Source organism: Novosphingobium aeonii (genome assembly GCF_052279045.1).
Taxonomy (GTDB): domain Bacteria; phylum Pseudomonadota; class Alphaproteobacteria; order Sphingomonadales; family Sphingomonadaceae; genus Novosphingobium.
On the sequence record NZ_CP176833.1, the window covers coordinates 1226039 to 1283709 of the forward strand.

The 57671-nt window shown below is 64.7% G+C and carries 45 protein-coding genes (2 of these 45 running past the window's edge); 26 read left to right on the forward strand and 19 right to left on the reverse strand.

Annotation, left to right across the window (positions count from 1 at the left end; translation table 11 throughout):
• From ACLIMP_RS20800 to ACLIMP_RS20810, 3 genes are all read left to right on the forward strand, one after another.
• Window positions 1-2512, forward strand: partial view of a glycoside hydrolase family 2 TIM barrel-domain containing protein gene (locus ACLIMP_RS20800; RefSeq protein WP_443478221.1) — the 3' portion only. 617 nt of this gene lie to the left of the window's left edge; the window shows 2512 of its 3129 coding nt (coding positions 618-3129); its start codon lies off the left edge, out of view; the stop codon is at window positions 2510-2512.
• Between the two features lie 288 nt (window positions 2513-2800).
• A complete protein-coding gene (locus ACLIMP_RS20805) occupies window positions 2801-4111 on the forward strand; it encodes a methyl-accepting chemotaxis protein (protein ID WP_443478222.1) in 1311 nt (436 codons plus the stop codon).
• A gap of 195 nt (window positions 4112-4306) precedes the next feature.
• Complete coding sequence (locus tag ACLIMP_RS20810; protein WP_443478223.1) at window positions 4307-5593, forward strand: MFS transporter; 1287 nt, start codon at window positions 4307-4309, stop codon at window positions 5591-5593.
• A 4-nt stretch (window positions 5594-5597) separates the two neighbouring features.
• On the opposite strand, the gene ACLIMP_RS20815 is transcribed toward ACLIMP_RS20810, so the two are convergent.
• Both ACLIMP_RS20815 and ACLIMP_RS20820 read right to left on the reverse strand, forming a co-directional pair.
• Window positions 5598-6734, reverse strand: coding sequence for a glycoside hydrolase family 130 protein (locus ACLIMP_RS20815; protein ID WP_443478224.1), 1137 nt, complete (start codon window positions 6732-6734; stop codon window positions 5598-5600).
• A 117-nt stretch (window positions 6735-6851) separates the two neighbouring features.
• Entirely contained in the window at window positions 6852-7526 is a 675-nt protein-coding gene (locus tag ACLIMP_RS20820) for a CDP-alcohol phosphatidyltransferase family protein (RefSeq protein ID WP_054439085.1), read from the reverse strand.
• Window positions 7527-8008: 482 nt separating this feature from the next.
• On the opposite strand from ACLIMP_RS20820, the gene ACLIMP_RS20825 reads away from it, so the two are divergent.
• The 5 genes from ACLIMP_RS20825 to ACLIMP_RS20845 all read left to right on the forward strand — a co-directional run bounded on the left by ACLIMP_RS20825 (window position 8009) and on the right by ACLIMP_RS20845 (window position 13820).
• The gene (locus tag ACLIMP_RS20825) at window positions 8009-8449 is read left to right on the forward strand and encodes a hypothetical protein (protein ID WP_054439087.1); all 441 of its coding nucleotides are present in this window, start codon (window positions 8009-8011) and stop codon (window positions 8447-8449) included.
• Window positions 8450-8500: 51 nt separating this feature from the next.
• Complete coding sequence (locus ACLIMP_RS20830; protein ID WP_443478225.1) at window positions 8501-9664, forward strand: hypothetical protein; 1164 nt, start codon at window positions 8501-8503, stop codon at window positions 9662-9664.
• Complete coding sequence (locus ACLIMP_RS20835; protein ID WP_443478226.1) at window positions 9654-10697, forward strand: nucleotidyltransferase family protein; 1044 nt, start codon at window positions 9654-9656, stop codon at window positions 10695-10697. Before ACLIMP_RS20830 ends, ACLIMP_RS20835 begins: the two co-directional genes overlap by 11 nt.
• 94 nt (window positions 10698-10791) lie before the next feature.
• A complete protein-coding gene (locus ACLIMP_RS20840) occupies window positions 10792-11412 on the forward strand; it encodes an FMN-binding negative transcriptional regulator (RefSeq protein WP_443478227.1) in 621 nt (206 codons plus the stop codon).
• Between the two features lie 173 nt (window positions 11413-11585).
• Complete coding sequence (locus ACLIMP_RS20845; RefSeq protein WP_443478228.1) at window positions 11586-13820, forward strand: TonB-dependent receptor; 2235 nt, start codon at window positions 11586-11588, stop codon at window positions 13818-13820.
• A 49-nt stretch (window positions 13821-13869) separates the two neighbouring features.
• On the opposite strand, the gene ACLIMP_RS20850 is transcribed toward ACLIMP_RS20845, so the two are convergent.
• The 8 genes from ACLIMP_RS20850 to ACLIMP_RS20885 form a co-directional block, all read right to left on the reverse strand.
• Window positions 13870-15180: an MFS transporter gene (locus ACLIMP_RS20850; protein WP_054439132.1), complete on the reverse strand. Its 1311-nt coding sequence runs from the start codon at window positions 15178-15180 to the stop codon at window positions 13870-13872.
• Window positions 15181-15211: 31 nt separating this feature from the next.
• The gene (locus ACLIMP_RS20855; RefSeq protein WP_443478229.1) at window positions 15212-15874 is read right to left on the reverse strand and encodes a glutathione S-transferase; all 663 of its coding nucleotides are present in this window, start codon (window positions 15872-15874) and stop codon (window positions 15212-15214) included.
• A complete protein-coding gene (gene trhO, locus ACLIMP_RS20860) occupies window positions 15871-16881 on the reverse strand; it encodes an oxygen-dependent tRNA uridine(34) hydroxylase TrhO (RefSeq protein ID WP_443478230.1) in 1011 nt (336 codons plus the stop codon). Before trhO ends, ACLIMP_RS20855 begins: the two co-directional genes overlap by 4 nt.
• A 70-nt stretch (window positions 16882-16951) precedes the next feature.
• Window positions 16952-18031, reverse strand: coding sequence for an acyltransferase family protein (locus ACLIMP_RS20865; RefSeq protein ID WP_443478911.1), 1080 nt, complete (start codon window positions 18029-18031; stop codon window positions 16952-16954).
• A gap of 212 nt (window positions 18032-18243) precedes the next feature.
• Window positions 18244-19665 (reverse strand): sugar porter family MFS transporter, encoded by a 1422-nt coding sequence (locus ACLIMP_RS20870; RefSeq protein ID WP_443478231.1) that lies wholly within the window; start codon window positions 19663-19665, stop codon window positions 18244-18246.
• A gap of 68 nt (window positions 19666-19733) precedes the next feature.
• Complete coding sequence (locus ACLIMP_RS20875; RefSeq protein ID WP_443478232.1) at window positions 19734-20594, reverse strand: SMP-30/gluconolactonase/LRE family protein; 861 nt, start codon at window positions 20592-20594, stop codon at window positions 19734-19736.
• Between the two features lies 1 nt (window position 20595).
• On the reverse strand, window positions 20596-21348 hold the full coding sequence (gene xylB, locus ACLIMP_RS20880; protein WP_132469579.1) for a D-xylose 1-dehydrogenase: 753 nt from the start codon (window positions 21346-21348) through the stop codon (window positions 20596-20598).
• Window positions 21349-21359: 11 nt separating this feature from the next.
• A complete protein-coding gene (locus ACLIMP_RS20885) occupies window positions 21360-22463 on the reverse strand; it encodes a fumarylacetoacetate hydrolase family protein (RefSeq protein ID WP_185999178.1) in 1104 nt (367 codons plus the stop codon).
• A 232-nt stretch (window positions 22464-22695) separates the two neighbouring features.
• Between ACLIMP_RS20885 and ACLIMP_RS20890 the strand changes: the two genes are divergently transcribed.
• From ACLIMP_RS20890 to ACLIMP_RS20905, 4 genes are all read left to right on the forward strand, one after another.
• Entirely contained in the window at window positions 22696-24741 is a 2046-nt protein-coding gene (locus tag ACLIMP_RS20890; RefSeq protein ID WP_443478233.1) for a carbon starvation CstA family protein, read from the forward strand.
• Complete coding sequence (locus tag ACLIMP_RS20895) at window positions 24738-24923, forward strand: YbdD/YjiX family protein (protein WP_443478234.1); 186 nt, start codon at window positions 24738-24740, stop codon at window positions 24921-24923. The genes ACLIMP_RS20890 and ACLIMP_RS20895 overlap by 4 nt, the downstream gene beginning before the upstream one ends.
• Before the next feature lie 203 nt (window positions 24924-25126).
• A complete protein-coding gene (locus ACLIMP_RS20900; protein WP_443478235.1) occupies window positions 25127-27259 on the forward strand; it encodes a TonB-dependent siderophore receptor in 2133 nt (710 codons plus the stop codon).
• A 381-nt stretch (window positions 27260-27640) separates the two neighbouring features.
• Complete coding sequence (locus ACLIMP_RS20905) at window positions 27641-29440, forward strand: sensor domain-containing diguanylate cyclase (protein ID WP_132469238.1); 1800 nt, start codon at window positions 27641-27643, stop codon at window positions 29438-29440.
• On the opposite strand, the gene ACLIMP_RS20910 is transcribed toward ACLIMP_RS20905, so the two are convergent.
• Window positions 29437-30273 (reverse strand): LysR family transcriptional regulator, encoded by an 837-nt coding sequence (locus ACLIMP_RS20910; RefSeq protein ID WP_443478236.1) that lies wholly within the window; start codon window positions 30271-30273, stop codon window positions 29437-29439. The genes ACLIMP_RS20905 and ACLIMP_RS20910 overlap by 4 nt on opposite strands.
• A 97-nt stretch (window positions 30274-30370) precedes the next feature.
• Between ACLIMP_RS20910 and ACLIMP_RS20915 the strand changes: the two genes are divergently transcribed.
• Window positions 30371-31822: an amidohydrolase family protein gene (locus ACLIMP_RS20915; RefSeq protein WP_443478237.1), complete on the forward strand. Its 1452-nt coding sequence runs from the start codon at window positions 30371-30373 to the stop codon at window positions 31820-31822.
• Complete coding sequence (locus tag ACLIMP_RS20920; RefSeq protein ID WP_443478238.1) at window positions 31819-32997, forward strand: amidohydrolase family protein; 1179 nt, start codon at window positions 31819-31821, stop codon at window positions 32995-32997. The genes ACLIMP_RS20915 and ACLIMP_RS20920 overlap by 4 nt, the downstream gene beginning before the upstream one ends.
• A gap of 96 nt (window positions 32998-33093) precedes the next feature.
• Here ACLIMP_RS20920 and ACLIMP_RS20925 read toward each other — a convergent pair whose 3' ends face one another.
• The 3 genes from ACLIMP_RS20925 to ACLIMP_RS20935 form a co-directional block, all read right to left on the reverse strand.
• A complete protein-coding gene (locus ACLIMP_RS20925; RefSeq protein ID WP_185999829.1) occupies window positions 33094-36018 on the reverse strand; it encodes a TonB-dependent receptor domain-containing protein in 2925 nt (974 codons plus the stop codon).
• 166 nt (window positions 36019-36184) lie between these two features.
• Window positions 36185-37531, reverse strand: coding sequence for an ATP-binding protein (locus ACLIMP_RS20930; RefSeq protein WP_443478239.1), 1347 nt, complete (start codon window positions 37529-37531; stop codon window positions 36185-36187).
• A complete protein-coding gene (locus ACLIMP_RS20935; RefSeq protein WP_054436018.1) occupies window positions 37531-38211 on the reverse strand; it encodes a response regulator in 681 nt (226 codons plus the stop codon). Before ACLIMP_RS20935 ends, ACLIMP_RS20930 begins: the two co-directional genes overlap by 1 nt.
• A gap of 182 nt (window positions 38212-38393) precedes the next feature.
• Between ACLIMP_RS20935 and ACLIMP_RS20940 the strand changes: the two genes are divergently transcribed.
• The 4 genes from ACLIMP_RS20940 to ACLIMP_RS20955 all read left to right on the forward strand — a co-directional run bounded on the left by ACLIMP_RS20940 (window position 38394) and on the right by ACLIMP_RS20955 (window position 41732).
• Entirely contained in the window at window positions 38394-39044 is a 651-nt protein-coding gene (locus ACLIMP_RS20940; RefSeq protein ID WP_324699711.1) for a hypothetical protein, read from the forward strand.
• A gap of 103 nt (window positions 39045-39147) precedes the next feature.
• A complete protein-coding gene (locus tag ACLIMP_RS20945) occupies window positions 39148-40377 on the forward strand; it encodes a glycosyltransferase family 4 protein (RefSeq protein ID WP_443478912.1) in 1230 nt (409 codons plus the stop codon).
• 70 nt (window positions 40378-40447) lie between these two features.
• Window positions 40448-41134 (forward strand): DedA family protein, encoded by a 687-nt coding sequence (locus tag ACLIMP_RS20950; RefSeq protein WP_443478240.1) that lies wholly within the window; start codon window positions 40448-40450, stop codon window positions 41132-41134.
• Between the two features lie 73 nt (window positions 41135-41207).
• A complete protein-coding gene (locus ACLIMP_RS20955) occupies window positions 41208-41732 on the forward strand; it encodes a hypothetical protein (RefSeq protein WP_054436005.1) in 525 nt (174 codons plus the stop codon).
• Window positions 41733-41779: 47 nt separating this feature from the next.
• Here the strand turns inward: ACLIMP_RS20955 and ACLIMP_RS20960 are convergent, their stop codons facing one another.
• Complete coding sequence (locus tag ACLIMP_RS20960) at window positions 41780-42073, reverse strand: DUF1330 domain-containing protein (RefSeq protein WP_443478241.1); 294 nt, start codon at window positions 42071-42073, stop codon at window positions 41780-41782.
• Between the two features lie 152 nt (window positions 42074-42225).
• On the opposite strand from ACLIMP_RS20960, the gene ACLIMP_RS20965 reads away from it, so the two are divergent.
• From ACLIMP_RS20965 to ACLIMP_RS21000, 8 genes are all read left to right on the forward strand, one after another.
• Window positions 42226-43506 carry an MFS transporter gene (locus ACLIMP_RS20965; protein ID WP_185999833.1) on the forward strand — a complete coding sequence of 427 codons (1281 nt, stop codon included), beginning with the start codon at window positions 42226-42228 and terminating at the stop codon, window positions 43504-43506.
• A gap of 93 nt (window positions 43507-43599) precedes the next feature.
• Complete coding sequence (locus ACLIMP_RS20970; protein WP_185999834.1) at window positions 43600-45822, forward strand: TonB-dependent receptor; 2223 nt, start codon at window positions 43600-43602, stop codon at window positions 45820-45822.
• Window positions 45823-45933: 111 nt separating this feature from the next.
• Window positions 45934-46614 carry an isochorismatase family protein gene (locus tag ACLIMP_RS20975; RefSeq protein ID WP_324699712.1) on the forward strand — a complete coding sequence of 227 codons (681 nt, stop codon included), beginning with the start codon at window positions 45934-45936 and terminating at the stop codon, window positions 46612-46614.
• A complete protein-coding gene (locus ACLIMP_RS20980) occupies window positions 46614-47504 on the forward strand; it encodes a polysaccharide deacetylase family protein (RefSeq protein ID WP_443478242.1) in 891 nt (296 codons plus the stop codon). Before ACLIMP_RS20975 ends, ACLIMP_RS20980 begins: the two co-directional genes overlap by 1 nt.
• On the forward strand, window positions 47501-48415 hold the full coding sequence (locus tag ACLIMP_RS20985) for a polysaccharide deacetylase family protein (protein ID WP_324699713.1): 915 nt from the start codon (window positions 47501-47503) through the stop codon (window positions 48413-48415). Before ACLIMP_RS20980 ends, ACLIMP_RS20985 begins: the two co-directional genes overlap by 4 nt.
• The gene (locus tag ACLIMP_RS20990) at window positions 48412-49425 is read left to right on the forward strand and encodes a zinc-dependent alcohol dehydrogenase family protein (protein ID WP_054435999.1); all 1014 of its coding nucleotides are present in this window, start codon (window positions 48412-48414) and stop codon (window positions 49423-49425) included. The genes ACLIMP_RS20985 and ACLIMP_RS20990 overlap by 4 nt, the downstream gene beginning before the upstream one ends.
• A 208-nt stretch (window positions 49426-49633) precedes the next feature.
• Window positions 49634-51868 carry a TonB-dependent hemoglobin/transferrin/lactoferrin family receptor gene (locus ACLIMP_RS20995; protein ID WP_443478243.1) on the forward strand — a complete coding sequence of 745 codons (2235 nt, stop codon included), beginning with the start codon at window positions 49634-49636 and terminating at the stop codon, window positions 51866-51868.
• 62 nt (window positions 51869-51930) lie between these two features.
• On the forward strand, window positions 51931-52530 hold the full coding sequence (locus tag ACLIMP_RS21000; RefSeq protein ID WP_443478244.1) for a biliverdin-producing heme oxygenase: 600 nt from the start codon (window positions 51931-51933) through the stop codon (window positions 52528-52530).
• A gap of 61 nt (window positions 52531-52591) precedes the next feature.
• Here the strand turns inward: ACLIMP_RS21000 and ACLIMP_RS21005 are convergent, their stop codons facing one another.
• The 4 genes in view from ACLIMP_RS21005 to ACLIMP_RS21020 are tightly spaced (at most 42 nt apart) and all read right to left on the reverse strand, a layout consistent with a single transcriptional unit that may run on beyond the window.
• Entirely contained in the window at window positions 52592-54139 is a 1548-nt protein-coding gene (locus ACLIMP_RS21005) for a hypothetical protein (protein ID WP_443478245.1), read from the reverse strand.
• 17 nt (window positions 54140-54156) lie between these two features.
• Window positions 54157-55704 carry a long-chain-fatty-acid--CoA ligase gene (locus ACLIMP_RS21010; RefSeq protein WP_443478246.1) on the reverse strand — a complete coding sequence of 516 codons (1548 nt, stop codon included), beginning with the start codon at window positions 55702-55704 and terminating at the stop codon, window positions 54157-54159.
• Window positions 55705-55746: 42 nt separating this feature from the next.
• On the reverse strand, window positions 55747-57291 hold the full coding sequence (locus tag ACLIMP_RS21015) for a hypothetical protein (RefSeq protein WP_443478247.1): 1545 nt from the start codon (window positions 57289-57291) through the stop codon (window positions 55747-55749).
• Between the two features lie 16 nt (window positions 57292-57307).
• Window positions 57308-57671 carry the final stretch of a TonB-dependent receptor plug domain-containing protein gene (locus tag ACLIMP_RS21020; protein WP_443478248.1) on the reverse strand. It continues 2459 nt past the right edge of the window, so only the last 364 of its 2823 coding nucleotides appear in the window; its start codon lies off the right edge, out of view; its stop codon occupies window positions 57308-57310.

The window sequence follows — 57671 nt, forward strand, 5'->3', positions numbered from 1 at the left end:
CGAACTCTACCGCTTTGCCGATGGCAGCTATCTGGAAGACCAGGACTTCTGGCGCGTCAACGGGATCGAGCGCAGCGTCACGCTCTACGCCGCACCGGCTACGCATATTCGCGACCTGACCGTCGATGCGGGGCTGGAGAACGGGTATCGTGACGGCAAGCTGGCCGTGAAGGTCGACCTGGCCGGACAGGCCGCCGCGATGCGGATCCGCGCGACGCTGCTTGACGGCAGGCGCGAAGTGCTGGTGCACGAAGGCCCGGCAGACGGAAGCGCCGTTTCCCTCTCGGCGACCATTCCCGCCGTGCGAAGCTGGTCGGCCGAAGATCCGCAGCTTTACACCTTGCTGGTCGAGCTGCTGGGCGCCGATGGCAAGCTGATCGAGGCGACCAGCCGCCGCATCGGCTTCCGCACGGTGGAGATCGCGGGCGGCGAAGTGCGCGTGAACGGCAAGCGCATCATGATCCGCGGCGTCAACCGCCACGAGCACGATCCCAAGACCTTCCGCATCGTTTCCGAGGAAACGATGCGCCGCGACATCGAACTGATGAAGGCGGCCAACGTCAACGCGGTGCGCACCTCGCACTATCCCAACGATCCGCGCTGGTATGACCTTGCCGACGAATACGGCCTCTATGTCATGGACGAAGCGAACATAGAGAGCCACGGCTACCTCAGCCTTTCGCAGGAACACGGGAACGACCCGAAGTACCTGCTCGGCAACGACCCGAAATGGCTCGCGGCCCATCTCGACCGGGTGGAGCGCATGGTCGAGCGCGATCGCAATCACCCCTCGATCATCTTCTGGTCGCTCGGCAACGAAACCGGCATCGGCAGCAACTTCGAAGCCGCCGCCAAGTGGGTGAAGGCGAACGATCCCACCCGCCTCGTGAGCTTCCTTGGCTGGAGCATGAGCAACTGGCGCCATCCGACGAACAGCTACGTCGACATCTTTGCGCCAATGTATGACGATGTTCCCAAGATGGTCGATTACGCCAAGGATCCGGCGTTCACCCAACCGCTGATCCTGTGCGAATATGCGCATTCGATGGGCAACAGCCTCGGCGATCTCGAAGGCTACTGGCGAACCATGCGCAGCTATCCCAAGCTGCAGGGCGGCTTCATCTGGGACTGGGTGGACCAGACCATGCTGCTAAAGGACAAGGATGGTCGTCCGTTCTGGGGACAGGGCCTCGACTACGATCCCGACCCGAAAGCGCCCGGCGTACATGGCGACGACAGCCCGGTGGGCGACGGCGTGATCCAGTCGGACCGGACGCCGGACCCGGAATACTACGAACTGGCCAAGGTGCAGTCACCGATTGCCTTCACGCATGACGCTGGCGGATACCGCGTAGTCAACCGCCACGACCACATCGACCTCTCGCGCTTCACGCTGGACTGGACGATGATGGAAAACGGCAATGATGTCGCCAGCGGCACTCTGGCCACACCGCAGGTCGCGGCCGGCAGTTCAGCGGCGCTCACCGTTCCGGTTCCGGCTGCGAGAAATGCCTCCGCAGAGCGCATCCTCGTCCTGCGCGCCCGTGCCAGGGCCGGCGCCGTACCCTCGCAGCCGGCCGGGCATGTCGTCGGCTGGGAGCAGTTCGAGCTATCCGGCCCGGTCGCAGCACCCGCCACCGCGGGCACGGTCGCTCCCGGCGAGACCGCCTCTGCGCTGCGCTTCGAAACGGGCGGTGCCGTGCTGGAGATCGACAAGGCAACCGGCCTCGTCACCCGCTACGAACGCGGCGGCAAGCTGCTGCTGACCGGCGGCGCGCCGAACTTCTGGCGCTCGCCGACCGATAACGACGTGGGCGCGGGCGTGCCAAAGAGCCACGCCATGTGGCAGTACTTTTCCGAGCATCGCCGTCTCGAGACGATCACGCGTGAAGGCAATGCCGTGATCGTCCGCCATGACATGGGCGTCGGCTCGGTGAAGACCGAAACGCGCTGGACGATGGCAAGCGACGGATCGGTGGGCGTCACAATCCATTTCGAGCCGCTGCGAGACACCCTGCCCGATCCGCTCCGCGTCGGCCTCGCCTTCGAGACCCCGGCCGAACTCGATCACGTCCGCTGGTTCGGGCGCGGTCCGCAGGAAACATACGCCGACCGCAAGACCGGCGGCATGATCGCCCAGTGGCAAGGTTTGCTGGCGGACCAGTTCCACGACTACGCCCGTCCCCAGGAATCGGGCAACAAGACCGACGTTCGCTGGATCGAACTGACGGGAACGAAGACCGGCAACAATGTCGGGCTGCGCATCACTGGCGCGCAGCCGCTTTCGGTCAATGCCCTCGCGTTCCCCTATGCCGATCTCGCGATGAAGCCGCCTGGTCAGGCGCACAGCTCGGACATCCGCCCGCATGGCAGCGGAACGCTGCTGATCGATGCCGCGCAGGTGGGCGTAGGCGGCGACACCGGCTGGAACCTCGATGGCCGCGCGCACATGCCCTACCGCATCGAACTGAAGCCGCTCACCTATTCCTTCACGATCGGCGGAGTAGACTGACAACGACCTTCGCCCTGCCCGCCCCCTCGGAGGCGGCGGGGCGAATGCCGTCCCCACGGGACGCAATATCAAATCTTTTCAGCGCGATATTGAGATTTATTTCAAATCACACGCCCTCATCATAACAAATAGAACCATTCAGGTTCTAAAATTTCCCGGAAACGCCCCCTTGCGAGCTGTCCGGAACGTCCAGCTCCCGGAGCCCGGCACCTATAATGCCTGATGATACTTCGCCGGCATCGGATCTCTTCAGGTCCGGGCGGCGAACTCAGGGGTGGGGGGTATCTTATGTACTGGTTCAAGGCCGACGCGCCTATTCGTCTCAAATTATTCATCGCTTTCGGCAGCTTTGTTGCCCTGACGGCGCTTGCCGGATTTTCCGGCATGCTCATGCCAGCTTCGGTGGCCCGGTGGATGGCCGCCGGCATCGTCGTGCTCGCCATGGTGCTGGCATTCCTTTACCGCGAAGCCATCGCCGGACCTTATGTTACCACGGTCGTGAGGATGGAGGGCCTGGCTGCTGGCGATCTGGACACACCGATCCAGTTCACCGACTTTCGCGACTGCGTGGGCCGGATGACCACGGCGATGTTCCAGTTCCGCGCCACTGCGCAGGCTCAGATCGAGTCCGACAAGGAGGCGCAGAACAATTCCCTGATCGTGCAAGGCATGGCCGAGAATTTCCGCCGCATGTCGCAGGGCGATCTTACCGCGGACATTACCGAGGCCTATCCCGCCGACTATGCCGTCCTCAAGGAAAGCTTCAACGAGGCTCTCGCCAGCCTGCGGTCATTGCTGGGAGCGGTGAAGGCCAGCACCCAGAACAGCCTTACCGGCTCGCGCGAGATCGCACAGGCATCGGAAGATCTTGCCCGCCGAACGGAGGGCAATGCAGCAAGTCTCGAACAGACGGCAGCGGCGATCCAGCAGATCGACACACGGCTGAAAGCCACGGCCCAGGCCGCTTCGCTCTCCGTCGCCACATCGGGGCAGGCGATGGGTGCGGTCAACGAAGGACGCGCACGCACCGATGCCGCCGTCGGGGCGATGAACCGTGTCAGCGACAGTGCGAAGGGCATCGACGGCGTGATCGAAGGGCTAGACAAGATCGCCTTCCAGACCCGCGTCCTGGCCATGAATGCCGCCGTAGAGGCAGGCCGCGCGGGCGATGCCGGTCGCGGTTTCGCGGTCGTGGCCGATCTGGTTTCCGCCCTAGCCATGCGGGCAGAGGAGGAAGCCAAGCGTGCCCGCGACCAACTCGGGGTCACCCAGTCGGATATCGAGGTCGCCGTGGAAGCGGTGCGCAAGGTCGACGCGGCGTTCGAAGTGATCTCTACCTCCGGCGAGGAAGTTGCCCGCCTTGCCGGCCAGATCGCAGCCGACAACGATGCGCAGGCGGCGGCCATCGGGGAGATCAACACGGCGGTTGGCGTCATGGACCATTCGACGCAGCAGAATGCCGCTATGGTCGAACAGACATCCGCCGCGGCGAGGAACCTGACCAACGAAATCGCTTCGCTGGCAAACGAAGCGGACCACTTTCGCATTGGCCCTGCAAGCCCAGGCTTCCGTCCGACACTGGTTCGCAGCGGCACCTGAAACAAACCAAATTTCGTGGAATTTCCGGCCCGCTCGCCTTCAAAAGGCGAGCGGGCCTTCCGCTTTGCTGCCTCGCTCCGGCTCCATGACAAATTTACGTCGCATACTTCCTATATTGCGTGTACTACGTTCCCGCCAAAGGTCGACGCAAGAGACCTTGGCTCGAAACGAGCAGGATTGGGAAGGGAGAGGCGGATGGCTGCAGATGCCACGGCGCAGAAACTGCGCCGAAGGACATTGGCGTGGATTGTCGGGATCGCAATGGCTGGTCTCATGTTCGATGGCTATGACCTCGTCGTATACGGGACCGTGGTCTCCACGTTCCTTCGTGACCCGGCGCAGATCGGTCCAGTCGATCCGGCGCTGGCAGGCGCCCTCGGCAGCTATGCGCTGCTTGGCGTACTCGTGGGCGCGCTTATTGCCGGGAGCATCGGCGACCGTATCGGCCGACGGCGAATGATGATCGCAGCCTATGCGTGGTTTTCGCTGGGAATGCTGTTCACCGCCCTCGCCCATTCCGCCGCCATGTTCGGAATCCTGCGTTTTACCACCGGGCTCGGGGTCGGCGCACTGTTGGCGACGACGGCCGCCATGGTTTCGGAATATGCTCCGCCGGGACGGCGCAATCTCTACAATGCCGTGACTTACGCGGGCGTGCCGCTGGGCAGCCTCGCAGCGGCGGGTATCGCGATCCTGCTGGCTGAGCATATAGGATGGCGCGGCATGTTCGCGATCGGGGCTCTGCCGCTGATAACGCTGCTGCCGCTTGCGATCTTGAGGATGCCGGAATCGGTCATGTGGCTCGTCTCGCGCGGCCGGGTCGAGGAAGCACGCGCAATCGCGGCACGAACCGGCGTGGCGCTGCCCGATCAGGAACCGGCGCCCCGCCGTTCCGAAACGGAGGCGACGGGTTATCGCGGCCTCTTCGGCGAATTCCTCATACCTGCCGTTCTCATCGGTCTCGTCAGTGCGACCGGGCTGCTGCTGGTCTATTCGCTGAACACCTGGCTACCCGAGCTGATGATGCGCTCCGGCTTCAACGCCAGGGGATCGCTGTCATTCCTGCTGGTGCTCAACGGCGGCGCCGTGCTCGGTCCGATGTTCGCTGCCCGCTTTGCGGACCGGATGGGGCCGCGCCCGGTCGTGGCGGCAAGCTTCATCGTGGGCGCGCTGGCCATTCTCGCATTGACCCTTGCCCTGCCGCTTTGGCTACTGCTGTGCGTCGTCGCGCTCGTGGGCGTGGGCACAAGCGGAACGCAGACGCTGATCTACGGGCTGGCCGCCAATTACTTCCCCACGCGCATGCGCGGCGCCGGGGTGGCTTGGTGCGCGGGCTTCGGTCGGCTCGGCGGCGTTGGAGGGCCGCTGATCGGCGGTTTCCTGATCGGAGCGGGCCTTTCGATCACGAAGATCTTCATGGTCCTGGGTGCTCTTGCCCTGCTCGGAGCGGTTCTGGCGATCTGCGTTCCGCGCCGGGCCTGATCTGTCAGGGCGCGAAGACGGCACGGGGAATATGCGTGATCCGGCAGGCCAGGTCGGCCTCGCCGGACGCCACTATATAATGCTCCCCATGCGCGGCGATGCCCGTGGTGAATACCACGTCCCGCAGATACATCTGGTGTTCTAGCGGAAGCGTCAGGTCCGGGGCCGCTTCAAGCAACGGCGCATGGCCGGTCCGCAGGACGCGGCTGGGATCGTCTCGGTCCAGGATCGACCAGTACGTGCGATAGATACCTACGATTTCCTTGGGCTCCACCCCGTGCCAGAGCGTCAACCAACCCTGGTCCGTGAGGACCGGCGGCGCCCCTCCCCCCATTCTCGCGGTGGCGACGGTAGCGGAATGGGGCCGAATTCCAGGCCTGCCACAGGGCTTCCAGAACCGCGCGTCAGGCGAGAGCGCAAGGTTTATCGAAGGCCCCGAACGCCACTCGCTGCCCGGCGGATAGGCGAAATAGAGATCGCCGAGCGGGCGTGTCTGCGCCCAGTAATGACCGCCGACGAGGCCCTCAAAGATCAGCATGTCCTTGTTCTGGTGATCGAGCACGATGTCCTCGAATTGCCAGTCCAGACCGTTTTTCGAACTGTAGAGCGTGGTCGAATGCCGCTCGGGACTGACCGAGCAGGTGGTCATCAGCCAGTCTTCCCCCACCTTGCTGATCCGCGCATCCTCGATCCCGTAGCATTGCAGGCTGCGCTGCGGCGCGATCGCGCGGTCGTAGTGGACGGCGACCACGTTCAGCCCTTCGGCGTCGAGTTCGACGGGCAGTAACCACGAAAGCGAAGTCAGCGCCATGATGCGCCAACCTCCGCCCCGCAGCATGAACTTGCGCGGGTCGGTGGTATCGGCATGCTCCAGCGGCCAGGCGTCTAGCACGTAGCGCCCATGATCGCCTTCCTCGCCCTCCCATCGGATGGCGTGGACATGGCCGTCCCGGATCGGTTCGCGCAAGGCTTCGGCCACGCGCACCATCATCAGCAGATTGCCGCCGGGAAGGCGCGTCAGGCCGGGGTTGAAAGCGCCAAGAACGTAAGTCTCGGCATCGAGATGGCCGGCCAGTGGCGAGCGGGAAAGGTCCACGTCATCGGGAACGAACACGAGACGGTCCACCGGAAAACCGCTCATGAACACATCCCTACCGTAAAGGAAGCGCTCCCCGGAATGGCGGTGACTGGATCGACCATGGCATTCTCCTGACGGAATCGTCAGGAAAACGCGCGTGGCCGCATTGGGTTTCGCCGATCAGCTCGCCGCGGCGAGGCGCCGACCGGTCACAAGCGTCTGAACGACGAACAGGACCATGAGGATCACGCCGACGCTGCCGACGAACAGATCAAAGCCGGAAACCGCGCCGAACAGGCCCTTGCCCGAACCCAACGTCATCATCATCAGGGTGAGGCCGATCAGCATGAAGCGCAGTTCGGTAGGCCCGGCCTGGAGATAGGACAGCTTGAATTCGCCCAGCACGCGGGCGGCAAGATAGGCATGGATGGAAAGCAGGAGATATCCCACCAGTGCCACCATTGCGACGTCCATCGTCACATAGGGGCTGGTGCCGATGCCCCAGACGATCAGCGCCGTCGTCAGCCCGTCACAGCTGTGATCGATGAAATAGCCATAGGACGGGCGCTCGATGCGGCGGAACCGGGCAAGGCTGCCGTCCATGGAATCGCCGAACCACTGCACGACATAACCCGCCATCGCCAGCCACAGCCACTGCGCCGAAAGGTTGCTTGCGGCATAGCCACCGAAGGTCATGAAGGCACCGACGAGACCGGTCGCGGTCAGCACGTCCGGCGTGACCCATCGCGGCATCCGGGCGCAGAGCCATTGCAAGAGCTGTCGTTCCCGCCTTGCCAGGATGTTTTCCTGAATCCGCGTGGGGGGCAGAGGCTGCGTTTCGGATTTGCCGGTCATGAGATGTCGTCCGTGAAGCTTGAATTCAAAATGTCATAAAACGGAAACCCCGATGAAGGCCGGACGCTCCCGCGCGAATGCCGGGCCGGATCAGCCCGTGGCCACGTCATTGCCCCCGATGACGTCACCTGACCTGTCTTTTCACGGCACTCCCATGCAGCGGGAAGCCGCATCGACCCGCGAAAAGCCTTCGTCTGTTCGGGATACCTGATAGTCCATCGAAGCTCTCCTGCCTGCGGGAGCTCGTTGGTCTCTCAGTCGCCGACGTGCAAATACCTGTCGGCGATCGGGGGCCTATAGCCGACGATCGCCGGTCTGGCCAGCCGCGCCGCCCCGCAAGGGCAAATGGGAGGTAGTCGCCGATACCTTATGAATGATGCGGCAAGTGCATCGGGATAGTTGCGCGGCGCTGCCCATAATAGCCGCTTTCGGGGGAGGCGCCCTCCTGTACGCTGGCTTCGGCATGATGGGGAGTCGAGGCAATGGAGAACCCGCAAGACCTGATTGAGCAAGCCGAAACGAACGATCGACGCTCGTTCCTCGCGGCTTGCGGAAAGTATTCCCTGCTCGTTCCGCCCGCGATGACAATGCTCCTTTCGACATCGCTGAGCTCGCCCGCGATCGCCAAGTCCGGCGGTGGTGGAGGTGGCGGCGGTGGCGGAAGCGGCGGCAGCACCGGTGACGGCGGACATACCGGCGATGGCGGCGGCAGCAAGGATGGCGCCAGCACCGGCGATGGCGGTGCCGGCGGCACCAAGGACGGCGGCGCTTCCCCGCCCAAGGATACGCCTGCTGCCGGGTCGGCGACAGGCGACGGCGGCGGAACGAAGGTCCCCGAGACGAAATCGGAAGGCTCGGCGCCCAAGGTTGCCGAAGGGGGCTCGCGCGATGGACCCGAGCGCAAGAAAGGCGACAAGCGCTGATCGAATCACACCACGCGGAGTAATCCGCGTGGTCGGGGGCCGGAGGGAGCGATGCACCGCAACGCGGATCGGGATTCCCCGGCAGCGAAGTCCGCTGCCGAAAGCCTGAAACTGTATCTGGCTCCAGGCGCCGTGCCGCTCGTGGTTGACCAGCGCCCGGTGCTCTTCCTCGAAGCCTCCCAGCAACTCCACGCGCTAGACGGCTCGGCAGCCCACATCGTGGCGTGGCTTGCCGATGGAATATCGCTTTCGGCGCTGCGCCGCCAGCTTGCGGGAGCCTTATCGGATGAGGCGATCGACGCCCTGTTGACTGGCTGGTCCGAACAAGGGGTGATCGCCGCCGAGCCGGGCCTGTCCTTCTCTGCCCCTGTTCCTCCTTATGCCATCCAAAGGTACCTGCCACGGGGAGACGATCTGGTGGAAATCCGTTTTCCCGACGATCCCTGGGGCCAGACCTTCGCCGCCCCTTACGCGCATCTGGCAGCCGGCCTGACACCATCGCTCATAGCGCACGATAGGGTTGCGCTTTGCTGCATCGGGACGCTCTCCTTCATCTCTGCATCGCTGCGCGGGATGCTGGTCCCAAGCGCGAATACCGGCCCGGGCCTTCGCGCGGCGCTGGTATCCAGGGCGCTTGAAGGCGATACCTTCATCGCCCTCCATGCCGCGTGTCTCCTCGCCGGCGACGAAGCGATAATGCTGACCGGAGCCCCCGGCGCTGGGAAATCCACGCTGGCGGTCACCGTAGCAGCGACCTGCCCGGCGCTTTCCGTCGCGTCCGACGATATCGTCCTGTTCGATCCGCGGACCGGCATGATCGCGCCCTTGCCGCTGCCGGTCACCATCAAACGCGGAAGCTGGGAGAGACTGGCGGATATCGCGCCCGGCCTCGCCGCAAGCGAACCCGTGCTGCGCGGAGACGGCCAATGGCTGCGCTATCTTCCGCTTCCGGGACCGGTCGATACCCGGTGGCGCAAGGTCAGCGCGATCGTCGATCTCCATCGGGGGAGCGCCTCCGGTAATGAGCTGGCGCCCAATTCGGCCACTGCCTGCCTCGGCAAGCTGCTCGCGGAAGGCTTCGCCCAAAGCGGCCGCTGTTCCGCGAAAGCCATGGCCGCCCTTGCCGCCATGGTGGAGAACGCCAGCACGCTGCGCCTGCATTATACGGAAGCCGAGCAAGGGGCGCGGCAGCTAGAGACACTCGTTGGACGATGATCGCAATGCCCTCGGCCCGCTGTGCCAATGCCTTCGCGGCGAGGCCTTCAGGGAACCGCGCGGCGTCGCACCGGATTGGGATGGCATGCTCAGCCTCGCCAATCGCACCCTCGTCACCCCGGCGCTGGCTCAAGCGCTGGCCGACGACACCGATGTCCCGGCCGAAGTCAGACATTTTCTTGAGGAAGTTCGCACGCGAACCGCGATACGCAACCGCCGGATGCATGACCAGCTCCGGGAAGCGGTTGCCGCGCTCAACCAGGCCGCGATCGAGCCGATCCTGCTCAAGGGCGCCGCCCTGCTTGCCCGCAACGGCGAGGATTGCGCGCACCGCCTGCTGACCGATCTCGACCTCATGGTTCCCTACGAGGCAGGCCCGGAAGCCGTCGCCGCGCTGGCGATCGTCGGCTATCGGCGCTACCCCTCCAGCGCCGGGGAGTGGCAGGGGGTCAACCTGTTCCGCCCCCAGGACCCCGGCGGCATAGACCTGCACTTTCGCCTGAAACTGGCAGGGCCGGGCCACGACCATGCCGCCCTGTCGCGATCATGCCTGCCCTATGTGGTCGGGTCCGGCGTGGCTGCCTTGCCCTCCCCCTCCCTGCTGGCAGCTCTGTTCATTCTCCACGACCAGTTGCAGGAGCACGATTACTGGCGCGGCCTGATCGACCTGCGACACCTTCTGGACATAGCCCGCATTGCCGAAAGTGGCGGAATTCCTGACCCTTCAGCCCTCGAAGCCCTGTTCCCGTCGGCGCAGGCCAGGCGCGCGCTCCACACCCAGCTAAGGACACTGTCACAGTGGCTCGGGGTGACGATCGGGCATGAAAGGCGCGATTGGCGGGTATCGATGCAGAGCCGCCGCCGGAACCTGCAGTTACACAGGCCGCGATTGGCTCCGATCCTGACGCTGCTGGCGATGCTCGTCGATCCTCCGCATTCCGGGAAGCACGATCGACCGGCCGGGCAAGGCATCGCCGCCTGGGCGCGAAACCTGCGCCGGATCGTTTTCGTCACCAACCCCGCCAAAGTCTAGGTCGTAGTGACCTGCTCGCACCTCCCACTTGGACCCATGAAACTTTCCTTTTTGGCCGATTGATGAGGTGCAGGCGCGGCGCGACAGTACCAGCATGAAATTTCCATCCGGCTCCGACCAGGACCTGCTCAGGCTTATCGGCGAATATCCGCTCGCCTGGCTGGTCTCGGCGCGCGATGGGCATTTTCAGGCGGTTCCCTTGCCGCTTCTGGCCGAAACCAACGGCTCCGGCGAACTGGTGTCGCTTCTGGGCCATTGTTCCCGCGCCAATCCTCAGGCGGAGCATTTGCGCGCCGATCCGCGCGCGCTGGTTCTGTTCTCCGGCCCGCAAGGCTACCTCTCGCCATCGCTGGTGAGGAACCCAACCTGGGTTCCGACGTGGAACTATGCCGTCGCCGCCATCGAGGTGGATGTGACTTTCGTGGAGGAAGAGACGCGCGCCTCGGTCGTGCAACTCTCCAATGCCATGGAGGCGGAGCTGGCCGATCCGTGGACCATCGAGCGCGCCGGCCCCCGGGTGGAGCCGATGCTGAACCGCATCATCGCCTTCCGCGCGACAGTCCGCGCCGTGCATGCCAGCTTCAAGCTTGGTCAGGACGAGACGATGGAAGCCCTCACCGATCTCATTTCCGGCACCGGCAATGCATCGCTGGCCGACTGGATGACCCGTTTCAACGCCGAACGCCTGTCGCAAGGCGGAGCCGCGACGGAATGAAGCCGCACCCGTCCCCCCGGGTAACGCGGGGGTGCGGAAAAAGACGGCAATGGAGGAGTATCCCGGGCGCGGGTCCGGGGAACGGCAGGGAAGCCGGACAAGCATGTCCGGCGGATATCAACGATGGAGAACCGGCTCCGGCCGGGATCGCCACGACAAACATGAGGGTTGAAATGATGGGTTCACGTAACACGATCAAGGGAGCGATCCTTTCCTCGACGGTGCTGGCGCTCGGCCTGGCCGCACCTGCCCATGCACAGCAGGCTTCCGAAACCGGGATGGGCAAGGACGACATCATCGTCACCGCCACCAAGCGCGAACTGAAGCTCAGCGACGTGCCGATGCCGATCAGCGCCGTCAGCGGCGATCAGCTCAAGGCGATGAACGCCAATTCCCTGGCCGACTACATCACCCGCCTGCCCGGCGTCGTCTTCAACGATTATCAGCCCGGCATTTCCGAAGTCGTGATCCGCGGCATCGCGGCTACCACCTATCACGAACAGGGCCAGACCACGGTCGGCTACTACCTCAACGAAGTGCCGCTGGTGGAGCCCGGCTTCCCGATCGGCATCCCCGACATAGACACCTTCGACCTTCAGCGCGTGGAGGTTCTGCGCGGCCCGCAAGGCACGCTGTTCGGCACCTCGACACTGGGCGGCGCGGTCAATTACGTTGCCGCCGTCGCCGATCCGGGCAAGTTCGATGCTGCCGCCGAAGGCCTGCTGGGCAGCACCAGGAATGCTTCCGGCCAGCTCAACTACGCGGCCAAGGCAATGATCAACCTGCCGCTGGTCAAGGACCAGCTCGCGGTGCGGGTGATGGCGCTTCAGCGCGTGGATGCGGGCTATCTCGACAATCCGGGCATCGGCGTGAACGGCTCGAACGACTACCGCACGCGCGGCCTGCGCGGCTCGCTCGTCGCCACCCCCAACGACACCACCAAGCTGACGTTCCTGACGACCTATCAGGACACCAGGCTGGACGACCAGACCTACCTCGATCTCGATAATCCCTATGTCCGCGACACGCCGCGCGCCGAACCCCAGAAGACCGATTTCTGGATGAACAGCCTGCGGCTCGATCAGGAACTGCCCTTCGCGAACCTGACGGTGCTCGGCTCCATCACCGAGAAGCACAACACCACGCTGTTCTCCTACCCCTATGCCTACGTCACCGGCGTGACCACGGGGGATGACGCCGCCTATTCGCTGGGCAAGGCCAATGCCAATATCAAGAGCTTCGAAACCCGCCTCGCCTCGAAGGACGGCGGCCCGTTCCAGTGGCTGATCGGCTTCAGCTACATGAAGGCGAAGAAGCACAGCGCAGACCGCATCTACCAGGGCGGCGCCGCCGACTTCATCGATGCGAACCCCGATCTCTACGGCGGCTATTCGGGTGATCTGATCGCCCCGAACGATGCCATCTACGGCTATCTCTCCGACACCAGCAACGAGAACTGGGGCGTGTTCGGCGAAGCTTCCTGGGAATTCGTGCCTACCGTGACCCTGACGCTGGGCGGCCGCTACTACAACACCCGCAACTCTGCCGAGATCACCAATGCGCCGGGCTCGCTGGCCCCCGGCAGCTACACCATCGCGCCCTCCAGCTTCGGCGTGAAGCAGAAGGAAGACGGCTTCACGCCGAAGGTCTCGCTATCATGGAAGCCCGGCGAGACGATGCTGGCCTATGCCACTTATTCGCAGGGCTACCGCGAAGGCGGCCCCAACCCCAATGCGGCGATCCTGACGGGCATTCCCACCAGCTACAAGAGCGATACCGTCGACAACTACGAAGCGGGCGTGAAGACCTCGCTCTTCGGCAATCGCCTGACGATCGACATGGCCGCTTTCCACATCGAGTGGAACGACATCCAGGCCCGCCTCTTCACCGATGCCCCCTATTACTATTCCTACGTCACCAATGCCGGCGGCGCTAAGATCGACGGCGTCGAGTTCTCGGGCGCGCTTCAGGTCAACCGCATCGTCAGCTTCAGCTCGAACGTGACCTATCAGGACGCGCGTCTCAGCAAGTTCCTGCCCGATACTTTCGCCGTGGGCGGCGGCTATGACAAGGGCACCACGCTGCCAGGATCGTCGAAATGGTCGGTGGCCAACAACCTGCGCTTCGAACTGGCGGACCTGACCGGGGCGCCCAGCCTCGAGATCGCGCACCGCTACCTTTCGAAGGCGCCGGTCGCCTTCGGAAACGACGCAAGGCGCGGCGGCTTCAACGTGTTCGACCTTCGCGCCTCGATGGGTCTTGGCGAGAACATCCGCGTGATGGCCTTCGCCAACAACGTCTTCGACAAGTTCGGCATTCTCAACGCACCGTTCACGTCCCAGGCGGTGCCGGCAGGGTCGATCATCCGTCCGCGCACGATCGGCGTGAAGCTGGACTGGAGCCTCTGACGCCCTGACACGCCGGCCATCGAAGGCATGCTAGCCCCGGCGGCCCCGGTCAGATGACGAAGTCCTGTTCGGTGCTCTTGCGGATAGTCAGGAGCCCGATCAGGGTCAGCACGGCCGCGCCGGAGATATAAGCGCCCACGAACAGCACCCCGCCCCGGTCCGCCAGTGTCTGCGCGATCATCGGGGCAAAGCCGCCGCCCAGAATCCCGCCGACATTGAAGGCGATCGACGCCCCCGTATAGCGCACGCGGGCACTGAACAGCTGCGGAAGCAGAGAGGCCAGCGGGCCGTAGACCAGCCCCATCGTGAACAGGCCAAGGCAAAGGAACACCGCGATCGCCGCCAGCGATCCCGCTCCGAACATCGGGCCCATCGCCAGTCCCACGATAACCGCAACGACACTGCCGAAAATCAGCACGCCGCGCGAACTCCAACGGTCCGCCGCATAGCCTGCCACCACGATGCCGACCGCCATGAACAGGATGGCGAAAAGCTGCACGCCGAGGAACGCCTGCCGGTCATAGCCAAGCGTGGTCGTGCCATATCCCAGGGCGAAGGCGGTGGTCAGGTAATAGATCGCAAAGCAGGCGACGACGGCGAAAGTCCCCGCCAGGGTCTGGCGCAGATGCGTCCTGAACAATTCAACGAGCGGGATCGACCGGGCAGGCTCGTGTTCGAGAACGGCCGCGAAGGACGGCGTTTCCGAAAGGCGGAAGCGGATCCACAGGCCCAGTCCCACCAGCACCGCGCTCAATACGAAAGGAATGCGCCAGCCCCAGGTCGCGAAATCGCTATCGCTCAGCGTCATGGTCAGCACGAGGAACAGGCCGTTCGCGGCAATGAAGCCGACCGGCGCACCCAGCTGCGGGAACATCCCGAAGCGCGCGCGATAACCCGGCGGCGCATTCTCCACCGCGAGCAGCGCCGCGCCGCCCCACTCTCCGCCAAGCCCGAGCCCTTGCGCGAAGCGCAGCACGCAGAGCATCAGCGGCGCCAGCCAGCCGGCGCTCTCGTAAGTCGGCAGGAAGCCGATCAGCACGGTCGCCCCGCCCATCAGCAGCAGCGACGCCACCAGGGTGGACTTGCGCCCGACACGGTCGCCGAAATGGCCGAACAGCGTTGCCCCTACCGGACGCGCGATGAAGGCGATGCCGAAGCTGGCGTACGCCGCAAGCTGCTGCACCGAGGCGGAATGGGCCGGAAAGAACAGCGGCCCGAACACCAGGGCGGCGGCTGTGGCGTAAATATAGAAATCGTAGAATTCGACGGCCGTGCCGACGAGGCTGGCAACCAGCACCCGCGCATTGCTGCGGTAGACGTTCTGCTGCGGCACATCGCCGGGAATCGTCTTCGTCGCCATCACTTAGCCCTCATCATCGCTTCGGGCCGCCTTACTGGATTTGGCCGGACGGTCCATCCCCGATCGCGAAGGGCACCGCGTTATCGCCCTCCTGCCATGGCGACAACCGCACCATGATCGAAGCGAAGAGCGCCGAACCGAGATGGCCTTCCAGCCAAGCCTTGAGATGCGGCAGGGGCAGGCCGCCGAACCATGCCGGATCGGTCGCGGCGAACTGTCGCACGAAAGGCATGATCGCGGCATCGGCGAGCCCTCGCGCGCTTCCGCAAAGCTGCCCTTCCGGGGCGATCCGCGCATCCAGTTCGCGAAGGAAGGTCAGGCCGCCTTCCCGGTGGACCAGCGGATCGGCGCCATGACGGTCGGGGTACTTGTAGCGATCGAGGTCATGCTTGAAGGGACCGTCGTTCGCCGCGATCAGCGCGTGATCGTCACGCCCGAGCCAGCCCTCGGGATCGTGCCGCGCCAGCGCCCAGCGCATGATATCGATGCTCTGGTCGACCACCGCGCCCTCATGCAGGACCAGCACCGGCACCGTCCCCTTGGGCGAAGCCTCCAGCATCGCCGCCGGTTTGGCCGACAACTTGATCTCGCGAATGTCGCAGCCGGCACCCGCGATCATCAACGCCAGCCTCGCCCGCATGGCGAAGGGACAGCGCCGGAAGCTGTAGAGGACGGGGCGCGCGTTCGCGGTCACTGCGGTCGGTCTGCGGCGGCGTCCTCTTTGCCCGTGCGAACGGCGCCGACATGGGCCTGACCGCGCGCCGCCGCCAGTTCCTCCTGCCGGTGTCGCTCGCGGTAAGAGGCGCGCTGTTCGTCCGTGCGTTCGTCATGGCAGGCCGGACAACTGACGCCTGGCTCGTATCGGTCCGACCGGCTCTCGGCCGCGCTGACCGGGCGGCGGCAGGCATGGCACAGCAGATGCGTGCCCTCGACCAACCCATGCCCGATCGTCACCCGCTGATCGAACACGAAGCATTCGCCCTGCCACATGCTTTCCTGCGGGGAGACCGTCTCCAGATACTTGAGAATGCCGCCCTTGAGATGGAATACATCCTCCACGCCTTCCTGCTTGAGGAACGCGGTGGACTTCTCGCAGCGGATACCGCCGGTGCAGAACATCGCCACTTTCGGCGGCTTGCCCTCGCCCAGCAGGCGCTCGCGCTCGGCCCGGAACCATTCGGGAAACTCGCGGAAAGTGCGCGTGCCGGGATCGATCGCCCCCTCGAAAGTGCCGACGGCGACTTCATAGTCGTTGCGGGTGTCGATCACGATCGTATCGGGATCGGAAATGAGCGCGTTCCAGTCCTGCGGTTCGACGTAAGTGCCCACGATCGCCAGCGGATCGATGTCCGGCTCGCCCATGGTCACGATCTCGCGCTTGATGCGCACCTTCATGCGGTGGAACGGCATAGTCTCGGCGCTGGAGAGCTTCACGTCCAGTTCCGAACAGCCCGGCAAGGCGCGGATATGCTCAAGCAGGCGTGCAATCGCCTCGTGCGAACCGGCGACCGTGCCGTTGATGCCCTCATGCGCCACCAGCAGGGTGCCCTTGATCCCCTGCTCCTCGCAAAGCCGCAAAAGCGGCGTGCGCACGCTGTCGCAATCCGCGAAAGGCGTGAATTGATAGAGCGCGGCCACGCTTAGCGGCAACGGCTTCACCGCTCCGCCCGAGGCTTCCGTTTCGACACGACCAGTATGCATGGCGCGCCCATAGCGCGGAATCGCGGCATTGGGAACGGCGCGATTCCAGAGAGGCCCGGCCGAAAGGGGATCAGGCCGCCCTGAGCCTGCCCCCGCTCAGGAGCCGCGCCGGTCCAGGCACGGTCCGCGCAAGCAAGGTGCCCACTACAACCACCGCGCCCAGAACGATCAGCGGCTGCGCAACCAGGTACACCGGATAGAGCGGCGCGCCCAACTTTCCGAACAGGGCCCCGAGCACCGGCCCGCCCAGCCAGATCAGGATCAGGTGCGAACAGAACAGCAGGAAAACATAAGGCTCCATCTTCAGAAGCGCGTCCTTGGCGACACTTCCGGCCAGTGCCCACGACAACCGCCAATAGGCCGCCGCAGCAGCGACACGCACCGCAAGGTCCAGCGCCGAAGTGCCGAAATCGACCGGCCGTCCGTCAAGCCGCAGCGAAAGATAGAGCTGCACCGGCATCAGGAGCGCAAACGGCAAGACGCTCCACGCAAGGGGGGCCTTCGCCACACGCTCCGCCATGCCGCCGCGCTGTGCAAGAATGCCGAGGATGAAGAAGAACGGAATGGCCGCGCGCATGAAGACCGGCGGCCCGAAGCCGAAAATCTGGCAGAATGCCGCGCCCATCGCCAGAACCGCCAGTGCGCGGCTCGGCATCCTCACCAACAGCGGCGCCAGGACCATGCACAGGAAAAGATCGCGCAGGAAAGGCATCTGGACGTTGATGTCGGGATTGCGCGTGACGATGAAGATTTCCTCCACCACCCAGCGCACGGAATCCGGCGTCGGCGCCGGAAGGTGCCACAACCATGCGGAACCGGAAACCAGCAGCACCGCAAGCGCATTCCACAGGACCATGGGCACGAGGATCGTCCTGGCCTTGCGCCGCAGGTGGATGCGCCACTGCAGCGTGGTGCGCGATCCGGCCACCAGCCAGCCTGAAATCAACCCGAGCAGCGGCACGGCGCTGTGCCCGAAGATTTCCATCAGCACCCAGCGGAGATCTTCCTGCACGCTACCCCGTGCGAGTTCCAGATCATATCCGCTGAGGCCGGTCCAGGCATGGACGTAGACCACGCCGAGAATACAGATCACGCGCGCGATCGAGATCGCCTGAGACCGGCGAGCCCCGTGGTTCAGTTTGTCCGGCAGACGATTGTCCCGCTCTTCGCAGGCATTCCATAGGTTTGCTTGTCGCACAGCGTTCCTTTTGGCGGCCACATCCGGTCTGTGACCATCAAAACCGCCAAGGGCCACCGGGGCTGCGGCGCGACGCGACCGGTCGCCCCTCCGATCCGACGAAACGGATATTCATGCCGGAGTCCCAGGGCCGCCACGGTGGAGCGCGGCGGCCCTGGGATTACTCAACCTTCCATCTGCTCCAGTTCGCGGCCCTTGGTCTCATTGACCATGGCCCGGACGAAGAAGAACGAAACGGCGGCGAAGAAGGCATAGCCGGTATAGGTCACCGCGAGGCCGGGGCTCACGGCCAGTGCCGGGAAGCTTACCGAAACCGCCGCATTGGCGATCCACTGCGCGAAGCCCGCAACCGCAAGGCCGGAACCACGGATCTGGTTGGGGAACATCTCGCCAAGCATGACCCACATGATCGGGCCCCAGCTCATATTGAAGAAGATCACGTAGAGGTTGGCGGCGACGAGCGCGATCACCCCGTTGTGGCCGGGGAGCGAAACCGCGCCGTCGGCGCCGGTCACGGCGGTGGAGAAAGCGTAGGCGACGGTCGCGAGCGTGGCCGCCATGCCCGCCGAGCCGATCAGCAACAGCGGCTTGCGGCCGATGCGGTCGACCATGGCAATGGTTGCAAGGCAGGCGCCGATCGAGAGCACGCCCGAGAGGATATTGGTCTGGAGCGCGTAGTCTTCCGAGAAGCCCACCGCTTCCCACAAGGTGGCGCCGTAGTAGAACACCACGTTGATGCCGACGAGCTGCTGGAACACGGCCAGGCCGATACCAGCCCAGACGATCGGGCGAACCCGGCCGCTGGCACGGTCGATCAGGTCGGAAAGCTTGGGCTTGTGATGGTCCGCAGCAAGGCTGGCCCGGATTTCAGAGACCTTGCGGTCTGCCTCGGCAGTGCCGAACAGGCGGGTAAGCACGGCGTGAGCGCGCTGTTCCTGACCCTTGACGACGAGGTAGCGCGGGCTTTCCGGGATGATCAGCAGGGCGAAGAAGTAGATCGCGGCCGGGATGGACTGCAACCAGAACATCCAGCGCCAGGCCGGCAGGTCAAGCCAGAGCGACTCGGTGGAGCCACCGGCAAACCGGGCCAGCACGAAATTGGCGACGAAGGCGCCGGTAAGGCCGGTGATGATCATGACCTGCTGCACGCTGGAAAGCCGGCCACGGATCGCTGCGGGCGTCACTTCCGAGATGTAGACCGGCGAAATCACGCTGGCCGCACCGACGCCGAGGCCGCCGATGATGCGCGCGATGATGAAGATCACCGAGGAACCGGCCGCGCCTGCCATGAGCGCGCTGAAGAAGAAGAGCACCGCCGCCAGCATCATCACGCCGCGCCGGCCGATGATGTCGGCCATGCGGCCCGCCGCGAACGCACCGATCGACGAGCCGACCAGGATCGCCCCGACATTGAAGCCGATGCCCAGCTTGCCAAGGTCGAAGGCGGCTTCGAGCCCCTTTTGGGTGCCGTTGATAACGCCGGAATCGTAGCCGAACATGAACCCGCCGATCGTGGCAACGGCCACGATGGCGATAATGAACGCCATGTTGATCCGGGCTTCGCCCCCGGTCTGCGCCGCAGTCATTCCTCTATTCCCCTTGATCGATATCATTCGATATTCTGTGTGTCTGGATGCGACCCCAGGTCGTGAACCTAGCTGTTGGCCAGATGAACCGGCAATCCGGAAACCCCGGCATCGAACATAAACAGATTGCCGGCAAGCGGCTGTGCCTCCAGTTCGGAAGCGGACAAGCCCTTGCGTGCGGTGGTGGCGAAGGCAGTGCGGAGGTCGGGGCCGCCGAAGGCGATCTTGGTGACGTTTGCCACCGGGAATCTGACCGTAGCCATCAACTTGCCCGCCGGATCATAGCGCCTGACGGCCCAGCCGCCGAAAAGGCCGCTCCAGAGGCAGCCTTCGGCATCGATCACGCAGCCATCCGGCCATCCGGCGCCGTCCTCGATAGTGACGAACAGTTCCGGGTTCCCGAGCGCGCCGTCCTCGTCCACCGCAACGCGCCAGATGGTCTTGCCCAGCGTATCGGTATGCCAGAGCGTCCGCCCGTCGGTGCTGATCGCCGGGCCATTGGTGATGACCACCTCCGGCAGTCCCGCATGCGCGCAGTGCCCCTTGTCGAGCCGGTAGAGCGCGCCAGACGCCTCGGTCTCGCTGTCGTCCATGGAGCCCAGCCAGATGCGCCCGGAAGGGTCGGTGGCGGCGTCGTTCAGCCGGTTGCCCGGACGGGTCGGCTCGGGATTGTGCAGCAGCGCGAAGTCGCCGGTTTCCGGGCTGAAACGGTGCAGGCCGGTCTTGACCCCGACGATCATGTCGCCGCGTGCGGTCGGCAGTGCCCAGCCGATCTGGTCGGGCGCGTGCCACATGTCGAGCATGCCGCTGGCCGGGTCGTGGCGGTAGAGGCGATGCTCCTTGATGTCCACGAACCACAGGCGATCGCCTGTCCAGACCGGACCTTCGCCCAGCGTGGCGCCGACGTTGAGAATGGATTCAGGCGTCATGTCACCTCCAACCTGCATCGACGAAGTAGTCGTGCCCGGTGCACATGGCGCCGTCGTCTGAGGCGAGGAAGAGGCAGAGGGCGGCGACGTCGGCGGGCTGGATGCGGGCCTTGAGGCACTGTGCGGCCATGATCTCGGCCTCGCCCTCGGGGGTGTACCACTGCTTCTGGCGCGGGGTGTCGACATTGCCCGGCACGATCGTGTTGACGCGGATGTTGTCGGCGCCAAGGTCGCGCGCCATGGCCCGGGTCATGCCTTCCACCGCCGCCTTGGCGGTCTGGTAGAGCACGAGATCGGGCAGGCCGAGGTGCCAGCTGATCGAACCGAAGTTCAGGATCACGCCCCCGCCCTGCGCCTTCATGCCCGGCACCACCGCCTGCGCCGCGAAGAACTGGTGGCGCAGGTTCGTCGCCATGCGCTCGTCCCAGTAGGCCGGCGTCACTTCGTCGATGCCGTGCCGGTCATCGCTCGCGGCATTGTTGAGCAGCACGTCGACACCGCCGATCGCCTCGGCCAGCTCGGCCAGGACCGCGGCCGTCGCATCGAGATCGCGCAGATCGCAGGCGCGGAAATGCGTGCCCGGCAGCGCCGCGGACAGCGCCTCTCCGGCAGGGGCATTGATGTCGAGGAAGCCGACATGGGCGCCCTGCCCGGCAAACGCCTCGACAAGGCCCGCGCCGATGCCCGTGCCGCCGCCGGTGATGAGCACCCGCTTACCCTTGAGGCTGGGATAGATGGCCGAATGGTTCGTCATGGATGTGATCTTCATGCCTTGAGCAGTCCGCGCGACAGCAGGTTGGCGTAGAGTGCCCCGATTCCGGTGCTCCACGGCGCCGCATCGCGCGAGGTGACGACGCGGTTGGTGAGCTGACCCAGCCGGTCGCTCTCGATCGTCACCACGTCGCCCACCTTGTGCGTGAAGCCGCGGCCTTCCTCGTCGCGGTCCTGCACCGGCGCGAACAGCGTGCCCAGGAACAGCACGAAGCCGTCAGGATACTGGTGCTCGCTCAGCGTCTGGCGCACGAGGTCGAGCGGATCGCGGCTGATCTCGGCCATGTTGCTCTTGCCGCTCAGCACGAAGCCGTCCTCGCCGGTGATCGAGAGCCGCACTTCGGCATCGCGCACATGGTCGATGGTGAAGCTCTCGTCGAACAGACGCACCAGCGGGCCGAGCGCGCAGGAGGCGTTGTTGTCCTTGGCCTTGCCCAGCAGCAGCGCCGAGCGCCCCTCGAAATCGCGCAGGTTCACGTCGTTGCCGAGCGTCGCGCCCACGGCCTTGCCGTCGCTGCCGACCAGCAGGGCGATCTCGGGCTCGGGGTTGTTCCAGCTCGAATCCGAGCGCACGCCGATCTCGGCGCCCACGCCCATGGTGGAAAGCACCGGCGACTTGGTGAACACTTCCGCGTCCGGCCCGATGGCGACTTCGAGATACTGCGACCACAGCCCGTCCTCGATCAGCGCGGCCTTGAGCTGGGCAGCGCTGTCGGAACCGGGCACCACCGAGCGGATCTGCCCGCCGATACGCGCTTCCAGCCGCTCGCGAATGGCGGCCGCCGCGCTCCAGTCACCCCGCGCGCGTTCCTCGATCACCCGCTCGATCGCGGAAGTGGCGAAAGTCACGCCGCAGGCCTTGACGCACTGGAGATCGACCGGGCTGAGCAGGTTCACCGCCGCCGCATCGAACGCGCCCAGCCGTACCCCGCCCGCGCCCGAGAAATCGCCCGCCTCGACCAGCGCCGAAACCGTGGGCACCACGCCCGACATGTCGATCAGTTCGCCGCGCAGCACCAGGATCGGGCTAGGCCCCTCCCCAAAGTCCGCGCGGCCCACGAACGTTCCCTGCGCCCAGTCAGACGGCATCAGCGGCATGATATCACGGGATTCGACATATCCCTCCCTACTCCCGATTACTTTATTTGATAGCGCTAACAAATGGAAAACGGGTTCCTTGTCAAGTGCCATTGCGAAGTGTTGCCACGGGCAGGCGAACAGGAAAGCCGGGCTTCACATCGCGAACATAATCGTGCAGCGAAGGCCGTGCCGGTTCCCGGCGGGAAAGAACGTGTCGTTACAGGCAGAACGCACGGCAGGAGAGAATGACATGACGCGGCACCTCACATGGCTTCTGACCGGGCTTGCCGGCGTCATTGCTCTGGCCGTCGTCGCGCTGTCCCGCGGCGAAACCGTGAATGCGCTGTGGATCGTGGTGGCCGCCGTATGCTGCTTCCTCGTCGCCTATCGCTACTATTCCCTGTTCATTGCCCGCCACGTCATGAAACTTGACCCTGCCCGGCCAACGCCCGCGATCCGCCGGGCCGACGGGCTTGACTATGTGGCAACCGACCGAACCGTGCTGTTCGGCCATCACTTCGCGGCCATCGCCGGCGCCGGGCCGCTGGTGGGCCCGGTACTGGCGGCGCAGATGGGCTATCTTCCCGGAACGCTCTGGATCATCGGCGGCGTCCTACTGGCAGGGGCGGTTCAGGACTTCATGGTCCTGTTCATATCGATGCGACGCGACGGACGCTCGCTCGGCGAACTGATCCGCATGGAAATGGGCCAGTGGGCGGGGAGCATCGCCCTGTTCGGCGCTTTCATGATCATGGTCATCATCCTGGCCGTGCTCGCGCTCATCGTCGTCAAGGCGCTGGCGGAAAGCCCCTGGGGCATGTTCACGGTTGCGGCAACGGTACCCCTCGCCATGCTGATGGGTGCCTATACCCGGTGGATTCGCCCCGGGCGGATCGGCGAAGTCTCGGTCCTCGGCCTGCTGGGCCTGCTGGCTGCGATCGTCTACGGGCAGGCGGTGGCCCAGTCGCCGGTGTGGGGACCGCTGTTCACGTTCACGCCGGTACAGCTTTGCTGGATACTGATAAGCTACGGCGCGGTGGCATCGGTGCTGCCGGTATGGTTGCTCCTGGCGCCGCGGGACTATCTTTCGACCTTCCTCAAGATCGGCGCCATCGCCGCGCTTGCAATCGGCATCGTCATCATGGCGCCGCCGCTCAGGATGCCCGCCCTCACCGCTTTCGCGGCCGGTGGCGGCCCGGTCTTCTCGGGCGGGCTGTTTCCCTTCCTGTTCATCACCATCGCCTGCGGGGCCGTATCCGGCTTCCACGCGCTGATCGCCAGCGGTACCACGCCCAAGCTTATCGCCAGCGAGGCGGACGCCCCGCTGATCGGCTACGGCGCGATGCTGATGGAAGCCTTCGTGGCGATCATGGCGCTCGTCGGGGCCTCGATCCTCGATCCGGGCATCTACTTCACCATGAACAGCCCCGCCGCGCTGATCGGAACGGACGCGGCAAGCGCCGCCCATGCCGTGACCGCGATGGGCTTCCCCATCTCGCCCGACACCATCTCACGGACTGCCAGCGAGGTTGGCGAACACACCATCATATCCCGCGCCGGCGGTGCGCCGACGCTTGCCGTGGCAATGGCCGAAATCTTCTCGCACGTCGTGGGGGGCCCCGCGATGAAAGCCTTCTGGTATCACTTTGCGATCCTGTTCGAGGCGCTGTTCATCCTCACCGCCGTGGACGCCGGAACGCGCGCCGGGCGCTTCATGCTGCAGGACCTGATGGCGCTTGCCGTACCCGGCCTCAACAACCGCAAAAGCCACGTTCCCGGCCTCGTCGCTACTGGCCTGTGCGTGGCGGCCTGGGGTTTCTTCCTTTACCAGGGGGTGACGGACCCGCTGGGCGGCGTGAACACGCTCTGGCCGGTCTTCGGCATCTCGAACCAGATGCTCGCGGCGATCGCGCTCATGCTGGCGACGGCCGTGCTGTTCCGCATGAAACGTGACCGGTTTGCCTGGGTCACGCTGCTGCCGATGGCATGGTTACTGGTCTGCACGCTTTCGGCCGGATGGCTCAAGCTGTTCTCGTCCGATCCCGCCGTGGGTTTCCTGGCCCATGCCTCCAAATTCTCCGAAGCGCTGGAAAACGGCACCGTGCTGGCTCCTGCGAAGACCGTGGAGCAGATGCAGCGCATCGTCTTCAACGACCGGGTGGACGCCGCTCTGGTCGCGGTGTTCCTCGCGGTCGTGATGTCGCTGATGGTCTTCACCTTGCGCACCTGCATCGCCGCGCGCCGGAGCGCAGTGCCGACAGTGAGCGAGATCCCGTCGGAGATCGTGGCGGCATGAAAGCGCTGGTCGACACCCTGCGCCGCACCGCGCGACTCATGGTCGGCGTGCCGGACTACGAGGATTATTGCCGCCATATGCAGGCGTACCACCCCGAGCTTCCGGTCATGGACCGTACGACGTTCTTCCGAAACCGGCAGGAAGCCCGTTACGGCGGAAAGAACGGCGGACGCTGCTGCTGAAGGCAGCGGCGACTGTTTCAAAACGAAAACTCGCCTGCCACCGGAGCGGCCCCCGAGTCGTGCCCGCACGCCTCCTGTTGCCAACAAGTGACAGGGGATGGGAAACGATTGCGATGCCGAAAAGAAACCTTCGAGGAATATTGCGATCAATTCGCAGTATCACTAGTGGCGCGATCGCGACGTATTCTCGAAAGGCATAACCAATGTTCCGAACGACGGCCCGCAGCCGGCTTCTCGTGGGAGTGGCCACTGGCATGATGGCGATCTCCAGTCTCCCCTCGCTGGCCCATGCCGCGGATGCCGACGATACGATCGTGGTAAAGGGCGACCGCTCTTCGACGGTCGCCTCTTCCGGGACCAAGAGCGATACGCCCATCGCCGAGACGCCCCAGTCGATCTCGGTGATCGATGCCGCGACGATCGCCGAACTCGGCATCCAGAACCTCAACCAGAGCCTTCGTTACGTGGCAGGCGTAACCCCGGAAACACGCGGGTCTTCGGCCGAGGTCTATGACCAGTTCAAGCTGCGCGGATTCGATGCGCCGACCTACCTCGATGGCCTCAAGCTGTTCGGCAGCGCCAGCGGCTATGCGGTCCCGCAGGTGGACATGTCCCGTCTCGACCGCATTGAAGTGGTCAAGGGCCCGGCATCCGCGCTCTACGGCTCTTCAAGCCCGGGCGGTTTCGTGGCCGAGCAGAGCAAGCTGCCGATCGATCGTGACTTCTACGGCGCCGTTTCCGGCACTTACGGCAATTACAACAGCTATCGCCTCGACGGCGATGTCGGCGGCAAGGCCGGCGAAGACGTGCTCTGGCGCGTCTACGGTAGCGTCAACGGCGCCGACGCCCAGCAGCGCTACGGCAAGCGCCGCCGCCAGACGGTTTCCGGCGCGGTGACGCTCGGCGCGAACAGCGCGACCAGCCTCACGCTGCTGGCCGCCTATTCGCACGATCCGTTCAATGGCAACTACAGCGTGTTCCCCGCTGTGGGCACCTTGTTCGATGGCCCCGAAGGCCAGATCTCGACCAAGTTCTACGGCGGCGAGCCGGGCGACTTCTTCAAGCGCGAGCAGGCCGCAGGAACCTATATCCTGCGCCATGACTTCGGTGGAGACTGGGCATTCCGCTCCTCTGGCCGCTACCAGTACGTCAAGAGCAGCCTGGGCATCGTCTACACATCCGGCACCCCGGTGGCGGCTGACAGCACGGTTTACAACCGCGCGTCCTATGCGACCAAGGAACACCTCAACAGCTGGACGATGGACAACCAGCTGACCGGCCATTTCGAAACAGGTCCGCTCAAGCACAGCGTGCTCTTGGGGGTCGACCGTCAGGTCGCGCATTCGAACGAGCTCTTTGCCTTCGGTTCGGCAACTCCGATCGACGTGTACAACCCCGTCTACGGCACGATGGACACGCCGCAGACCGCCTATGACGTGCCGGGCGGCGATGTCGGCTATACCGCGACGCGACAGCGCCAGCAGGGCATCTATGCGCAGGATCGCATCTCGCTCGGCGATCTCGACGTCACGCTGAGCGGCCGCCAGGACTGGGCGCGCCTCGAACAGGGCGGCTCCGTCCAGCACAACAAGAAGTTCACCTGGCGCGCTGCCGCTCTCTACAAGACGGAATTCGGCGTTGCGCCTTACGTAACCTACTCGACCTCGTTCGAGCCGCAATCCGCGGTGCTGGAAACGGGCGGACTTGCCAAGCCCTCGCTCGGCAAGCAGATCGAGGCCGGCGCCAAGTACCAGGTTCCCGGCACCGCCATCCTGCTGACCGGCGCCTGGTTCCAGATCAACCAGACCAACGTGGTGGTCTACAACCCGCTGACGTACGCCGCCTTCCAGTCGGGCGAAGTGCGTTCGCGCGGCGTCGAGGTGGAGGCCAGCGGTTCGCTGCCCTATGACTTCGACTTCCGCGTCGCCTTCAGCACGCAGAGCGTCAAGACGCTCAAGGACGTGGACGCCGACAAGATCGGCAAGGGTCTCGCCACGGTCGGCAAGGGCGGCATTTCGGCCAACCTCGCCTGGGCTCCCAAGTCCGGCTCGCTCGAAGGCTTCTCGATCGGCGGCGCGGTGCGGCATGTCGATCACGTCTATGCCGGCAGCGACGATGACAACGTCTCGATCTACACCCCCGCCTATACGGTGTTCGACGGCCTGATCCGCTACAATCTGGCCAAGGTCAGCCCCAGGCTCGCCGGCCTGACGCTGGGCCTCAACGCCACCAACATCTTCGACAAGAAGTACCTGACGAGCTGCTTCTCCGACTATAGCTGGTGCTGGTACGGCAACCGTCGCACGGTCCAGGGCACGATCGCCTATACCTGGTAAGCTTCGCGCAGCCCCGATCCGGGTACCGGGTCGGGGCTGACGGGCCAAATGAGCCCGCATCGATGCATTCGGGGAACAATAACGAGAGATTGCAGTTAATTATCCGTGGGGTTGTTGCAGGCAGCAGTTATGGAGCAGCCAGCCATGACCAATGTGGACCGCACTTCGGGCAATGCCCGCAGACTCGATGTCATGTTTATCCTTGGCGCTACGGCGGCCTTGTGGTCGATCCTTATCGGCATCGTCCTGCTGATCATATGATGCCGCAGACAGGCAGAACCGCCGCGCCGCACAGACTGGGCCGATCGGAAACGCGATATTTTTTCGAGCCTCGTCAATATCGAGTCGAAAATATCCGGACCCGCGTCTATCCTCGCTTCCGTGGGTAGCAGGAAACTTGGTCGGACGATCCCGCTGGCGGCGGGGATCGGCATTCTTTACTTTGCCATGGCCGCGGCGGCCTTGCATCTTACCAAAGGCGTGGACGGGATCGCCACAGTGTGGCCGTCCAGCGGGGTCGGCGTTGCAGGGCTTTTGCTGGCCGCACCGGGCGAGAGACGCTGGATCGTGCTTGCGATCGCCATGGCCAGCTTTGCGGCCAATTTCACGCCTCAGGGAAACTCCGTGCTCGCCGCCGGCTTCACTTTCGCCAACGTGATCGAAGCGATCATCGCATTCAAGATCATGAACGGGATCGAGAAACAGGACGGCTCGCTGTTCCGCATCGCCGCCGTTATGCGTTTCTGCTGCGCCGCCCTCATTGCGGCCACCGTCAGCGCGACGATCGCCAGTCTGCTCATCGGCGACGGTTTCGGCCACATGTTTATTTCCTGGCTGATGACCGTCAGCCTCGGCATCATGATCGTGGTGCCGCTCATCATGAATTTCATGCGGGGGGACGGCCAGCCGCGATCCGGCATGAGCATTCGCGATGCCACGCGCACGGCCACGGTGCTCCTGCTCGTCGGCGTCACTTCTGCGGTGGTCTTTGCGCAGTCCACTTATCCGCTGCTGTTCCTGCCGCTGCTGAGTGTCCTCATGGCGACATACTTCATCGGTCCGACCGGAGCGACCTGCAGCACGCTGATGATCGCGGCGATCGGTTCGGTGGCTATCTGGCAGGAACATGGCCCGATCAGCCTGATGCACGCCAGCCATCCGGCTGAAGTGCTGTTCTTTCAGTTCTACCTGTTCACGCTGCTCGCTTCCGCCCTGCCGCTGGCCGCGCTCGTCAATACGCGGGACCGCAGCTTCAGCGAGGTGGAACGCGGCAAGCGCTGGCTGGAAATGTCCGAAAGCATCGCCAAAGTGGGGCATTGGCGACTGGAACTGCTGGAGCGCCGGCTGTTCTGGTCAAGTGAGGTCTATCGCATTCACGGCCTCCCTCCGGAGCGTCCGCCTTCGCTCGACAATGCGATAGAGTTCTATCATCCCGAAGACCGCGTGCTCGTCGATAACGCGCTCACGCGCTCACTGGACACTCTGCAGCCGGTCGATTTCGAGGCGCGCATCGTCCGTGCCGATGGCGCCATCCGCTACGTCTACAGTTGCAGCGAAGTGGAACTGCGGGATGACGGCAAGCCCGTCGCCATCTTCGGTATCTTCCAGGACGTGACCAATCGCGTGCTTGCGGCGATGGAACTCACCCATGCCCGTACCCGTGCCGAAGCCATGGCCGATCAGGCCATGCAGCTTGCCGAAACCGATCCGCTCACGGGCATCGCCAACCGGCGAAAGGCGATGATCGTACTGGACGCCGCAGTGGATCAGGCCGCAGCGCACGGCACGCCGCTCGCCGTCGCCTCGCTGGACATAGATCGCTTCAAGCAGATCAACGACCGTCTCGGCCATGCCGTTGGCGATCAGGTGCTTCGCCGTGTGGCGCAGACGTGCGCCGTTACCTTGCGCGGGTCGGATTTCGTCGGCCGGGTCGGGGGAGAGGAATTCGTCGTCATCCTTCCCGCGACAAGCACGGAAATGGCATTCGCCGTGGCCGAACGCGTCCGCCGGAGTGTGGAGCAGCTGGACTGGGCGCCGCTCGATCTCCAGCGGGTAACGGTGAGTATCGGCCTTACGAACCATGTCGCGGGCATGGACCGCGAGGGCCTGCTCGCGGAAGCCGACAGGGCGCTTTATCAGGCTAAGAACGAAGGCCGCAACCGCCTCAGGCAAGTGGGCTAACGCGCCGCAAGCACCGCGATCATGCGCTCGGTCAGGCCGGCCACGGGCCCCTGATCCTCGCGCGCATAAAGCGAGACGACCATCGGCGCGACGCCGCCGAACCTTTCATCCTGCCGCAGCCGGCTGCCGCGCGTTACCGCAAGCGGCAGCAGCGACACTCCCAGCCCGGCGGAAACGGCGGCAAGCACGCTTTGCAGGCTGCTGCCTGAAAAAGCGACATACCAGCGGCGGCCCTCCGCCTCGAGCTGCTCGAACATCGCCTCCCGGTAGAGGCCGCCCGCCGGGAAAGCCACGAGGGGCAAAGGGCCGGCATCTTCGCCCGCATCATCGATGGCGCGGAACCAGCCCAGCGGCTCCGGGAAGCTGCCACGGCAATCCGCCGATGCCCGGGCCTCCTTGACGATGACGACATCGAACTCACCCTGACGGTAGCGCGCGGCAAGATCGCGGCTAAGACCGGTGGTGACATCGATCCGCGTGCGACTGCTGTGTCCCGCGAAACTGGAGAAGGCTTCGGTCATCGCAGGCGAAGCCAAATCTTCCGGCAGCCCGATCGAGATCGCGGCCGTTCCTGCCGGATCTCGCAGCAGGGTCTGCGCTTCCTCGTCGAGCTGGAGAATGCGGCGGGCATGGCCGATCAGCCTTTCTCCCATCACGGTTAGGCGCACCGGCCGGGAATGCCTGTCGATCAGGGGATGGCCGGCCGCATCCTCCAGGCGTCCAAGTTGCTGGCTGATCGTGGACTGCGTCATCCCCAGCCGTTCGGCCGCCTGCGTGAAGTGCCCGGCATCGGCAATGGCGACGAAACTGCGAAGAAGGCGTAGGTCGAGCAAGCGTCATTCCTGAAATGGATGATATTCATTCCAACATCTAATTTGTGAATATCGCTCTCGGTTCGTAGATTGCAATGCATCACAAAGGAGTTGTTCGATGAAGTGTCTTGCCCCGCTGCTCGCTGCGCTGATGGCCACCACCTCCCCGGCGATAGCAGCGGTCAGCCAGGGGGACGTCATCATCCGGCACGTCACCGTGATCGATGTCGAGCACGCCGCTGCGGAGAAGGAGCAGGCAGTCGTCCTGCGCGGGCAAGAAATCGTTGCCGTGGGCAAGGACAGGGAAATCGCACGCCAGTGGCAGGCGCAGAACGTGGTGGAGGGGAAAGACCGCTTCCTCATCCCCGGGCTCTGGGACATGCACGTCCACTTCGGCGGAGGGCCCGAACTGGTCGAGGAGAACAAGGCTCTCCTGCCCCTCTATGTCGCCAACGGGATCACCACGATACGCGACTGTTCGGGCGACCTGCCCGATCAGGTCCTGGCCTGGCGCGGTGAAATCGCGAGCGGCGAGCTGTTCGGTCCGCGCCTGCTGACTTCCGGCGCCAAGATCGAAGGCATCGCTCCGATCTGGAAAGGCACCATCGAAGTCGGCAGCAAGGCCGATGTCGACGCCGCGCTTACCCGGTTGCAACAGCGCGACAAGGTCGATTTCGTCAAGATCACGGACAGCACGCTCGATCCGCAGCTGTTCCTTTACGCCGTCTCGCAGGCAAAGGCGCGAGGGCTGCGTTCCTCGGGGCACATACCCATGGCGCTGACGGTCGGCCAGGCGGTGGATGCGGGCATCAGTTCGATCGAGCATCTCGACTATGCATACAAGGCCGGCGTCAAGGACGAAGCCCGCATCGCCGCGGATTTCGCCGCGGGCCGGATTGACCGTGCCGAAGCGAACCGCATGCTGGACAGCGGGTTCGATACCGCCACCGCCATGGCCGCCTATCGCGACTTCGCCGCAAAGGGCGTGTTCGTCACGCCCACCCTAAACGGAAGCCGCGTGATCGCCTGGCTCGACAGCGACGATCACGCGGACGATCCCTACCTCGCCTACATCGGCCCGAAGCTGCGCAAGACCTACGAATGGCGCGTCCAGCGCGCGGCGCAGGCCGATGCTGCGGGTATCGCCGCGCGGCACGGGCATTTCAACCGCATGGCCGCCATTCTCCCGCTGCTGGAAAAGGCAGGTGTGACGATCATCGCCGGAACGGATGCCGGATTTCTCAACTCCTTCAATTATCCCGGACAGGGCCTGCATGATGAACTCGGGCTGTTCGTGACCGAAGGCCTGACCCCGGCTCAGGCGCTTTCGGCGGCGACGCGGGCCGGCCCCGCCTGGTTCGGCCAGCTCGATCGCTACGGCGCCGTAAAGCCGAGAATGGCCGCCGACCTCGTCCTGCTCGATCGCGATCCGCTCAAGGACATTGCCGCGACGCGCGCGATCCATGCCGTGGTGATGGACGGCAAAGTCTATGACCGGGCCGCTCTTGACGGCATGCTGGTGCAGACGAAAACCAAGGTCGCAGCATGGAACGCGCAGGCCGCGCAATGATGGAGCGCCTTTTCACCAATGCCCTGCTGCCTGACGGCAGCGCCGCTGACCTTGCGGTTTCGGGCGGACGGTTCATCGAGATCGGCCCTCGCCTGCCGGGCGAACATGCCGCCGAAACCATCGACCTTGAAGGGCGCCTTGTGGTGCCGGGCTTCGTCGATGGCCATATCCACCTCGACAAGAGCTTCTTCGGTGAGACATGGCAGCCCCACCGCCCAGCCGCCAGCCTGCGGGAGCGGCTCGCGGTGGAGAAGGCCATGCTTGCCGATGTCCGGCCGGTGACGGTGCGGGCCGACGTGCTGATCGGCCAGGCCGCCAGCCTCGGCACCGTGGCGATGCGCAGCCATGTGGACGTGGATGCCACCACCGGCCTATCTCATCTCCACGCGGTGATGGCCGCGCGGGAGAAATGGCGCGGCCGCATGGATATCGAACTGGTGGCCTTTCCGCAGGCGGGCATCCTCACCTGCCCCGGCACCGCCGACGTGCTCGACGCCGCGATCAGGGAGGGGGCCGAAGTGATCGGCGGGATCGACCCGCTCGGCATGGACGGCGATTCTGAAGGGCATCTCGGCGTGGTCTTCGGCATCGCCGAGCGGCGCGGAGCCAGGATCGACATCCATCTCCACGAAGCGGGTGAAGGCGGCATCCGGCAGATCCTGCGCATCGCCGAACGGACGCGGGCATTGGGCATGGCCGGCCGGGTCGTGATCAGCCACGCCTATGCGCTGGGCGATGTTCCGGACGACGTGGTCGACAGTACCGCCCGCGCCCTTGCCGATGCCGGCGTTGCGATCATGACCAATGCGCCGGGAGACCGGGCGTTTCCGCCGATCCTGCGCCTGCGCGCGGCAGGGGTGCGCGTTTTTGCCGGAAACGACAATATCCGCGATGCCTGGTGGCCGTACGGCAATGGCGACATGCTGCAGCGGGCAATGCTGATCGGCTACCGTTCGGGCTTCCACACGGACGCACATCTGGAAATCGCGCTGGCCATGGCCACGACGGAAGCCGCCGCCGCTATCGGCCGCGAGGGCCATGGGCTGCTTCCCGGCGCGCGGGCCGATTTCGTCGCGATCCGGGCGCCCAATGCCGCGGCCGCCGTGGCCGCTCCGCCAACGGAACGCCTCGTGGTCCGCAACGGCATCTCCTCAGACCCTGCCGCCGCGATCTGACCCCGCACGCCAGAAGGCCCGCCCGGTCTTTCGACCGGACGGGCCTTCCTGATGACTGCGACCCCAGGGACAGGAGGAGTCGCCGTCCCTCCTGGATCAGAAGTTGGCAGTGAAGCCGACGAAGATCGTGCGGCCCAGCGCGTCGTAGACACCCGGATAGGTATTGCCGTTGCCGAAGCTCTGGAGCAGGCCTGCGGCGAGAACCGGCGGATCCTTGTCGAACAGGTTGTTCACGCCCGCACGCAGGGTGAACTGCTTGTCGATCACCTGGGTCAGCGACAGATCGAAGTAGTTATAGGCATCGATCTTGCGGTTCACCACGCTGGGCGTGCCGGTCAGGAACGGATTGTCCGACAGGCTCGACAGCTTCGTGCCGCCGATATAGCGCCAGGACAGCGAGGCCGTGAAATCGCCCGGAGCCATCCAGGTCATGCGCGCAACGTGGCGCCATTCCGGATTGGGCTGGCCGCAGGTGTAGCCGAACATGCCCTTGCAGTCGTAAGTGCCCGCGCCCGGAAGCGGCTCGGCGATCTGGTTGATCAGGTAGGTGCCGACCATGCTCAGGTTCATGCGTCCGGCATTGCCGACGTTGAACGTGTAATCGGCGTTCACGTCGATGCCGGAGGTCTTGAGCGAGCCGGTATTGAGCGTGGTCGAGACGATGTAACCGCTGTTCTGTCCGAAGATCACGCCCGAGGTCGGGTTACGGCGGAAGAGGCTGCAGTAGTAGGGATCGCCGGTCTGGATGCACTGGCTGATGATCAGCGAAGGTGCGATCTGGCCGATGTAGTCCTTCACCTTGATCGTGTAATAGTCGACCGAGAGCGAGAAATTGCGCAGCGCCTTGGGCGTCAGCACGAAGCCGGCCGTCCAGGTGTCCGCCGTTTCCGGCTTGAGGTCGCGGTTGCCGCCGCCCAGAGACGAGCACTGGTCGGCCGGGCATTCGGCGATGAAGCCGTATTGCGAAGGCGTTACGCCGCTGAGTTGGCAGGCTTCCAGCGTAGCCGAAGGCGTATCACCGGCGCAAGGATCTGTACCGCTGACATTCCCGACGGACTGCGAAGCGAACAGTTCAGTGATGTTCGGTGCGCGGATCGCGCGGTTGTAGCTGCCGCGCAGGCGAACGTCGTCAACCGGCTGCCAGCTCAGTTCGCCCTTGTAGGTGACGACGTTGAAGCTGGACTTGAAGCCCGTCGAATTCTGCTTGTTGTCATAGGCCGAGTAGCGGATGCCGCCATTGATCGTCAGCGAGCGGAAGAACGGCTTGTCCTCGATCAGCGGGACTTCGATTTCGCCGTAGGCTTCCTTCACGTTGATGATGCCGTCGGAATTGGTCGCACCGCCCTGCTGCGCCATTTCGTCGGCGTAGAAGTTCAGCGTCTCGCGGCGCTGTTCGGCGCCCAGAGCGATACCGACGCCGCGATTGGCCCAGGGCACGGTGATACCCTGCTCGCCAAGATCGCCGCTCAGCGTGGCGGAGAATACACGCTGCGAATTGCGCGAAGACGTGTTGCTGGTCGAGAACAGCGTCTCGGCCTGATCGGCAGTGACGCCATAGGCCTGGAACACGTTGATCGGGACGCAGTTCGGGTTGGTGCCGGTGATGACCGACCGGCAGGTGGGAACGCCGTTGACGTTCACGACGTTCAGCGCGTCTGCCGCCTTGTTCTGGTCAACATCGTTGAGATAGCTCTCACGATACTTCACCAGCGAATAGAGGTAGCTGACATCGTAGCTGAAGCCGCCGCCGATATCGCCGCGAACACCCGCGCTGTAACGATAATCGTTGTACGTCAGGTCGTCCCGGCGGGGTGAGGTGGTCATGCGATAGGCCACGAATGCCGGGGCCGTCGTGTTGGTTCCGGCGGCGCTGCCGCAGATCACCTGGAGCTGGCTGTCGCTCGCCAGCGGGTTGTTGCAGGAAATGTCGAACGTGCGACCGGCCCAGATGCCCGAAGGCGCGACCTGCGAGAACGTATGGTCCCGCATGTACATGAAGCTGCCGTAGACCTCGACCGCCTTGCTCACTTCGAAGTGCGCGAAGCCGCCCGCCGTGATGCGTTCGTCAGAGCGCTGGAAGTAGTTGTCCGGCGCGTAGTTGTAGGCGTAGGCGCTGCCGTCGCCGTAAGGCAGGAAGGTCTGCGAACCGTCCGGATTGTTGACCTGCGCCTTGTTGAGATAGGGATTGCCCTGGGCCTGCGGCGTGATCGTGCCATAAGGCGTATTGCTGGAGCCGCCGCAATAGAGCCCGGTGCCCGCCTGATCGATCTGTTCGAGCGCGCAGGACGAAATGTCGCGGCTGGACTGGCGGACCGGGCTGAAGCTGCGATAGCCGCCGTAGACGGTGATGTTGCCCCGACCGTCGGCAAAGTTCTTGCCGGCCGAGATCGTGATGTCCTGCTTGCCGCCGTCGATCACCGACTTCGGCGCGAGATCGTAGCCACGACCGCTAACGATGTCGCGAACCGCGCCGTTGTTGTTGGTGTGCTGCGCGAAGCCGGCCTGCGCGTCGATGCGCACGCCGTCGAGGTCTTTCTTGAGCACGAAGTTGACGACGCCGGAAAGTGCGTCCGAACCGTAGACCGCCGAGGCGCCGCCCGACAGCACGTCGACCCGGTCGACCAGGCTGCTCGGCACGAAGTTGAGATTGACGGCCTGCTGCGGCAGCATGCGCTGGCCGTCGATCAGGACGAGCACGCGCTGCGAACCGAGGTTGCGCAAGTTGATCTTCGACGTACCGTCGGAGCCGTTCGAAACGTTCTCGTTAGCGTCTGCGGTGAACTGCGGCAGGCGGTTCAGCACCTGCTCGACGGTCGTGGCGCCCTGGTAACGGAACTCGTCGGAACCGACGACGGTCTGCGGGCTGTTGCTTTCGAGGTCCGGCCGCTTGATGCGCGTGCCGGTCACGACGATGTCGGCGGCGGCGCCTTCGCCGGCCGGTGCTTCCTGTGCGTGCGCGGTGCCGGCGACGATCGCGGCCAGCGCGGCAGCGCAATAAAATTTCGTTTGACGACCCCTCATGGGTTTGACTCCCTTTTGAATGACGCCATTTTTGCGTCACATTTCCGGGGATGTCAAATACCGTATACTAAATATTATATCTCGCCTGAGATCGTGTCCTATCGGCCACGGTCGCCCCAACAGGCTCGGATCGCCGATACGGGTGGTCAACACGCCGCATGAGGGGCTAGATTTCCTCGGCGTTCTGCCCGGCCGGACAGAAGCGAAGCCGAAAAACCGCGCCGTTAGGGCTATTCGCCCAGACATCCAGTTCGCCGCCGACCTTGGCCATCAGTTCATCGGCAATCGCCAGACCGAGCCCGGAACTACGGGTCAGGTCTCGCCGGGCCGAAGCGAAGCGATCGAACAGGCGGCGATCGTCCGCAGGCAGGCCCGAACCGGTATCCGCCACGAGAATTTCCGGTGCCGGGCCCACGGTCACGGCAACATGCGTACCGGGCGGCGTATGCTTCATCGCGTTTTCCAGCAGGGAATCTAGCGCCCGCCCCGCCAGGTGCTGCGAGGCGAAAGCCCACACCGAACCTTCGCCAAGGATCTCTATCTCCTGATTCTTCGCGATCAGGAGAGGTGCAATCGCCGCGACCCGGTCTTCCGCCACCGCACGCAGATCGACCGCATCGGCCGGATCGCACGCCATGGCATCCACTTCGGCAACGAGCAGCAGACGCTCGACGATTTCCTCCACCACGTCGATCTGGCGGAGCATCCTCGGCAGTCCTCCCGAGGTGATCTCCTGTTCCACCAGAAGCCGGAGTATGGCGAGCGGCGTGCGCAATTCGTGCGCGGCATCCGCCGCGAAGTTCCGCTCTATGCGATAGGCGTCTTCCACCCGGTCAAGCGCCGCATTGAAGGCGCGCAGCAGCGGCAGCACCTCGGTCGGCATACCATCGACATCCACGCGTTGCTGCAATTGGTAGGGAGAGACCCGCTCAACCTCGCGCGAGGCCCGTTTGACGGGCAGCAGCGACTGCCGCACGATATAGGCCTCCAGCGCCAGCAGCCCGACCAGGAACAGCGCGAGAAGACCGGCCCCGGCCAGGAGGACCTGGGTTCGCAGATCATCGAAGATGACATCAGGATGATCGAGATTCTGGACGATGACGAGCCAGGTTCCAGGTTCGCCCGCAAGCGGAACGCTCATCCCCGAATAGATCTTGGAACCGCGCACCCGCTTGAAATAGGCCGCTCCGGCGCGCGTCGGCACGATCAGCGAAGGATTGGACCGCAAGTTCTCGATGGCGACCTGATGGCCGTGATCGATGATCCAGAAGCTGAAACTGCTGCCGCCGCCCCGAAGCGCCGATGCCGCTTCGTCGGAAATGCTCCAGCCCCTTTCGCTGCGATGGAGCCCGGTCTGCATCTTGTCGGCATATTCGTCGAGGATCTGGCGTTGCAGCCGATCGCTGGTGCTGTTGAACAGCATCATCGCGCCGAAGGCGACCAATCCTGCGGTCACCAGCGTGGCCGCGGCATGGAGGAGCAGGATGCGCCGCAGGATCGAGTGAGTATGCATCAGTGCTCCGGCGAAGCCCGCAACAGATAGCCGAGGCCCCGCACCGTGACGATTTCGGCGCCGGCGTCCAGCGATTGAAGCCGCTTGCGCAAACGGTGCACGCTGACTTCCGCGGCGTTCGAGGAAAATTCATCGCCGAGCCCGAAGAACGCGGATTCGATCTGGGTCTTGCGCACCACCTTGTCGCGGTGCCGCATCAGGAGATCCAGCAACTGGATCTCGCGCGGGGCCAGGACGATGGCGTGTTCATCGACGCTCACGGTCTGGGACGAGACATCGTAGCGCAAGCGGCCGCACGCGATTTCCACGCCGTTCTCCCCCGTGGCGCGCCGCAGCAGCGCCGCCACGCGAGCGACCAGTTCCTCCGCCGCGAAGGGCTTCGGAAGATAGTCGTCAGCGCCCGCATTCAGTCCGGCAACCCGATCCGCTATCGAAGAGCGCGCTGTCAGGACCAGCACCGGCAGGAAATGCCCCGCCGCGCGCAGGCTCCTCAGCAAGGCGATCCCGTCCTGGTCCGGCAACCCGAGATCGAGCAGCAGGGCCGCGTGATGGCCCGCCTCGACGAGCAGCCGCGCGTCTTCCGCGGTGGAAACGATGTCGTTGACGAAGCCCGCCTCGCGCAGGCGGGTGCCGATCAGTTCGGCCAGATCAGGATTATCCTCGACGATCAGCAGTCGCATGAACGGCTCCAGTAAGGTCGCGGTAAGTTGGACCATGCTGCGGGCAGCCGGACATTGCCATGGTTATCTGTCATGTCGTCCATATCGCGGCGACGAGGCCATGGCGCAACAGGAGTGTCCGATCGATGCGCCCGGCCCTTATTGTTCTCGCGGCGATTTCCTTTCTGCAGACGGCACCGGCAATGGCTCAGAACTATCCCGAGATAGCGGAGCCGATGGTGTTCGACATGGTCCGCCCGCTCGGTGCACGCGCGGGCGAGCTTGAAGTCAACACCCTGGCCCAGACCCGCCTGTCCGGCCCCGACCGCGCGGTCGAATGGGCGCCGGAAATCGAACTTGCGGTGGCCGACGGGCTGGCGGTCGAACTGGAACTGCCATTCGAGGATGGCCATATCACAGATTACAAGCTCGGCCTGCAGGGCACATTCGGCGCGCTCGATGGCGGAAAGGGCGTGCACGGCGTCCAGTATCTGGGTCTCTACAATCGGGAAAGCGGCCGCTGGGAGAGCAGCCTGCTCTATCTCGTCGGCTACCGCTTCAACGCACGCTGGAGCATGATGGCCATGGCCGGCGCGGGCGACGTCACTTTTGCCAAAGGTGGCCGAAGCAGGGCGCTGCTCAACCATTCCACGTTCTACGACGCATCGCCCGCCACGACCCTGGGTATCGAATTCAACCTCCAGAGCGGCGCCGGGCGCCAATTGCTCATCATGCCGCAGCTTCATCAGGACATCGCGCCTCGCCTTTCGATGCAGGCGGGGATAGGCGCGGCGCACCAGCGCGAACTGGGGTGGAGGCCCCAGGCGGGCTTGCGCGTCATCCGGGAACTCTGAGGCAAATAGTCCGCCCTTGTAAGGTTGCCGTAAGCAAAGGTCGCGCAGGGCCCGAACAAACCTCGGCAACGGCAGCCGAAACATCGAAAAATATCAGGAAGTGATGCCGCATATCGATCCAGCGCCGCGATCACATCGATCCGGCCAGTCCCGCCAGCGGCCCCGCGTCGCTCTTTTCTCGGGCAACTACAACTACGTTCGCGATGGCGCGAACCAGGCGCTCAATCGTCTCGTCGGCTATCTCGAACGGCGTGGTTGCTCGGTCATGGTCTATTCGCCCACTTCACCGACGCCCGCCTTCGCGCCCGAAGGAACGCTTGTCCCGGTGCCGTCGATCCGGATACCGGGGCGCGAAGACTATCGCCTTGGCCTGGGCCTGCCACGGCGCATCCGCGCGCACCTTTCCGCCTTCGCACCGGACATCATACATGTGTCGGCGCCGGACTGGACCGGGACCGCCGCCCAGAATTTCGCCCGTGACGCGGGCATTCCGGTGGTATCCAGCCTGCACACACGCTTCGAAAAGTATGCCGCTTTCTACGGCGCGAAGCTGCTGCGGCCCGCGATGGAACGCCACCTTTCCCGCTTCTATCGCCGCAGCGACCGCATCCTCGTCCCCACGCCGGCCATCGCCGCCGAGTTCGGCGAGGCCGGTCTCGGCGAACGGACGCGCATCTGGGGGCGGGGCGTCGATCGCAGCCAGTTCACCCCTCACGCCCGCGACATGGCCTGGCGGCGCAAGCTCGGGATCGCGGACGGCGAGGTCGCCATTCTCCACTTCGGCCGTCTCGTTCGCGAGAAGGGGCTCGCCGAATATGTCGCACTGTGCGAGCGGCTGATAGGCGAAGGCCTGCCGATCCGGCCGCTCGTGGTCGGCGGCGGCCCGGAGCGATCGTGGATGGAGCAGAAGCTGCCGCAAGCCCGGTTCGCCGGCCACCTCATGGGACCGGAACTCGGACGGGCAGTGGCCAGCGCCGATATCTTCCTCAATCCCAGCACGACCGAAGCCTTCGGCAACGTGACGCTGGAAGCCATGGCATCGGGCGTGCCCACCGTCTGCATCGACGTGCCCAGCGGGCGCAACCTGCTTCAGGGCGGCTCGGGCATCCTCTTCCCCCAGGGCGACATGGAGGCGGCATTGCACGGGCTGCGCGAATTGACCCGCAACGCAAGAGCCCGGGCTGCCATGGGCGCCCATGCCCGCAATGCCAGCGCCACTTACGACTGGGACGGCGCATCGTATCAGGTGCTCGAATGCTACATGGACGTGCTGGGCCGCAGTTTGGAGCCGTGGGACGGACGCGGCGATGCCGCGATCCCCTTCGCGGCATGACCTCCCCCGCAATGCCCGTTTTCGGCATTGGCCGGCCGCTCCCAGGCTCACGCGCGATCCGGCACGGCACATGGAAGGCCTGATCGATCAGGCCAGCCAGTTCGTCTCCGCCCACGGCATGTGGGCAGGCCCTGTCGTGGGCATTCTGTGCTTCGGCGAATCCCTTGCGATCGTGGGTCTGTTCGTCCCGGCAACCGCCGTCATGCTGGCGATCGGCGGCCTGATCGGCGCCGACGCGCTGGACGCATGGCCGATCTTCATCTGGGCCGTGGCCGGATCGATCCTGGGGGACTGGGTTTCCTACGGCCTGGGCAACAGGATAGGCCCCCGCATCTATCGGCGCTGGCCGCTCAACCGGCATCGCCCCGCCGTGGCCCGCACCCGGCTGTTCTTCCGCAAGTTCGGTTTCGCCGCCGTCTTCATGGGCCGTTTTCTCGGCCCGATCCGCGCGACGGTTCCCCTTGTGGCCGGCGTTCTGGCCATGCCCGGCCGCCCGTTCCAGATCGCCAACATCGCTTCGGCCACCTTGTGGGTGCCGCTGATGTTCGCGCCGGGCTACCTTGCGGCAGGCACTTTCGGATCGCAGTGGTCTATCGATGAAGGGCATCTCATGCTCGGCGCCCTCCTGCTGGCGGGATGCCCGCTGACCGCGACGTTCCTGGGTTCGCGGCTGCAGGGCCGCGCCAGGAAGAGAGGCCGCGCCCGCGCCCGGCTCGAAGGCGGCAACGCCCCCTGCCGCTGTCCGCAGGACGGATAGCAACGCCTCCCCTTCGGGCAATCCGCACGATCATGGCGCAACCTCCCGGCCGGTAAGCTGAAAAGGAGGTTTCATGACGACACTCATCAACACGCCCGGCGTGCGCGAGGCGATGCCGCTGCTGGCATCCAACGAAGGCGTCTGGGAAGGCTGGTATCGCTATTACGACGCCAAGACCGGCGAATTGACCGACCAGCACCGCTCGCGCCTGATCTGCCGCCTGTTCGAGAAGGACGGCGTGGATCACTACCACCAGACGAACCATTATTTCTGGGATGACGGACGCGTGGAAGTCCGCGATTTCCCGGCAGTCTACAAGGATGGCCGGATCTGGTGGGACAACGATCTCATCAAGGGCTGGGCAGCGGCCATGCAGCCTGACGACTTCAACCGTTCGACCTGCCTCAACTGGACCCGCCACAACGAGCCCGGCATCTATCTCTACGAGATGATCCAGAACAACGACGAGCGCACCCATCGCGCCCGCACCTGGCAGTGGTTCCGCGAAGGCAGATGCTACCAGCGCACCCTGATCGACGAGGTCTTCGTGACCCGCGACTGGCAGAACTGGTCCAACGACGGCGCGCCCGACATCTGACGGGCGACCGCGCCCCTGCCGGCTCCCGACCGGCAGGGGCGTTCACGTCATGCGCCGACGAGCGTGACGGAGATTTCCGCCAGTCCCTCGCGCAGTTTCTTGGCGGCGGTGTATTCGGGCGAGTTCCAGAATGCGAGCGCGGCGTCGCGATCGGGCCACTCCGAAACCACCACCGAGCCGCCGTCCCGGCCCTCGCCCTCAAGCACGGTGCCGCCGGGCGCGCGCACGACGTAAGTTCCTCCGTAACTGACCAGCGCCTCGGCAGCGGCCTGGGCATAGCCGCAGGACATGAAAGCCTCGCGGTCCTTGAGGTGGGCGGTAACGACGAGCCAGGCGGCCATTATATCTACTCCTGCTGGATTGTCCGCGAACAGTCCTTCGATCCCGCGCCCTCCGGCCAGCCCGCACCGCGCGCTATCCGCTGTGCGGATGCAATGGCACCCGTGCTGGGAATGCAGAGCCAGACGCGGTTCCCTCCAGACCGAAGAACTTCATGGAGGCAGACTTGCAGGCAGACCGGATCGAACAGGCCGCTTTCCCCGATCCGGCCGGAGCATCCGCCGACGGCGAATTCGCGCGCGGCTGGACGATCCTGCTGGCATCGCTGATCGGGATCGGCAGCGGCCTCGTATCGCTGCCTTTCTACACCTTCGGAATTTTCGCCCCTCACCTCGCGCAGGAATTCGGATGGTCGATGGGCCAGATCATGGGCGGATTGACGATCACCACGCTGGCCCTGCTGGTGGCCGCCCCCATCGCCGGGCTGCTGTGCGAGCGCTTTGGCGCCAGGACGGTTTCGGCCGCCTCTCTTGCGCTGTTCGGCCTGTCCTACATCTCGCTCGCCACGCTGGGGGGCTCGCTCACGCAGTACTATGTCACCTGGGGCGTCGCCGCGGCCGTCGGCGCGGGCAGCCTGCCGATCACGTTCACCCGCACCGTGAACCGCTGGTTCGACCGTCATCGCGGGCTGGCACTGGGCATCGCCATGATGGGCACAGGCCTGTTCGGCATCGCCTGCAAGCCCGTACTCGCCTGGGTGATCGGCGACTACGGCTGGCGGACCGGCTACGCCGTGCTGGGCGCCCTTCCGCTACTGGTCGCCACGCCGATCACGCTGCTGCTGTTCCGTGATCCTTCCCCCGCCGACCTGCAGGACACCGGAAACACTGACCCGATCACGCCGATTTCAGGATATTCCCGGGGCGAGGCGCTGCGCCAGTGGCGGTTCTGGCTGATAGCGCTGCTGCTGGTTCCGCTGTCGTTCGCGCTGGCCGGAACCCCGCCCAACCTGGAATCCATCCTGAGCGACAAGGGCCTCGACGCCGCAACGATCGTGAGGCTGACCCCGCTGATCGGCCTTGCATCGATCACCGGACGGCTGGTGGGCGGCTTCCTGCTCGACCGTTTCTGGGCGCCCGCCGTCGCCTTCGTGATCCTGAGCGTGCCTGTGGCTTCCTGCCTCATCCTTTCGGGAGGGCATGTCGCCCCTGCCACCGCCGGCTTCGCCATTTTCCTGATCGGCTTTGCGCTGGGCGTGGAGTTCGATGTCGTGGCCTATCTGACGGCACGATATTTCGGGATGAGATCCTACGCCGCGATCTACGGCCTGTTCTACGTCTGCTTCACGATCGGCGCCGGTTTCGCGCCGCTCGTGTTCGGGATGATTCGCGATGCCGCGCACGATTTCACCCCTGCCCTCATCGCTTGCGCCATCATCCTCCCGATCAGCGCCGCCGGCTTCCTGTTTCTCGGCCGATATCCGCGGTTTAGCTGAATCCGGAAATACTGCGTCAATTATTTGACATATTGATATATCATTATAACAATATCATTCGGCGAATGGTCGCCATTCCATGAGGGAATCGCCATGACCGATTACCGACTGCTCCTTTCCACGATACTCATGCCGCTCAGCCTCGCCTCCGTTCAGGCCGAGGCTCAGGCGCAGGAAGCACCCGCAGAAACCGGCGCGAAGACCGGCGGGCTCGAAGAAATCGTCGTTACCACGCAGCGCCGACAGGAAAAGCTGCAGGACGTGCCGGTAACGGTCACCGCCTTCAACGAAGCCATGCTGGAACGGCTCAATGTCCAGGATGCCATCTCCACATCTAAGTTCGTGCCGGGCATGGTTTCGCAGCACAATGCGGGCCTCGCCTCGGCGAATGCCTATTACTTGCGCGGCCTGGGCAACAGCCAGTCCACCCCGACCTTCGACGCGCCGGTCACCACTTATGTCGACGACGTCTATGTCGCCCGCCAGAACGCCAACAACTACGCCTTCTTCGATACCGAGCGCGTGGAAGTCATGCGCGGTCCGCAGGGAACGCTGTTCGGGCGCAACACCACCGGCGGCGCCATCAACGTCATCATGCGCAAGCCTTCCGACACCGCCGGCATGAAGATGGAAATGAGCGCGGGCTCCTATGAACGGTACACCGTCAAGGCAACCGCCGACCTGCCCCTGACCGACGGGATCCTGACCAAGCTGTCGGGCTATGTCGTGCAGGACCGGGGCTATCTGAAGAACATCACCACGGGCGACTGGTTCAACGGCGAGAGCAGCTACGGCCTGCGCGGCGATGTCCGGCTTTTGCCGACCGACCGGCTCACCATCGATCTTGCCGCCGAATATACCCGCAACTCCGGCACATATGCGGGCCTGCGCAGCGTCGCCGGAGAGAACCCCTACGTTCCCGCCGCCACCACCCGCCCGGTCTTCTACGAAACCGCCTCGGGGCTGCCGACCACGCGCTGCAACGGCAACAACGCGCAGAACCTGCTCTCCACCGGAGCGGGCAACTGCAACCTGTCCGAGAACGTCGCGCTCAGCGCCAACGTCAATTACGACCTTGAAGGCAGTTCGCTGACCTGGATCTTCGGTTACCGCCACCTCGATCAGGGCTACATCAACGAATATAGCGCCAACGCGGTGAACAAGTACGCCGGCTACATCATCACTGACAACGGCACGCACGAGCAGTGGTCGAGCGAGCTGAAGTACAATGCCGATCTCTTCGGCGACCGCGTTCACCTCGTCACCGGCCTGTTCTACCTCAATGAGAAGTCGGACGATCGCCAGACCAGCTTTTCCGGCGGGACCACTGCGTTCAATCTCGTTCAGGACCAGCATCTCCTGCCCAAGACCGAAACCGGCGCGGTCTATGCGCAGGCAGACTTCGACCTGACCCGGCAGCTGACCCTGACCGCAGGCGGGCGCTACACGATCGAGACCAAGCAAGTCGGCTATCTCGCCTCGGACGAATTCCCGGGCTTTGGATACGACAGCGCCGCAGTGGCCGCTTACGGCATTCCGCTGAAGCGGACGTTCCGCAAGTTCACCCCGCGCGTGGCGCTCAACTACAAGATCAACCCGGACGTCATGGTCTTCGCTTCCGCCACCAACGGCTTCAAGTCCGGCGGCTGGAACGGCGGTTCGGCCGCGCCGTACAATGCGGTGATGTTCGATCCCGAGAAGACGTGGTCGTTCGAAGGCGGGGTGAAGTCCGAACTGTTCGGCCGCAAGCTGCGCTTCAACGCCACGGGCTATTACGCCAAGACCAGGGACCTCCAGGTTACTGCCGCCGTCACCAGCCCGATCACCGGCGTGATATCGCAGCTTCCCTTCAATGCCGGCACTTTCGAAGCCTACGGCATCGAGATCGAAAGCACTGCGAAGTTCGGCAATTTCAGCCTCTTCGCCAATCCTTCGCTGATGCACGGCGAATATACCTACATCGTGCCGACATCGACCACGCTCACCACCGCCTACAAGCCCGTGCGCGTGCCGACCTTCCAGTTCAGCGGCGGCGCGGCCTATGACCAGCCGGTGGAAGCACTGGACGGCTCGCTGGGTGCTTCCGTGACCTGGCGCCATAACTCGCCCTACTGGGTGGCGGTGCTGAACACCACGACCACGCAGACCGAGGACTACGTGGACGCCGCCGTCAGCTACACGACCATGGACGAGAAGATGAAGATCGCCTTCGAGGTCTCCAACCTGACCGACCAGAAAACAGTTACCGCGAACTTCCTCTCGCTCTTCCCGGGCGATCCGCGCCGCTACACGGTGCGCGTGAAGTTCCAGATCTGACCCCAGGCCGCGCGGTGTCCGCAGGTCGGACAGCCCTGTTCTCCCAGCGGACACCGCGCGGCTGGCGCGCTCCTATCGCGGGGCGCCCTTTTCCTGAACGAGGTATATTCCATGAGCATCGTCGGCACCCGGATGGTCAGCGACGGCAAGACCGCGCGGCAGATATTCGAAGAAGTCATGGCGAACCCCGCCCGCACGAAGTTCGGCTTCGGAGAGAAGCTGGCGATCGTGAATGTCGATTTCCAGAACGCCTACACCCGGATCGACGAATTCAAGACCGCCTATGAGACCGATCCGCGACAGATCGAATATACCAACACGATCTCCGCGCTTGCCCGCGCCAAGGGCATGCCCGTGATCTGGACCCACGTCGCCTATGCCGAGGACGCCAGCGACGCCGGCGTCTGGGGCACGCGCACGGATACGCCGGATTCGCTCCAGAACATCAGGTACGAAAGCCGGCGCCATGCGTTCGACGAGCGCTGCGAGATCGATCCGGCCGACATGGTCTATACCAAGCGCATGCCCTCGGCGTTCTTCGAGACCCCGCTGCAAAGCCTGCTCGTCTGGCACAAGGTCGATACGGTGGTGATCACCGGCGGCTCAACTTCGGGCTGCATCCGCGCCACGGCGGTGGACAGTCTCAGCAGGGGCTATCGCACCATCGTTCCCGTGGAGACCTGTGCCGACAAGCACGAGAGCTATCACTTCGCCAATCTCACCGACCTCCAGCTCAAATATGCGGATGTGGAGCCGGTGCAGACGGTGATCGACTGGCTGGAGGCGCGCTGATGCAGGAGGGACAGGCCGATCCCGGCCTTTACGACTTCAAGCCCTATCGCGATCGCGCGCCATTCTCATGGCCCGGCGAAAAGAAGGTCGCCGTCTGGGTTTCGCCCAATCTCGAATATTACGAGATAGACCCTCCGGCGAACCCGCACCGCAAGTCATGGGCGAAACCGCATCCCGACGTCGTGGGCTACGCACACCGCGACCATGCCAACCGCGTCGGGCATTGGCGCATGGCCGAGGTCATGAGCAAGCACGGCTTCCCGGGCTCCGTCAGCCTTTCGGTAGCGCTGTGCCAGCATCATCCCGAAGTGGTGGCGGACGCGAACGCGCGCGGCTGGGAGTTCTTCAGCCACGGCATCTACAACACCCGCTACTCCTACGGCATGGACGAAGCGCAAGAGCGCGCGATCATCGAGGATTCGATCCGCACCGTGCGCCAGGCCACCGGCCAGACGATCCGCGGCTGGCTCGCCCCGGCGCTCACCCATACGCCGCGCACGCTGGATCTGATCGCCGAATACGGGCTCGACTATACCTGCGATCTCTATCACGACGACCAGCCCCAGCCCGTCAACACCGCTAGCGGCGACCTTATCTCGATGCCCTACAGCCTCGAAGTCAACGACCACTACGGCTTCTTCATCTACAACATGAGCCCGCGCGAATATGCGCAAACGCTGATCCGGCAATATGAGCGCCTTGCCGACGAACCGTCCGGCACGGTCATGTGCATCCCGCTCCATTCCTACCTGATCGGCCAGCCCCACCGCATTGGCGCCTTCGAGGAAGTCCTGCGCCACATCGCCGCGGACGGCCGCGCCTGGATCACCCGCTCCGGCGACATCGCCGACGCGTGGAGAGCCGCTCATGCCCGGGAGTCCATCGCATGACCCTCGACCCCAGCTATATCGAATATCCGAAGCGCCGCCTCGGCTACGACCACGATCTCTATGCTTTCAGCACCCTGCCCAGCCGCAAGCCGCTGGCCTGGCCGGACGGCAAAAGCGTGGCGGCCTGGATCGTCGTCAGCCTCGAATGGTTCCCGATCACGCCGGGCGACACGCCGTTCCGGGCGCCCGGACACATGCAGACCGCCTATCCGGACTATCGCCACTACACCGCGCGCGAATATGGCACGCGGGTGGGGTTCTACCGCCTGCTCGACGCTTTCGCCAAGGCGGGCGTGAAAGCCTCGATCGCGGCCAACGGCGCGATTGCGCAGCGCTATCCCTCGATCATCCGTGACGTGGTGGATGCCGGGCACGAGATCATTGCCCATTCCACCGACATGAACGGCACCATCGCCTCTTCCCTGCCGGTGGACGCCGAGCGCGCGCTCATCCATGACAGCATCGCCGCGCTGTCGGACGTGGCAGGTGCGGCTCCGCGCGGCTGGCATTCGATCGCGCGCTCGCAAAGCTTCGCCACGCCCGATCTGCTGATGGAAGCCGGGATCGAATACTGCTGCGACTGGGCCAACGACGAAGTGCCGTGGACTTTCACCAATGGCCTGGTGAACCTGCCGCTCAACCACGAACTCTCGGACCGGCAGATCCTCAACGTCCAGCAGCAATCGGTGGACAGCTACGCCACGCAAATCCTCGACGCGCACGACTGGTTGAGCGCGGAGGCGCAAACGCAGGGCGCCCGGCTGCTGCCGCTCCACCTCACCCCCTACATCATCGGCCTGCCTTACCGCATGGACGCTTTCGAGCGCCTGCTGGCGGACCTCGCCGCGCGCCCGCAGACATGGTTCGCGCGCGGATCCGACATTCTCGACAGCTTCAGGAGCCAGATGTGAAAGCCTATCAACTCGGCGCGCAGGACGGTCTGTCCTCGCTTACCCCGGTTACCCGCCCCGATCCCGTGGCCGGGCCCGGCGAAGCGGTGCTCAAGGTCCGCTACGTCTCGCTCAACAATCGCGACCTTCAGATTCTCGAAGGCCGATACGGCGCAAGGAAGCCGGAAGAACGGGTGCCCTTCTCCGAAGGCATCGGCGAAGTCGTCGCGCTGGGCGAAGGCGCCAGCGGGATCGCCGTGGGCGACCGCGCGGTGCTTTCGCACTTCATCGCCTGGCAGGACGGTCCGTTCGACATGCGCTACTTCGGATCGGACGTGGGCATCACCCAGGACGGCTGGATGGCCGAATACCTCAAGGTGCCCGCCTCGGCGCTGGTCCGCGTGCCTGACAGCCTGGCCGACGAACAGGCCGCGGCTCTTGCCGCCGCAACGTTGACGGCTTGGCATGCCGTGGTCGAAGTCGGCCAGGTCAAGGCCGGCGACATCGTGCTTGCACTGGGCACCGGCGGCGTCGCCATGGCCGCATTGCAGATCGCCAAGGCCAGCGGCGCCTTCGTCGCCATCACATCGTCAAGCGACGACAAGCTCGATCAGGCCCGCAAGGCCGGGGCCGACTTCACGGTGAACTACACCACGCATCCGGACTGGGCTGCCGAATTGATGAAGCAGACCGGCGGGCGCGGGGCCGATATCGTCGCTGAAACCGGCGGTCAACATACCCTGCCCCAGTCGATCAATGCCTGTGCGGTCAATGCCCGGATCGTCCTTGTGGGTGTGGGTGCGGCAGACGGACCGCTGCCGAATTACGGCGCGATCATCGGCAAGAACCTCACCATCAAGGGCATTGCCGCCGGCAGCCGCGGCATGCTGGTGCGCCTGCTTCGCGCCATGGAGGCCAATGCCTTTGCCCCGGTGGTGGACCGGGTGTTCGGCTTCGACGAAGCGCAGGCTGCCTGCGAATACCTCAAATCCGGCAATCACCTCGGCAAGGTGCTGATCCGCGTGACCTGACGCGGGCCTCTATCGTGCGGCAATCATGCCCGGCCACATCGATGGATGCGGCCGGGCATTTGCATTTTCCCGAGGCAATCCACGGAATTTTCCGGGCTTGTGAGCGCTTTTGTATCCCTGTGAAACTTTTCCTTTCCGGCGATTGAAATAAGGGAGAGACATCTGGCAGATAACGCTCCTGCGAATCATTAGCAGCAGGATGATATAAATGATTTCCCCTACCCGGCGGGCGCTCGTCCATGCCTTGAGACTGAATTCGGCCCTCGGCGCCGTGGCCGTGATCTGTACGGCGGGCCAGGCCTTCGCCGCCGATACGGCCGATACGGCGGCTGACCAGCCGGTCCAGCTCGGCTCGGTCCGCGTCGAGGACACCGCCATTATCGACCCCACGCCGATCAATGACCGCAGCGCCGCCGGCAAGCCCGAGGTTCTGACGACGACGACATCGGCGGAAACGCTGCGCCTGCGCATGGCCGACAATATCGCCGACTATGCCCGCCGCATCGACGCTGGCGTCAATTTCAACTCCAGCAATCTCAGCATCAATATCCGCGGGCTCGACGCGAACCGGGTGCTGACGACGGTGGACGGCATTCGCCTGCCCTGGCTCAACGACGGTGCGCGCGGTGTCGAAGGCGGCGTCGCCGCATTCGACTTCAACTCGCTGAGCGCCATCGACGTGGTCAAGAGCGGCGATTCCAGCTTCTTCGGACAGGGCGCCCTCGGCGGCGTCTTCGCGGTGCGAACGCTCGATCCCGAAGACCTGCTCTCGGGCGGCAAGAAGCAGGGCGCTTTGGGCAAGGCGACTTACGACAGCGCCAGCGACAGTGTCTACCTCAACCAGGCCGCCGCTTTCCGAAACGGCGACACGATGGTCCTGATCCAGGGCGGCTACCAGAACGGCGCCGAAACCGAGAACCGGGGCAATGTCTACGGCAGCGGCAGCACCCGCAGCGCGAAAAACCCCGCCGCCTACGATCAGGAAAACCTGCTGGTCAAAGTCCACCAGTATCTCGGAAACGGTCACCGCCTTGGCCTGAGCGGCGAAATCTTCAAGCGCAGCTATGACGAGAACACGCTCAGCAGCGTGAACTCGACCTACTCCGCCTATTCCACGCTCGAACAGAACAAGCGCAAGCGCATCGCCGGAACCTACGACTATCAGTCGGAAGGCGATGGGTTCATCCGCGAAGCCCACCTGATAGGGTACTGGCAGCGCCTCAACCTGCGCACTTATACGCAGGCCACCCGCCTGACCTCCCCGGCCGGCGCATACGACCGCGACAGCGACCTTCAGGACGAATCCTATGGCCTGAACGGCTCGGTCATCGCCGCCGCCACGACAGGCGCCGTCCAGCACGCCATCAGCCTCGGCGGCGAGGTTTACGCCACCAGCACCACCCAGTATGCCGCAGGCGTCGACAACTGCACGGCGGCCATCTACGCCTGCTCGTTCCTCCATGTGAACCAGTCGGACATGCCGGATGTGGACGGCATCGACCTTGGCCTGTTCGTGCAGGACCGCATGACCTTCGGCGCCTTCCACCTGACGCCCGGTCTCCGGTTCGACTGGTATCGCCGCAGCCCTCAGGAAACCGCGAGCTATACGGAAAACGCCGCTTACGAAGGGCTGCCCGCCCGATCCAGCGATTCCCGGTTCTCGCCGAAAATCCTTGCCGAATTCGACATTGCGTCCCGGCTGACGGCCTATGCCCAGTGGTCGCAGGCGTTCCGCGCGCCATCAGCCACTGAGCTATACCTGACTTACGGCGGCACCGGCAGCTACGTCAGCATCGGCAATCCCGACCTCAAGCCGGAAACCAGCAACAGCTACGAGGTCGGCCTGAAGTTCGGCGATTCCGAACGCGGCGCGAAGATCAGCGTCTACGACAATTACTACCACAATTTCATCGACACGATCACCACCACCGCATCGGAAGCCGGCCTCAGCGGAAGCTATCCATTCGGGGTGTTCAAGTATGTGAACCGCGCGCACGTGCGGATCTACGGCGCCGAAGCCAGCGCGCAGTGGGCACTGTCCCCGCAGTGGCACGTCTGGGGCTCGATCGCCTATTCGCACGGCAAGGACACGGATGAGGATACCTACCTCAACTCCATTCCACCCCTGCGCGGCATCCTCGGGCTGGGTTACCGGCAGGTGCGCTTCGGTGCGGACCTGTCGGCAACGGTAGCCGCTGCGCGCAACAAGGTGGAAAACCCCTCCTCGACGCTCAACAAGACGCCGAGCTACGGCATCGTCGATTTCACGGGCTGGGTGAAGCCGGGACTGTTCGAGGGCCTGCGCCTGCAAGGCGGTGTGTACAACATCCTCGACAAGACCTATTACAACGCGCTGGATATCCCGGACAGTTCCACCGTGCCGCAATTATACTACAGCCAGCCCGGCCGGACGTACAAGCTCTCGATGATCCTGTCATTCTGACGGGCGCGCGATTTTCGCCCGGTTCCCGCCAAGCGCCTTTCCTGAAGAGACATTCCCCGACCATGGACACGACACTCCAAGCTCCGCCCGAAACAAGCCGCGCCAAGCGCCTGAAAGCCGCTACCGGCGAAGTCCACGACCGTCTCGACAAGCGGATCATGGCCGGCGAACCGTTCGCCAGCGTGGAGAATTATGCCCGCTTCCTGGCGGTGCAGTACCAGTTCCACCGCGACATCGACGCGCTCTACGCCAGCCCGGCGCTGGACGCCCTGCTGCCGGATCTGGAAGGACGCAGACGCCTGCAACGCATCGCCCAGGATATCGCGGACCTGGAGGTCGCTCTTCCCGCTGCCGATGAAGAGGCGCAGTTTGCCGATGGAACTTTCGACCTGCCCACTGCGCTGGGATGGCTCTATGTCGCGGAAGGCTCCAACCTCGGAGCGGCATTCCTCTTCAAGATGGCACGAGCGCTTGGCCTGAATGAAAACCACGGCGCCCGCCACCTCGCCGGACATCCGGACGGCCGGGCACAGCACTGGCGCGAATTCACCGGCGCGCTGGACGGCCTGGACCTTGACCGGGAGGAAGAGGTTCGCCTGATGGAAGGCGCCAAAGCGGCCTTCCGCCGTGTTCACGCCCTCGTCGAGCAAGCTTACGGTTGAGGCGAACGGCGCCGTTACGAGCGGTTCGGCTTCGGCCCCTCGTAACGGCGCCGTTTCCCGGTCAGCGCCGGATGAGCGACAGCAGTTTCGCCCCAGGACTGTCCCACGCCGGTGAGATTCCGCCGATATTCGCCGCAGAAAGCCTGTCCAGCATGGAAAGCGCGCGGGAGAACGTCTCCACCTGCTGATAGGCGAAATCGGCGTCGAGCCGTTCCAGGCCGCCACCCGGCAGTATCTGGCACAGGTAGTCGGGGCCGGGCACCAGCGAAATGGACGGTATCCCGCACTGGTAAAGGGTAGAACCCTCGCCAAGGAAGAGGTGACCCAGCCTCGGCGCCACGGTGAGGCTGCGCAGCTTTGTACGGCCTGACGTGGCCGCCCGGTAGACCTGCTCCATCACGGGGTTCGTGGTGTAGACGATTTCCCGTTCGAGCTTTCCGGTCGCCTCCGGCCGGGACGGTTCGCCGCGATCCTTCCACTCCATGCAGCCCAGATGTTCCAGCGTCAGCCCCGCAACGGCACGTGCATGTCCCGGGCCGCCATCCCACAGTTCGGGATGGGCCTTCAGCCAGGCGGAAGTCGCCTGCCCGTGGCCTTCAACGATCTGCGGAATCTGGAAATGGCCGGTGGCGAAGACAAGGACGATCGATCGCTGGCGATCCTGCCGCCCCGCATGGGCCTGTGCCAGCGCGAGAAGGCCGGCAGGACCGTTCTCCTCACAGGCGTTGGGGCCATCGGTGTGCGTGTTGACGATGATCGTCTCATGCGGGTTGCGCCCCGGCAGGACCGTGTGCAGCGTGTCCGTTTCAGCGTCTTCCAGTTCCGCTTCCAGAATGAGGGTCGCGGAACTCCCCGCTCTCGCTGCTGCCTTCAGCCGCGCGCGCTGGCCCGCGCCGACCCACAGGGCCGGACAGTCCGCATAGGGCGTGGTGAACGGCAGCACCTGATCGCTTGCCAGTTCCTCCGAAAGCCCCTCGAACAGGCAGATCACCCCGCGCACGCCGGCTTCGCGCGCTCTTGGCAGAAACGTGTTGGTCAAGGGGCCGAGAACCGGAACGACTTCGCCGTTGGCCAGATCGGCGCTGCCCTCGGGCAGGCTCGCCTTGCGCTCGAACAGCATGAGCGTGGTGAGCGTGGTCAGGTCCAGCCGGCCGACAGGCACGACCGCGATCTTGCCTCTTGCCGCCGAAAAGTCCTTTGGCGCCTTGTCGAACCAGACGAGATCCCCGGTCACGCCGCCGGTTTCGGTCATGCCCGAATAGGGATAGGGCGCGGCCACGGGAATACGGCTGCCGTCCGCCAGCGTGAGGCTGGCATGGCCCGGCGTCCAGCGGCGAATGCGGTGGGTCTGCCGGTGCACCACCAGCCCGAGGCTTGCCAGTTCATCGGCGATGTAATCGATGCAGAGGGCATGGGCCGGGCTCGCGGTCAGCCGGGGGCCGAAGGCGTTGAGGCTTTCGATCCAGTTCCACAGCTTGTCCCGCGGCGGCAGCCGCGGCGTGCTTTCCAATGGTGCCAACGGCGTTTCACGGCGCGGACGCACCAGCGCCAGACCGCCCAGCACCGCTGCCCCCATCGCACTGCCCCAAAGTATCGCCCGGCGTCGCATCGATCACCTCTATCCCTTTACCGCGCCCGCTCGTCCAGCAGGGCACGAAGCGCTTTCTTGTCGATCTTGCCCACGCTCGTACGCGGCAGGCTGTCGACCGCGATCACTCTCTCGGGCACGGCATAGCGGCTCAACCTGCCCGATGCGACATGCCCCTGAAGCACATCGCAGACAGCGCCCGGATCGAAACCACCCGCCGCAACCACGAAGGCGACCGGACGCTCGCCCCACTTCGCGTCAGGCACGCCGATCACCGCCGCTTCGGCAATGCTCCCCTCCGCTTCGAGCAGATTTTCCAGTTCGACCGTGGAAACCCATTCCCCGCCGCTCTTGATCACGTCCTTGAGCCGGTCGACGATGCGCAGCGCACCGTCGGGATCGCGCGCCGCGACATCTCCGGTATGAAGCCAGCCTCCGGCCCACAAGGCATCGGACGCGGCCTGCGTGGCGTGGCCCTGCGTCAGCCACGGCGCCCGCAGCACCAGCTCTCCTCCGTTTCCGTCCTCGATCCTTGCCTGAACGAACGGGATGGGGAATCCGGCCCGGCAGAGCGCTCCGGTATCCTCGCCATCCTCGCCGCGCGCCAGCGATATGACCGGCCCCGTCTCGGACATGCCATAACCGACCACCGTGGTGATCCCGGCACGCCGGGCCTCCCGTGCCAGCGCCTCCGGAAGAGCGGCCCCGCCGATCACCACTGTCCACGGCGCCAGCGATGAGCCCTCCGCCCCATTCGCATCGAGCAACATGCGCAGGATCGTCGGCACGCAGTGAGACAGGGTCACGCCTTCCCGCCGCTTCAGCGCGAGCAGCCGCGCCGGATCGTAGCGGCCCGGATAGACCTGCTTCGAACCCAGCATCGTCGCCACATAAGGCATGCCCCAGGCGTGAACGTGGAACATCGGCGTCATCGGCATATAGACGTCGGAACGCCGCATGCCCTGGCCATCGGGCTGGTTGGCCAGGGCTGCTGACAGCGCCAGCGTATGCAGAACCAGTTGCCGGTGCGTGAAGAAGACCTGCTTGGGATCGCCAGTGGTGCCGGTCGTGTGAAACGTGGTGGCGACCGCGTTCTCATCGAAATCCGCAAAGACGAAATCCGGTGAGGAGTCTGCCAGCAGCACCTCGTAATCGTCGCAAGTCGAGCCGGCCATGACGATCGCCTCTTTAATGGCAGGCTGTCCCCGCAACAGTTCGGCACAGATCGGCGCAAAGTCGGCGTTGTAAAGCAGGAGCGACGCCCCCGACTGCTCCAGCGTGAAGGCGATCTGGGCGGGCGAGAGGCGTACATTGACCGTCTGCAGCACCGCTCCCATCATCGGGATCGCGAAGTAGCATTCGAGATAGCGGTGGCTGTCCCAGTCCATCACCGCCACGGTGTCACCCGGCCTGACGCCCTTTCCGGCAAGCAGCGATGCCAGCCGCGCCACCCGCTGGGTGAAAACGGGATATGTCAGCCGCAAGTCTCCGCTGACGATCTCGGCCGAACTCTGACCGGCGACATTGGCAAGCAGGTGGCGGATCAGCAGCGGGCAGGAATAGGCCTCGGCCGCCGGGGTGTTCAATATCCGGGGAACATTCAAGAGAGGGTCTCCAGAGGAGGGAAGTCAGGCAGGGTTCGGGCAGGCGGCGCGGCGTGCGGTGTCCGGCCCCGAGACGGGATCGGCCCCGAGGCTGGCGTCACCGCCCTTCAATTCCGCAATCGAGAAGCGATCGGTGGCCTTGATCGTTTCCGCTATCATCGCCGTCTGCCGGGCCGCGAGGTCGGCATCCAGCTTGTCCATATGGCCGTTGGGGGCGATGCCGAGCAGATAGTTCGGCCCGGAAATGCACGCGACGTGCGGAATGCCGCTGTTGTGAAACACGCGCCCGGTGGTGTAGCCCGGCCCCTGTTCCACGGCATGTCTCAGCAGGTCGTGCCGCCTGATCCCGGCAACGATCTGCTCGGTCAGCGGCCCCGCTGTGGCCGGCCAGTTCATGTACTCGTTGTGGCCGGTGGCCGCGTAGCCCTTGCCGGGAACGTCGGCCCATTCGCTGGCGCCGAGGTGCTCGATCGTGAACGCTGCCGCCGCGCGCTTCATCAGATCCGGGTGGGCAAGCGCCCAGCCGGGCGCTTCGGGCATGTCGCCGCTCATGTGCCCGGGCCATCCCGCGAAGACGAGCGTCCGGCGCAGCCTTTGCGCCTCCGGCAGGCTGGCGAAATGACGCGCGAGTTGCAGCACGGCCATGCAGCCGTTTTCCTCGATGAAGTTCTGGCCATCGGTGTGCGTGTCCACGATCACCACTTCCTCGCTCTTTCCGGGGAGGATCGCGGTGATCTGCGGCACCAGCCCTTCCACCCATTCCGCATCGAGCGTGAGGTGCACGCTGCGCCCCGCCCTGGCCGCGGCACGCAAGGCTTCCCCCTGGTCCTGGCCGACGAACAACGCGGGCACTTTTGCCTTGTAGGGAGAGGCATGGGGCGAGAAATTGCCCGCGATCATTGCCGATGAAGCATCGAGAATGATCGCCACGCCCGCCGCGCCGCGTGCTGCAAGATCGTCCATCTGGAACGAGGGCATCGTCCAGAGCCGGTGATAATTCGTATCCAGCACGTCCGCCGCACTTTCCCCGCGCAAGTGGATGAAATGCGGGTGGACTATGCTGCTCAGCGCCATGCGCGGAAGATGCGCCTCGAAGACCAGCACGCTGCCTTTCGCAAATTCGGGCAGGCTCACGGGACCATCGGGCCCGAGTTCACCGGCATGGACGAGCGGCCCCGTCACCCCCTCCGGCCCGGTCGGCTGCGACCGGACGAAGTAGGCGACATTCGCGACTGCACGCCGCGCCGAGCCTTCGATCAGGTCGAGGCCCCAGCGCTTCGGCTCCCATCGGCGATAGGCATAAGCCTCGCATGGGCCGGGTTGCAGGCCGGCCGCGGTGAGTTCCCGGCCCAGCCAGTCCACGAACCGCAAGTGATTGGCATTACCCGGCAGGCGCGGGCCGAAATCCACCATCTGCTGGTAGTCTCGCCTGATCCGCTCGGCATCGGGGAGCGGCACCAGCGCACGATCCGATGCGGCGAATGCCCGTGCGGCGGGGTTGAGGCCTGCCGCCGCAATGGCTCCGGCCACCAGCGCCGCGCGGCGTGACAAAGGCGGGAAACTCGGCATCGTCTATACTCCGCGATCAGAATGTGAGGTTGATGCCGGCGGTGAACTGACGGCCGATAACGTCGTAAAGCTGGGGGTTCGTCGGGATGAACGCCACCAGCGTGCCGTTCGGCGCCAGTGGCGGATCGCGATCGAACAGATTGTTGATCGTCGCGTAGAAACGGAAGTTTTCGCCCACCCGGTAGGAGGCGGTAACGTCGGTATAGAAGACCGATTTCACGGTGTTGTCCTCGATCGTCACCGGTTCGTGCCGCGTCACGTCGTACCGGCCTGCCGCAATGAACCGCTCCTGCACGAAAAGATCGAAGGCGCCGCGCGTCCAGTTTAGGTTCCCCGTGGCGGTCCAGCGCGGGTTGGCGGTAAGGCCCACCTCCCCGGCA

Excerpts from the sequence above, each read along its gene's own strand:
- ACLIMP_RS20840 (WP_443478227.1), top strand. The coding sequence starts at position 10,792 with ATGAAATTTCCATCCGGCTCCGACCAGGACCTGCTCAGGCTTATCGGC.
- ACLIMP_RS20815 (WP_443478224.1), bottom strand. The coding sequence starts at position 6,734 with ATGAGCGGTTTTCCGGTGGACCGTCTCGTGTTCGTTCCCGATGACGTG.
- ACLIMP_RS20830 (WP_443478225.1), top strand. The coding sequence starts at position 8,501 with ATGCACCGCAACGCGGATCGGGATTCCCCGGCAGCGAAGTCCGCTGCC.
- ACLIMP_RS20805 (WP_443478222.1), top strand. The coding sequence starts at position 2,801 with ATGTACTGGTTCAAGGCCGACGCGCCTATTCGTCTCAAATTATTCATC.
- ACLIMP_RS21000 (WP_443478244.1), top strand. The coding sequence starts at position 51,931 with ATGGACACGACACTCCAAGCTCCGCCCGAAACAAGCCGCGCCAAGCGC.
- ACLIMP_RS20915 (WP_443478237.1), top strand. The coding sequence starts at position 30,371 with ATGAAGTGTCTTGCCCCGCTGCTCGCTGCGCTGATGGCCACCACCTCC.
- ACLIMP_RS20935 (WP_054436018.1), bottom strand. The coding sequence starts at position 38,211 with ATGCGACTGCTGATCGTCGAGGATAATCCTGATCTGGCCGAACTGATC.
- ACLIMP_RS20890 (WP_443478233.1), top strand. The coding sequence starts at position 22,696 with ATGACGCGGCACCTCACATGGCTTCTGACCGGGCTTGCCGGCGTCATT.
- ACLIMP_RS21005 (WP_443478245.1), bottom strand. The coding sequence starts at position 54,139 with ATGCGACGCCGGGCGATACTTTGGGGCAGTGCGATGGGGGCAGCGGTG.
- ACLIMP_RS20895 (WP_443478234.1), top strand. The coding sequence starts at position 24,738 with ATGAAAGCGCTGGTCGACACCCTGCGCCGCACCGCGCGACTCATGGTC.
- ACLIMP_RS20960 (WP_443478241.1), bottom strand. The coding sequence starts at position 42,073 with ATGGCCGCCTGGCTCGTCGTTACCGCCCACCTCAAGGACCGCGAGGCT.
- ACLIMP_RS20885 (WP_185999178.1), bottom strand. The coding sequence starts at position 22,463 with ATGCCGCTGATGCCGTCTGACTGGGCGCAGGGAACGTTCGTGGGCCGC.
- ACLIMP_RS20980 (WP_443478242.1), top strand. The coding sequence starts at position 46,614 with ATGCAGGAGGGACAGGCCGATCCCGGCCTTTACGACTTCAAGCCCTAT.
- ACLIMP_RS20900 (WP_443478235.1), top strand. The coding sequence starts at position 25,127 with ATGTTCCGAACGACGGCCCGCAGCCGGCTTCTCGTGGGAGTGGCCACT.
- ACLIMP_RS20995 (WP_443478243.1), top strand. The coding sequence starts at position 49,634 with ATGATTTCCCCTACCCGGCGGGCGCTCGTCCATGCCTTGAGACTGAAT.
- ACLIMP_RS20945 (WP_443478912.1), top strand. The coding sequence starts at position 39,148 with ATGCCGCATATCGATCCAGCGCCGCGATCACATCGATCCGGCCAGTCC.
- ACLIMP_RS20940 (WP_324699711.1), top strand. The coding sequence starts at position 38,394 with ATGGCTCAGAACTATCCCGAGATAGCGGAGCCGATGGTGTTCGACATG.
- ACLIMP_RS20870 (WP_443478231.1), bottom strand. The coding sequence starts at position 19,665 with ATGACTGCGGCGCAGACCGGGGGCGAAGCCCGGATCAACATGGCGTTC.
- ACLIMP_RS20950 (WP_443478240.1), top strand. The coding sequence starts at position 40,448 with ATGGAAGGCCTGATCGATCAGGCCAGCCAGTTCGTCTCCGCCCACGGC.
- ACLIMP_RS20930 (WP_443478239.1), bottom strand. The coding sequence starts at position 37,531 with ATGCATACTCACTCGATCCTGCGGCGCATCCTGCTCCTCCATGCCGCG.
- ACLIMP_RS20850 (WP_054439132.1), bottom strand. The coding sequence starts at position 15,180 with ATGGCGACGAAGACGATTCCCGGCGATGTGCCGCAGCAGAACGTCTAC.
- ACLIMP_RS21015 (WP_443478247.1), bottom strand. The coding sequence starts at position 57,291 with ATGCCGAGTTTCCCGCCTTTGTCACGCCGCGCGGCGCTGGTGGCCGGA.
- ACLIMP_RS20820 (WP_054439085.1), bottom strand. The coding sequence starts at position 7,526 with ATGACCGGCAAATCCGAAACGCAGCCTCTGCCCCCCACGCGGATTCAG.
- ACLIMP_RS20845 (WP_443478228.1), top strand. The coding sequence starts at position 11,586 with ATGATGGGTTCACGTAACACGATCAAGGGAGCGATCCTTTCCTCGACG.
- ACLIMP_RS20925 (WP_185999829.1), bottom strand. The coding sequence starts at position 36,018 with ATGAGGGGTCGTCAAACGAAATTTTATTGCGCTGCCGCGCTGGCCGCG.
- ACLIMP_RS20975 (WP_324699712.1), top strand. The coding sequence starts at position 45,934 with ATGAGCATCGTCGGCACCCGGATGGTCAGCGACGGCAAGACCGCGCGG.
- trhO (WP_443478230.1), bottom strand. The coding sequence starts at position 16,881 with ATGCATACTGGTCGTGTCGAAACGGAAGCCTCGGGCGGAGCGGTGAAG.
- ACLIMP_RS20965 (WP_185999833.1), top strand. The coding sequence starts at position 42,226 with ATGGAGGCAGACTTGCAGGCAGACCGGATCGAACAGGCCGCTTTCCCC.
- ACLIMP_RS20985 (WP_324699713.1), top strand. The coding sequence starts at position 47,501 with ATGACCCTCGACCCCAGCTATATCGAATATCCGAAGCGCCGCCTCGGC.
- ACLIMP_RS20920 (WP_443478238.1), top strand. The coding sequence starts at position 31,819 with ATGATGGAGCGCCTTTTCACCAATGCCCTGCTGCCTGACGGCAGCGCC.
- ACLIMP_RS20825 (WP_054439087.1), top strand. The coding sequence starts at position 8,009 with ATGGAGAACCCGCAAGACCTGATTGAGCAAGCCGAAACGAACGATCGA.
- xylB (WP_132469579.1), bottom strand. The coding sequence starts at position 21,348 with ATGACGAACCATTCGGCCATCTATCCCAGCCTCAAGGGTAAGCGGGTG.
- ACLIMP_RS20955 (WP_054436005.1), top strand. The coding sequence starts at position 41,208 with ATGACGACACTCATCAACACGCCCGGCGTGCGCGAGGCGATGCCGCTG.
- ACLIMP_RS20875 (WP_443478232.1), bottom strand. The coding sequence starts at position 20,594 with ATGACGCCTGAATCCATTCTCAACGTCGGCGCCACGCTGGGCGAAGGT.
- ACLIMP_RS20810 (WP_443478223.1), top strand. The coding sequence starts at position 4,307 with ATGGCTGCAGATGCCACGGCGCAGAAACTGCGCCGAAGGACATTGGCG.
- ACLIMP_RS20970 (WP_185999834.1), top strand. The coding sequence starts at position 43,600 with ATGACCGATTACCGACTGCTCCTTTCCACGATACTCATGCCGCTCAGC.